Raw genomic sequence first — 56,940 nt, forward strand, 5'->3', positions numbered from 1 at the left:
CGGCAGGATCGGTGCAGTTGGTGAGCAGGTAGGTGTAGACGTCCTTCGTCCGGCCCGGCTGGTCGGTCTTGGCGAAGGCCTCGGCGACACGCCAGAGGATATCGACATTGGCGCAGGTCAGCAGGCTCGGGGCATCGGTCGCGACGCTCAGGACGGTCCGCCACTGCTCGCTGTCGGACGCATTGATCAGGCGTCGGCGCGATTCCGCGGTTTCGAGGGCCGTCAGCAAGTCCTGCGGCGGCTTCCATTGCGGATCCGAGCCCTGGCGCTCGGCAATGGCGGCCCGCATCTCGGCAAGGCGGCCCTCCGTATAGAGGTTCCACAGCTGATCCAGCAGGGGATCCTTGGGAACGACAGGTCCTGCGGAAAGCTGCGAGAGATCGCCGGGGGGCGTCCAATTGGGGTAGAGCGCGCGGAGACGGGCGATCTCCGCATCGACCCGGCGCGTATCGCCCTGCGATGCGAAATAGCGGAGCGCGGATTCATCGACCTGCGGCGTGGAACCTGCAGGAGGAGAACCTGGAGAGCTGCTTGCCGGGGCAGGTGCTGCCGGATTGGGCGCCTGAGCATTGCCGTCGCCGAACTGCTGAGCGAAGGCCGCGAAGCCGAGGCCGACGACCGCAATCGCTATGGCACCACGAGCTAAAGGCATTGCGGATACTTTTCACCAATCAGCGACATCGACAACAGGTACAGGGTCGACGGGTAGTAGAGCTGTGGTTTGAACTCCTTGAGCGCTTGCGGAACGGGCGTTCCGTCGAGCGCACAGGACAGGACCGCGGACAGGGCGACATAGCCTTGGTCCGTCAATCTTTCCCTGACGGCACCCGTCAGGACATTGACGACGGCCACACCTTCATTGTTCGCCGACCAGCGCTGATTGAGAGTTCTGAGCCACTCCACATTCGTCATTCCCGCCCTCAACAGGTAAAGCGGTATCCTTAACGAGTTGTAACCAAACTCCGGCGGAAAGCCCTCTGCGGGCTGGGTTTGCAGCCTGTTGCGCACCGAAATCCAGTCGGCCGGGAGATTCGTCCTGCCGGACGTCGCCTGACGGAGCAGCGAAAGGCCGCTTCGGGCAACGCCGGCCCAGTCGTATTCCGGCGCGAGAGCGGCCAGGGTCGGAAAGGCTTCGAAGATCCAGTAGGACAGGTTGATCACAGGTCCGTCGGTCCTGTCATCCTCGCCGAAGCCGCTGGACGCCGGGAGGAGAAGGGTCGATCCGCCGGTGCGAAGGAAGGCGTTCTTCCCGATGGCCTTGGCGAGCTTCTGCGCGGCTGCCGTGTAGCGCGGCTCGTTCCAAAGCACCCCCGCCTTGGCAAGAGCGTAGGCGATCAGAATATCGCCGTCCGTGGCATTGTTCGGGTCCGACACCCGGGGCCGTGCCGAAGGATCCCATTTCCAGACGGAGAGGCCGTCGTCACGGATCAGGAACTCGGTCAGGGTGAAGGTCCAGATCTTCTCGAACGTTCGCCTGTCCCCGGCGGCGTAGGCGAGGAGCAGGCCGTAGCCCTGTCCCTCGCTGTGACTGATGTTGCCGTTCGCGTTGTCGACGACGCGTCCGTTGTCCTCGACGAAACGGGAGCGATAAGCCTCCCAGTCGGAGGAGGAGACCGTTCCCGTCATCCTCAACTGCTCGATGGTTGCACCGTGCAGCGGCTGCATGGCCGCGGCCAGAACGAGAAACGCGGAGGCGAACCGAAGACGGCGAAACGAAGCATGAAGGAGACTCATCATGAGCGGCGTCCGAGCCGGCTCAGGAGCACATAGGTCGCCGCTCCCAGGAGGGTGCAGCATGCCACCATGAGAAGAGCGTATTGAAGGATGTTGATGGACATCCAGTTCGCCGCGACGAGCCTCAGGTTCCAGAACGAGAGAGGCAGCGTCTGAACGAAGATGAAATCGTCGATCGGCTGGACCGCGAGCTTCTCCTCGCTCGGCTCGAGGGCCGCGGCGCGGCCAGCCACCTGGGACCAGAGCATCGGAGCCGCGAGCCGCGCCGTTTCCTGCGCGAGGGATTCCTCCGTTCGAGCCGTCACCAGGGTCCAGGTGCCTGCTCCCTCCGTCCGGTTCTGCGCCAGCAGCAGGGTGGAGCGCTGAGGCGGCTCGTAGGCGAGGCTGCCCTTGTCTTCCAGGCTCAGCGAGGCGAGGGACAGGTTGAAGGTCCGCTCCATCCAGTCTTTGAACGAGGCGATGGTCTGCTGAATGATGCCGCGCCGCTGGATGCTTTCCGACCAACGCCTGCGGACTTCGTCCGTGGAGTTCATGTCGGACTGATCGAGCACCATCCGGCTCATGGTGGGGTCATATTGGGTGCTTGCAACCTGCAGACCCTGGCTCTCGCTGCGGCCCTCCGCGGCGCCGGACGGCGCCAGCCGACCCGGCGAGGGAGTCGACTGCCAGATCATCCTCAGATTTTCCGACACGTTGACCCGGTCGAGAAGGCCCGCGGGAAGCTGATCGATGGCGCCGACGAAGACCACGGACCGGTCGCTGAGCGACGCGGCATTGGCGAACTGCGCACGTACGGGAGCGCCCGAATCCCGCGCCATGCGGGCGAGGAGCGTGCCCGAGGCCGAATAGGTGAGGGGATCGGGACGCGCCAGCACGAAGGTGGCCGGGAAATCCCCATAGGGAAAACCGCCGGAGCTGAGCGCTGCGAGATCGGGCTCGCGTCCGATCCTGCCGAAATTGGGGATGTTGAGCGACGTGCTGTCGAAGAGAACGAACCGGTTCATCTCCGACAGGGTTTCGCCGGGAGCGCAGCGCTCATCCGCATCCGTCAGGAGCACGGCTTCCAGCGAGAGGTGGTTGATGCCCGCCTCGAAATTCCGCATCGGGACCCTGATCTCCTGCCGCCGGAAGACGCTTCCGCGCGAGGTGATCGTCATGGTCGAGGCGATCTTGCCGTTCACGTAGATGTCGAAGTGACTGCCGGGCTTGACCATCGATGTATGGGCGGCATCGAGGGACAGGGTGGCTTCCCCGTAATCCGTCGCGTAGAAGTCCGACGGGAGATTGATCGCGAAGCGCGCCCGGAACCGCCGCCCCGAAAACTCCTGGGTGGGGATGCCCATATCCGCGAAGCGGATGGAGCGCCGGCCCAACGTGGTCGGCACCTCCGGCCAGTGCCAGCTCGCGGTATCGATCGTGGTGCGGTCCAGGACGCGTCCGTTGAAGGCCGCTCCTCCGACGATGTTGATCGCGGTGTCGAGGTCGTTCCAGGTCGGGCCCGTGACGACGAGGGACGGCATGGAGGATGTGCCGTCCTGCATCATGATCGCGAGGGGCTGCACTGCCGCTGCTTCCGGCAGCGCGGCAACGAGGCTCCGCAGCTCGCCCGCCGTTCCCATGACGACCTTGATCGTTCCGACAGGGGATGGGCCCGGATCGGCTTCGAATACCTGGATGACCGGATGGGCGTAGCGCCCGCGCAGGGCGACCATCTGAACCAGGCGAAGGAGCCGGTCGCGGATCTCGGGCCGGTAGATCTTGGGGGCGACCACACGGATCGTCGTCACGCCCTTCTGGTCGATTCCGACCGCAGGCAGATCTTCCAGGCTGCGGAGCGTCTTGGACGAACCTTCGAAGATGAGCTTGGTGGCTTCGGCGCTGATGTCGGTCCAGAGCTCGTAGGTGGCCCGGACGGTGCAGTCCGTCCGATGACGCTGGAGCGCTTCCAGCCGAATGATATTCTGGCCGCCGCGAAGGAGACCGGGGCGGATGGGCAGAACGATCTGCTGGAATCCCTGCGAGGAGGAGATCGGAACGTTGACGACCGCTTCCCCATTGATGATCGCCCTGAGGCGCGAGGCCTCGGGCATCACCACGACGGCATTCTGATAGGCGATGGCGATGCTCGCGCGGCTCGCGGCCTCATCCGGCGTGAGATGAAAGGCCCAGCTCCTGCTGTCGTTCTCCCCGTCGAGACGGATCATCTCGAAAGGCAGGAGGGGGCGCTCGAGGCGGGCCGTGTTGCGCGGAGCGGATGCCTGCGTGGTTGCCGGCGCCGTCTGGACTGCTCCCTGAGGACGGACGGCCGGCGGCGCCGGTCTCCCGGCCTGGGGCGGAGGAGATTGGCGCGTATCCTGAGGCGCGATGTCGAACGGAGCCGCGGGCGCGCTCGGAGCCGGCGCAGCCGGTCGCGGAACGGGCGGACGGGCCGGCGCGACGCCCCCCGGCTGCATGCTGAACGGCGCTGCGGCGGGGACTTCCTCCCGTGGCGGCGTGGCCGGTGCGGCGGGAGACGACACGGGCGGTGCCCCCGGCCGGGTGGGCGACATCGTGAAGGGGGCTGCCTGTGCGAAGGCCGGTCCGGCTCCCAAGAGGCCGAACATCGCCAGGAGGGGGATGAGGTGCGCACGCATGGCGGAGCCTACTTGACCGCCGGAACGGGCGGGATCGAAGCGCCGAAGCGCTGCAACCCGGAGAGATAGGCGAGCCCTCTGCCGGTCTGATAGATCGACACCGTGAGGAACCAGAGCGTACCGCGGAGGATGCCGATATCCTGATGCCGGCGCTTCTGGAAATGGCTCCACTGATCCGCATTGGCGAAGGCCAGGTCCGCGATGAGCCGGTGATGCTCCGGCGTTTCGGTGAGGAAACGGCAGCCGATGAGAATTCCCTTCTCGTCGATGGTCATCTTGCGGACTTCCATCGGAAGCTGGTTGATCGGCAGGTCGGAGAGCGGCGTGAATTCAAGCGTGCCGAAGGCGCCGCGCTTGAGGCCCGGAAGGGCGGATTGCGAGAGGCGCAGGCTCGCTCCTCCGACCGACACGTCCCTGACGATGCCCTCGACGATCTTGTCGCCCATCACGAACTGGCAGGGGCGATCGACGACGACGCGGTGGCTCTGGCGCCGGGTGGCGCGTTCCGACACGACCCCGAGGGCGCAGCCGGCGATGATCAGATTCAGGAAGTTCCAGGCTCCGGTCACGAGCGTGACATCAGCCTTGTAGGGCTCGGCCCAGATCCGCACGACGGTCGCGACCACGCCGAGCAGCAGGATTCCGAAGACGATGAAGTAGGGCGCCCCCAGTTCGGACACGCGGTTCTGGTTCATGACCTCCGTCTTCGCCGTCACCTTGAAGGTGGGCTTGCGGGGATTGGCGATCACGGACAGGAGGGCCGGCAGCAGGTAGAAGGTCTGGATGTACTCGTACAGATCTGAAATCCATGGCCAGCGGTAGCGGCCATAGAGATAGTTCTGCATCATGAAGTTCACCATCATGTAGGTGGACGTGTAGGCCAGGAACTCGCCCCCCGAGGCCATGAAGATCTCGAGCGAAAAGAACAGGTAGCAGAGGGGAGAGACCAGGAAGCAGAACCGGGTGAAGGGAAAGAGCCAGAAGAACGAGCTCGACATGTAGCAGAGGCGCTGCGAGATCCTCAGGCCGCGCTTCAGGGGCGGGAACCGGTAGCGCAGGATCTGCACCATCCCCTGGGCCCATCGGGACCGCTGGCCGATGAAGCTCGCGAAGCTCTCCGGCTGCAGGCCGGCGATCAGCGGCTTGTCCACATAGATGCTTCGCCAGCCCCGCGAATGGAGTTCGAGCGCGGTTTCGCAGTCCTCCGTGATGCTGAGGCCGCTGAAGCCGTCGGTCTCCTGCAGGGCTTCACGCTTGAGAATGGCGGCGGATCCGCAGAAGAAGGAGGCGTTCCACTTGTCCAGGCCCCGTTGGATCACGCCGTAGAACATCTCGTTCTCGGACGGCATCGTCTGAAAGGTGCCCAGATTCCGCTCGAGAGGGTCAGGATTGATGAAGAAGTGGGGGGTCTGGACCAGAAAGAGGTCCTTCTCGGTGCTGAAATACCCGACCGTCTCCTCTAGGAAGCTTCGGGCGGGAGCATGGTCGGCATCGAAGACGGCGACCAGGTCGCCGGTGGAATTCTCGAGCCCGTTATTGAGGTTGCCTGCCTTCGCATGCTCGTTTCTGGCACGGGTGAGATAATTGACCCCCAGCGACGCGCAGAGGGCCTGGAGCTCGGCGCGCCTCTCCCGTGCCTCCCTGGCAAGGGCCGGATTCGGCGATTCGCATTTCTCGTCGGTGCCGCCATCGTCCAGGAGCCACACGGTCAGCTTGTCCGGGGGATAGGCCATGCCCTTCGCGGCCGACAGGGTCGTGGCCAGGAGATGGGCGCTCTCGTTGTAGCTCGGAACGAAGACGTCGACGGTCGGCAGGTTGTCCCGGTCGAGAGGCGGTGCCGTCCGTGAGCCCAGGGGGCTGGAGACCACGAACAGGCTGAGGAACAGCATCATCACGCTGTACATTTCGGCCATGTAGAGCAGGAAGGCCGGAATGTAGTTCGTGAACTCGGTGATCGGCGGCAGGGTGCTGGTGGTGCGCCAGAAGACATAGCGCAGGACGATCGCCGTACCGAGGGCCAGCGCGATGAGGCGCCAGACGCCCTGAGCCCGGAAGAACTTCAACACGATCATGCTGGCAACGACCACGAGGCCGGCAATGAGATGTGTCTGGAGGCTGATGGGAAGGGCGACGAGCAAGAAAATAAGCGCGGCCGCCACGGCCCAAAAGGCCAAGATAAGACCCTTTTGCATCAGTCCAGGTTCTCGGTTGATGTTTCTCTAAGGCATGCGGTAGGCATAGAGCAGGACATAATGAGGATCTATTACTATCTCCTCGACTGTTCTGCTTCCAATTTACGCAGCTATAGTGAACGAAGTCTGCCTGGATGTGATACGTAATAAAATTGTGGACGATTTGGGGCGCTACTGCGCCGGCGGCGGCGGGGGCACCACAGGATAGCCGGAGAGAGGGGCCGAGGGCACGTCCGGTTGGGCGGGCTCCGGCAGCACCGTATCCTTGTCGACGATGGCGCGTGCCGGCTCCACGCTCTCCTGGACAATGACGCGGCGTGCAGGGGCGAGGCTGCGGGGACGAGATCCCAGGAGACCTTCGGTTGCGCCTATGGCGAGCGGGTTGATGGGAGCATTCATCTGCCCGAGATAGGCCGGCGGCGGAGGCGGGGCGCCGTAGGGGTTCCAGGCGCTCGACATGAAATAGGCCGGGATGGTGAAGGCGTACATGGTCCGCAGGAGCTGGGCCTCCGTCGCGTCTGCGTCGCAGAGGCGCAGGCGAAGCGAGATCGCCCCGTGCGTCATGAAAATGGCCGGCTCGCTCGGCTCGATCTGCTGCCAAGCATAGAGGCACAGGTCCCCCGTCGCCGAGCGTCCCGTGGCGAAGCCGAAGGGCCCGTACTTGTTCTGCGCGTAGAGAAGCGACGTCCGCATGTCGATTCCCGGAAAGCGCTCCTCCATCTCGGCCTGGATGATTTCCGGCGTCAGGGGGCGGATCCTGAGGGTGTCGTCGATCTCGGACAGCGTCTCGGGATCGTTGACCATGCTCACGTAAAAGGCATTCTGCCCCAGTGTCATGGAGGCGGTCGAAAGGGCGATCTCCTGCGAAACGCCGTTCTGGTATCTGCGCTGCAGAACCGCGACGACCGCGGGGCCGCCTGGAGGCGGAACGATGATGGCCTGGGTAGCCGGCACCTCGCTCATCAGAGTCATGAAGCCGAGATCGGACCGTGTCGAACACCCGGCCGCTGCCAGAGCGAAGACAGTGAGAAAGGCTTTCGAGACCCTGCCGAGCCACGCCTTCGCCGCCGCACGGGAACGACCGGCACCTGCGACGTCGCGGCGGGCGCCGAAGCCTTTCCGATCCTGGGGCAGTGACTGGGGCATGAAAGCAACTGATCTGGCAGCCAAGGGAGCAGCCTGCGACGGCGTCGCGGGAGGGAGAGGCTCCTTCCGCACGGGCCAGCGCGGGGCTGTATGCTTAACCAGAGATGGCCAAACATAGTTAATGAAGCGTAACGATCGCCGACCTTGCCGGATTATTGTCCCGCAGGCGATCCGGCCATCCCTCGAGAAGCGTGCTTGACGGTGCTGTCAGGCCCTTGCAACGTAAGGCTATTTCATCGTGGCGACGATCTCCGTCAGGGCGTCGACGACGATTCGGGTGATGGCGCGGCCTTTCTCGGCGGAGGCAAGGCTTGGGTCGCCGACGACGCCGCTGCCGCCGGAAATCTCGGCCATGGTCCGGAACAGGGAGCCCCTGCCGCTGCGCAGAAGGTCGTTGTTGGCCCAGCCATGGGTCATGACGTGGCTGGGGCCGGGAATGAGCTCTCTCCTGACGCTGCCCTCGTCGATGTGCAGCATCAGGGACGTCTCGAACTCGCAGGCATGGCCGACGCTGCCGAAGCCGCCCCCCTGCACCTCGGCAAGAGCCTCGGCGGCGATCCGCCACCAGGTCAGGAGGCCGATGCGGCAGTCCCGGTGGCGGGAGCCGAAGGATTCCACCACGACCTGGCCGATGGCCTGGTTGCCGCCATGACTGTTGAACAGCAGAATGTTGCGAAAGCCGTGGGCCGCGACCGAGTTGAGGATGTCGGTCACATAGGCGAGCAGGGTCGCGTGCCGGACCGTGAGGGTGCCCGGAAAGTCCATGTGGTGCTCGGAGGCGCAGACCACGACCGGTGGAAGGATGAGCGCCCGATCAGGATCCCGGGCGTCGAACTCGCCGAGGAAATGAGCGCCGATGCGGGCATCCGTGTCGAGAGGCAGATGCGGGCCGTGCTGCTCGATGGCCGCGATGTTGAGGATGACGGGGATCGAACGGTCGAGGGCGCCGATTTCGCGGCTCGTAAGCTTTTCCCATCTCATGGCTTCACCGCTCCGGCGTGGAGGGGGCAGGGCTGCCCATGGGGTTGGGCAGGTATCCGAGAAAGCCTGCGATGCGCCAGCGCCCGTCGATCCGGCGGCAGAAATACTGCGTCTGCCAACGCAGAGTGACGGTGTCGCCGTCATCGAGGCGGATCGTGCCGTCGAACTTCTTTCGTGCGAGGGCGAAGTCGCCCATGATCTCGATGTCGCGCAATGTGGTGAGGGCAAAGATGGATCGGCGCAGCTCGGCGTCCGCGATCCGTCCCTTCAGCTCCTGCGCTCCGGAAAGCCACGCCTCGCGATAGCGGGCGATATCCGCGTAGGTGACGCGCCAGCTGTCCGGATTGTCGGAGAAGCGCGCATCGATGCCGAAGAAGATGTCCGGCGCGAAATCCTTGAAGTGAGCGTCCCAGTCGCCTGCCACGTAGGCGTCGATGTCCCGGTGGACCAGCATCTCCCAGATGGCGTGGCGCGCCTCATCGGCCGGCGGAAACGGATTGGTATCTGGCATGGGGACGTCCTGGCTGGGTGGTTTGCTCACGTCACGAGACCGTATGGGCAAAAACGTCGCTTAACAACGCGCAGCCTGCCGGAGTACAGGTTCCATCCGGCGGGAATTCACATCGGGCTGCATTCAGCCGACACTTCCAAAAAAGAGAGGGATGATGAGCCGAACGATCGTCGTCACGGGTGGAGCCGGAGATATCGGGCAGGCGCTTTGCCGACGGTTCCTGGCCGACGGAAACCGGGTCGCGATGCTGGACCGGGACGAGGCCGCTCTCGACAAGGCCGTTGCGGCTCTCGGGTCGCCCGAGGCGCTGCTCGGCGTCAGGGCGGACGTGACCGATCTGGAATCGGTGCGGCAGGCGATGGCAGAGGTGGAGGCCCGTCACGGGGCGGTCGATGTGCTCGTCAACAATGCGGGCGGAGTCGTGAGCCCGACGCTCCGCACGACGGAAGAAGCCGATTGGTTGGCCGATATCGAGCTCAATCTCAACGGAGCCTGGCGCTGCGTCCGAGCCGTGCAGGACAGCATGGTCGAACGCCGCAGCGGCGCTATCCTCAACATCTCCTCCGTCAATGGCGCGGGGATCTACGGCTACCCGGCCTACAGTTCGGCCAAGGCCGGCCTGATGCAGCTCACGCGGTTTCTCGCCGTCGAGCTCGGGCCCTACGGGATACGGGCGAACGCCATCGCGCCCGGCAGCGTCAAGACTCAGGCCTGGAAGGAGCGGGTCGAGAAGAACCCGGAGATCTTCGAGCGCCTGAAACGATGGTATCCCTTGGGCGATATCTGCGTTCCCGAAGACGTCGCGGGCGTCGCGGCTTTCCTGATCGGACCCGATGCGCGGATGATCACAGGCGCGATCCTGCCGGTCGACGGAGGCCTGTCGGTCGGCTCCACCACCATGGCGCGGGAGTTCTGCGGGGCCGAATTCTAAGGGACGGGCGGCACCCAGGTTGCCGGCGCGAAACAGGGTTCGCCGCGCCTCTCGAAGGCATGGCGGACCAGCTCCTCTGTCCAGACCGCCATGGGTAGCGTCCCGGCCTCGGATTGCGTCACGAACCGAAGGGCGACGGCCTCTTCGCCATCCGCCTTCGCTCTGCCTCCGGTCACACGGGCCTCGAAGACGATCGTCGTGTAGGAGACGACATCCCCGTTGTCGTAGGTGATGCGATATTTCGGGCCGCCGAAAACACCCGCAAGACGCACCGGCTCGATGTGAAGGCCGGTCTCCTCCCAGCATTCCCGGACGGCGGCATCCGCCGGCGATTCGTCGGGATCGATCGCGCCGCCGATGGTCATCCAAAGGCCCGTGCCGCGCTCCTGAGCGAGGAGCAGGCGACCCTCATCGTCGAAGACGAGAACCGTGACGGCGGGCATCATCACGAGATCGGTTCCGATCCTTTCCCTCAAAGACCGAATGTAGTCGGAGATGGGCATAGGTCCTCGGTGTTCCGCGGTTTCAGTCCCCGATGGGCTGCGCTTCGGTATGGCCGTGCAGGGAGAGCAGCGTCGTTCTGATCCGATGCAGCTTCCGGGCGGAGACCGGCTGCTTCAATGCGCCCACGAGGGCCGACAGGCAGTCGATGATGAGAAGCTGGCCGTAGCGGGTCCGGTTCGGAAAGTTGAAGTGAACCTCGTCGCCGGGGATCTCCAGCGGCAGCAGGATGCCCGCCCTGATGGCGAGGGGGCTGTGCGGCACGGTGACGGCGATCACCACGGCTCCGCGGCCGGATGCGATTTCGGCCGCATCGACCAGCGAATGCGGCTTGCCCGTGACCGAGAAGAGCAGAAACACGTCGCCCTTGTCGGCGATGGCGGCGAGCATGGTCTGCTTGTAGGCATCGGCCGAGGCGGTGACCGACAGCCCGAACCGGAACAGGCGGTTTTCCATTTCCTGGGCCATGAGGGCGGAACTGCCGCCGACCCCGAGACAGACAACCTTTCCGGCCCGCGCGATGGCGGATGCGGCGGCGGCCAGCGCCTCGTCGTCGAGACCCGCGAAAGCGGTCGCGAGCGCGTCGACGCCGGACTGGTAGACGCGCTGCGCCGTGGTTTCCACGTCGCCTGACTGCGCTTTCCGCTCCGCCTCGATATACATGCGCCCAACGGCGAAGTCCTGGGCGAGACGGAGCTTGAAGTCGCTGAAGCCGCCGCATCCCACGCGCCGTGCGAAGCGCATGACGGTCGGTTCGCTGACCTGGGCCTGGGCAGCGAAGGCCTTGATGCTGATCCGGGTCGTGGCCTCGATGTCCTGAAGAACGAGATCCGCCACCCGACGCTCCGCCTTCCTGAGGTTGGGGACGATCTGCTCGATGCTCTCGATGAGATTGGCGGGACGGTTCATTCCGACCTCCTTGCCATGCGGTGGCGCTAGAAGCGGACCCCGATGTAGGTTCTGTCGTCGGCCCATGTGGACCCTATCGATCCCTTGGGCGAGGCATACAACACGACCTTCGCGGGGTCCTCCCGCTCGGCCTCTGCGAAAGCCCTCTCCCAGGCTGCGACGCCGAACCCGTCCCCGGGCTTGAAATAGCCGTCCGAGAAGATCTCGATCGTCTCGACCTCCGCGCGGGGCAGGCTTTCGATTTGGATCATGGGCTCGGGGACCATGAAGCCGTCGAGGCAGGGATAGCCCAGCAGCATGGAGGCATTGTTCTGATACCCGCCCTGGGCGTTGACGATGCCGCCCTGGACCAGGTTCTCGATGTCGGGCCGAGGGACGTGGGGCAGCGCCTTCACATTGGCCTCGATGGCGCGCCGTTCGATGAGCGCCATGTCTCCGGCGTTCAATGTGTCCGCCACCGCATCGAGGGGTTGACGGGTGCCGTGCCATGTCACCCTGCGGGACATCTGCTCGCGCTTTTCCGGATCGGACGTCCTCTCGCCGATCACCGGCCATGCCTGCTGGCGCAGGATGGAGGTGATCAGGTCGAGATCCTTCTCCATGCGAAAGGTGTGCACGCCGTTGATGCGCACGCCGCTGTCCCCGACCAGGACGACCTCCAGTGTCTCGTCCTGAACGAGAACCAGGGCAAGGGCTGCCGAGATGCGCACGTTCCAGTCGGACTGCGCCTTCTCCAGGATGTTGTGGGCCTTGTATGCGCTCTCGATCCGGGCCGTGAGCGCCCGGACGATCTCATGCCCGTTCTTCGGGCCGGCGGGCGCGCTCAGCATGTGCTCGAGCGCGCCCTTCACGACCACCGCCGCATATTGGCCGGCGAGCATTCCATCGTAGCGGGTTCCCAGCCGGTCCGTGACGCCGTCGATGACGGCATAGGCGCGGCCCGGCAGGATCACGAGGCGGTCCTCGTTCATGTGAGGCGCGGACGGATCCTTCGCCTCGGAGAATGCCTCGATCAGCATGATGGCTTCGTTTCCGGCAGTCGGATCAGCGGTTCTGGAGGGCAGCCTTCCACTTGGCGATCCACTCGTCCCGCTTCTGAGCCACTTCCTTGATGTCGTAGTCGACGAGCTTGACCTCGCTGATCGGCTTCAGGCCCGATCCGGTGACGTCCTTGCGGACGGAGCGGCGGCCGATTTCGTTGACGAGCTGCTCCTGGACGGGCTTGGACAGCAGCCAATCGATGAAGACCTTGCCGTTCTCGGCATGGGGCGCACCCTTCACGAGCGCGACGCCGTCCGCCACCGTGGAGGACCCGTCCTCCGGATAGACGATGTCGATATTGCCGCCGCCCTTCACGTAGTCGAGGGCATTGTCCTCGAGCGTCAGGCCCACGAGCGCCTCACCGTCGTTGACGTAGCGCGGAACCGCACCCGACGAGTCGGAGAGGGTCATGTTGCCGAGGATCTTGTTGTAGACGTCCCAGCCCTTTTCGCCGTGACCGATGAGAACCGTGGCGAGCTGCTGGAAGGACGAGCCCGAGCTGTCGGCGCGGGCCGAGGAGATCTTGCCCTTCCACTTGGGGTCGCCCAGCTCCGCCCAAGTCTTGGGATACTCGGATGGCTTCAGCTCCTTGTTGTTGACCGCCATCACCAGAAGAATGCCGGTATAGGGGATCCATTCCGGGCTGACCTTGTAGTTCGGCAGCAGCGCGGCATCGTCCTTCGGCTTGTAGGTCGCCAGAAGGTCCTTGTTGTCCTCGAGCTGTTCGCCGCCGATGCTCCAGATCACGTCGGCCTTGGGCGAGGAAGACTCCGCCTTCACCCGCTTGATGATGTCGCCGGAACCGGCCTTCACCACATCGACCTTGATGCCGGTTTCCTTCTCGAACTTCGGAACCAGCGCATCGACGATCGACGCCTTGTGGGCCGTGTAGACGACGACCGACTTGTCCTGCGCCATTGCGGCGACGCTCAACGACGCGAGCAGCACGCCCGCGGTCAAACCGACTTTCAACATTCCATCCTCCCCGGATTAGGTAGCAAAGCTACGGCATGTTGATGAACCCTATAGGTTTTGTAAAGTCGGCGCCTTATAAGGCGTAGTTATGCGACAAAAGGAGTGGGGCGTGGCGGGTTTGAAGATCCAGGGGCTGGCGAAGAGCTACAGGGAGGTGCGGGTCCTCGAGAATATCAACCTCGATATCGCATCGGGAGAGTTCTTCACGCTTCTCGGTCCCAGCGGTTGCGGAAAGACCACCCTGCTTCGGACGATCGCCGGCTTCCAGAGCCAGGACCGGGGCGAGATCATCGTCAACGGCGAGCGCATCGACCACAAGCCGGCCCACAAGCGGGACATCGGCATGGTGTTTCAGGACTACGCGATCTTTCCCCACCTCACCGTCGCCGAAAACGTCGCCTTCGGCCTGAAAGCCCGCTCGCTGCCGAAATCCGAGATCAGGACCCGCGTCGACGAGAGCCTCGCCATGGTGCGGCTCGAAGGCTATCAGAACCGCCTGCCGGCCGAGATGTCCGGCGGTCAGCAGCAGCGCATCGGCCTGGCCCGCGCCATGGCCATCCGCCCGACCCTCCTTCTCATGGACGAGCCGCTCTCCAACCTGGACGCGAAGCTGCGCATCGAGCTGCGCGAGGACATCCGCGACATTCAAAGGCGGCTCGGCATCACCACGATCTACGTCACGCACGATCAGGAGGAGGCGCTTGCCGTGTCCGACCGGATCTGCGTGATGAACAAGGGGAATGTGGAGCAGATCGGCACCCCGTTCGAAATCTATCGCAAGCCCTTGCGCCGTTTCGCGGCGGCCTTCGTGGGCACCATGAACTTCGTGCCGGGACGGATCGAGGGAGGGCGGCTGAGCATCGGCAGCCAGTCCATCCCGTCCCCTGCCGGAGGAATCGACGGTCCCATCGAGGTCGCCATTCGGCCGGAGAACGTCCTGCTTGCGGGAGATCCTCACCGGGGCGAGGCGATCACCCTCAAGGGCGAGGTGCGCAAGGTGACCTTTCTGGGGCGCGAGGCCCACTACACCCTCAGCACCGAAGCCGGGGAGATCGTCGCGCAGGTCGCGGATCCCGAGCGCGACTTCATCGAGATGGAAGGCCGGCCCATCGAGGTGAAGCTGCCCCTCGGCAGGGTTGCCCTCTTCAAGTCCAACGGGGACGTGGTCGAGGCGGGGCAGGGATGATGAGCAGGCGGTTCCGGTTCGATATCTGGACCTTCGTGCTCATCGGCGCGTGGGCCATTCTTCTCATCCTGCTGATCTGGCCGCTCTCGTCCATCCTGAGAGCTAGCCTTATCGACAACGAGACGGGGACCCTTTCCCTCGTCCACTACGTCGAAATCTTCACCACGAGGGTCTATCAGCGCGCCATCGGCAACACCATGATCGCCGGCTTCGGCGGCATGACGGGCGCGCTCATCCTCGGCGTGACGCTCGCCTTCGTCACGACGCGGTTCCACATCTATGGCCGCGCCGTCATCCAGACGCTCGCGGTCATCGCGCTCGTTTCGCCCCCCTTCATCGGCGCCTATGCCTGGATCGTCCTGTTCGGTGCCAGCGGCGTCGTGCGCAAGGTGCTGGCCGCCATCGGCATTTCCATTCCACCGCTCTATGGCGTCGCCGGCGTCATCATGGTGTTCAGCTTCAAGTTCTTCCCGCACGTGTTCCTGATTACCTCGGGAGCCCTGGCCGCCATCAACCGCTCGGTCGAGGAGGCTGCGGAGAGCCTGGGCGTCTCGCCCATGAAGCGCCTGTTCACCATCACCTTCCCTCTCATCCTGCCGGCCATCTCGGCGAGTGCGCTCCTGACCTTCGTCCTGTCCATTGCCGATTTCGGCACGCCCCGCATCATCGGACGCGACTTCAACGTCCTGGCGACGGAAGCCTTCAACCTCTACGGCGGCGAGGTCGGCGAAAATCCCGGAATGGCTTCGGCGCTGAGCATCGTGCTGATCGCCTTGTCGATGATCATCGTGTTCGGACAGCGCTGGGTGCTGCGCAAGAACGTCTATTACAGCAACATGATCAAGAAACCGGAGCGGCAGCAGGTCTCAGGGCTCAAGTCCTTGGGGCTGCACGTTCTGGCCTACGGGATCGTCCTCTTCGGCGCATTGCCCGCGATCATCGTCGTGCTGTTCTCGTTCCGGCGCACGAGCGGACCGGTGTTCCAGCCGGGACTGAGCCTGCAGAGCTATGAAAAGGTCATCTCGACGGTGTCGGAACCGATCTGGAACACCCTGATCTTCTCGTCGATCGCAGTCGTCGCCATCGTCATCACGGGAACCCTCATCGGCTACCTGATCTCCCGGCGGCCGAGCTTTGCGACGGGCAGTCTTGATGCCATTCTCATGGTTCCCTACGTGGTGCCGGGCATCGTGATGGGCATCGCCTTCATCACCCGGTTCAACGACCCGCCCATTGCGCTGACCGGCACCGGGCTCATCATCATCCTGGCCATCTATATCCGCCGTCTGCCCTATTCGGCCCGCTCCGTCTCGGCGGCCCTGAAGCAGGTCGGGCCGAACCTGGAGGACGCCGCCGTGAGCCTGGGCTATTCTCCGGGCAAGGCTTTCATGAAGGTGACCGTGCCGCTGATCGTGCCCGGCATCCTGGCGGGGGCTCTCATGAGCTTCGTGACGGCCATGAACGAACTCTCCTCCTCGTTGGTGCTCTATGTGGGGAGCACGATCACGATGCCGGTCCGCATCTATCTCTCCGTCATGGACGGGGAATACGGCACGGCCTCCGCACTCTCCACCATCCTCTTGGTCATGACGGTAGCCGCAGTCTATGCCGCCTTCCATCTCTCGGGGCGCAAGGAGAGCGCCCTGCTGTAACGGCAGGTTGGTATCCTGGACCGGAAGGCGCGCGACGGGCACCCGCTGCGCGCCTTTTTCCATTCTTGTCTTGACCTCGGCCCCGTGCGGCATAAAAGCATGGTCTGCAACTTCCTTTCAGTTGCAGACGCCCGTTTCGGCGCCCCATTTCCCGCGTATCCGCGTTTCTGTGCTCCCTTCGAGCGCAGGATCTTTCTCAATCCCGGCCTCCCGCCGGGGCCACGGAAGTCTCTTTCCATGAAGTCGGTTTTCCTGCGCAACGCGCTTGTCCTGGGCATGCTCTCGGCCATCGGGCCGTTCGCCATCGACATGTATCTGCCTGCCTTTCCGGCCATCGCACGCGAGCTGCAGGTCGATGTGAGCGCGGTCCAGATGAGCCTGATGAGCTTTTTCGTGGCCGTGGCCCTGTGCCAGGTCGTCTATGGGCCGATTTCCGACAGGGTCGGCCGCAAGCCGCCGCTCTTCTTCGGCCTCGGCCTGTTCATCCTCGGCGCCATCGGATGCACTTTCGCCCAGAGCGCCGAGGCGCTCATCGCGTTCAGGTTCCTGCAGGGCGTCGGGGCCTGCGCCAGCATGGTCATGCCCCGGGCCATCATTCGCGACCTGCATACCGGAGCCGAGGCTGCCCGTCTGATGGCCACGACCATGCTCGTGTTCAGCGTCTCGCCGATCCTGGCTCCCCTGGCGGGGAGCGCCCTGTCGGAGTTCTTCAACTGGCGGATCATCTTCTGGGCCATCGCGGCCATCGGCCTGGGAGGTCTTCTCGTCGTGGCCTTCCTGCTGCCGGAGACCCACACGTCCGATCCGGGCAAGCGCGGCCTCGGTCATGTCTTCGGCACCTATAAGAGCCTCCTGAAGGACCGCCACTTCCTCGGGCTTGCCTTCATCGGCGGCCTGAGCCAGGCCAGCTTCTTCTCCTATCTGGCCGGCTCCTCCGTCATCTTCATCGAGCATTTCGGCCTGACCCCGTCCGGCTACAGCCTGGTCTTCGCCTCCAATGCGATCGCCTTCATCGGCAGCGCGCAGTTCAACAGCTTCTTCATGCGCCGTTTCGGGGCCGAGCGCGTCGTGCGCATTGCCATCACGGGCTTCGCCTGTCTGACCCTCATCCTGTTCCTGCTCACCGTCGGGGGCGTGGACAATGCGTTCGTCCTCTGGGGGCTTCTCTTCGTGTCCTTCGGCTGCCTCGGCTTCGTGATCCCGTCGACGGCGGTTCTGGCGCTGGAAAATCACGGTCCTATCGCCGGCACGGCCTCCGCCCTCATGGGGACGCTGCAGCTCAGCACCGGTGCGGTGATGATCGTGCTGGTGAGCGCCTTCTACGACGGCACCAGCCTGTCCATGGTCGGCGCCATCGCGGCCTGCGGCCTCATGGCCTTCGCCTTGAGCCGCAGAACCCTGAAGCCGGCTCAGGTCTTTCCTTAAGCGGTCCTGCTCATGATCCAGTCGCGAAAGGAGCGCACGAGCGCCGCTTCTGCCTTGGGCTCCGGGTAGACCAGATAATAGGCCCCGCTGCTCAGCAGGCGCTGGGGAAACAGGATTTCCAGGCGGCCGGTCGCAAGCTCGTCGGCGATGAGGAAATGCGGGATCAGGGCAGCTCCGAGCCCCGCCGCAGCCGCCTGAGCCACCATGGCGAATTGTTCGAAGCGTGGCCCGCGCAACGGATTGCCGACCTCGACCTCGACGCTGGCGAACCACTCGGCCCAGGCGGTCGGACGGGTGCGCTGCTGGAGCAGCGTGACGCGGGTCAGATCCCGAGGCGAGCGGATGCCCTCCCGCTCGCGGTAAGACGGGCTGCAGACGGGGACCGCTTCCTCGTTCATGAGATGCTCGCAGACCGCGCCCGGCCAGTGCGGCTGACCGAAGTGAATGGCCGCATCGAAAGGCTCGGCTGCGAAGTCGAACGGCACGAGCCGCACGCCGAAATTCACCGTCACGTCCGGGTGCTGGGCGAAGAATTCCGGCATGCGCGGGATGAGCCACCGCGTTCCGAAGGTCGGCAGAACGGCCAGGTTGAGCACGCCGCGCGTGCCTGAGAGAGCGATGGCCTGATGGGTGGCGTTCGACAGCTCCGCCAGCATGCCCCGCACATTGGCGGCATACATGCGGCCCACATCGGTCAGAACAACCCGCTGCCGGGAGCGCCGGAACAGGGAGACGCCGAGAGATTCCTCCAAATGTTGGATCTGGCGCGAGACGGCGCTTTGCGTCAGATTCAGCTCTTCGGCGGCTCTGGACACGCTGCCATGGCGGGCGGTCGCTTCGAAGGCGAGGAGGTTGCCCATATTGGGAAGGAAGCCGCGTCGAAGCACCAGTTCATTCCATTCGAGAATAACCTGCTTCGAAGATGTCGCTTTACATACCGGCTGTCCAGCGCGATTTTGCCGCCCAAATTCAACAGGTTCGACCGGCGCGGCCGGCGACCGGAAGCGACGCACGAGAAGGATACTCATCATGGCTGGCGCTCAAGACCTGGCAAAACTCCAGTGGGACGATCCGCTTCTCCTCGACGATCTCCTGACCGATGACGAGCGCATGATCCGGGACACTGCCCGGGCCTATGCTCAGGACAAGCTCCTGCCGCGGGTGATCGAGGCGTATCGCGAGGAGCGCACGGACCGCGAGATCTTCAACGAAATGGGCGAGCTCGGCCTTCTCGGCGTCACCCTGCCGGAGGATTACGGCTGCGCCGGCGCCTCCTACGTGGCTTATGGCCTCGTCGCGCGTGAGGTCGAGCGGGTCGATTCCGGCTACCGCTCCATGATGAGCGTGCAATCCTCGCTGGTGATGTACCCGATCTATGCCTACGGCTCCGAGGAGCAGCGCCGGAAGTATCTGCCCAAGCTCGCCTCGGGCGAGTTCGTGGGCTGCTTCGGCCTGACCGAGCCGGATGCGGGCTCCGATCCGGGCGGCATGAAGACCCGCGCGGAGAAGATCGACGGCGGCTACCGGCTGACCGGCACCAAGATGTGGATCTCGAATTCGCCGATCGCGGACGTGTTCGTGGTCTGGGCCAAGTCGGCGGCCCATGACAACCAGATCCGGGGCTTCGTGCTCGATAAGGGCATGAAGGGCCTTTCCGCCCCCAAGATCGGCGGCAAGCTCTCGCTCCGCGCCTCGATCACCGGCGAGATCGTCATGGACGGCGTCGAGGTGGGCGAGGATGCGCTTCTGCCGAACGTGTCCGGCCTGCGGGGGCCGTTCGGCTGCCTCAACCGGGCGCGCTACGGCATTTCCTGGGGCGCTATGGGCGCGGCGGAGGATTGCTGGCACCGGGCCCGGCAATACACCCTCGATCGGAAGCAGTTCAACAGGCCGCTGGCGGCCACCCAGCTGGTTCAGAAGAAGCTGGCCGACATGATGACCGAGATCACGCTGGGTCTCCATGCGTCCCTGCGCGTCGGCCGCCTCTTCGACGAGGGGCGCCTGGCGCCGGAGATGATTTCCCTCGTGAAGCGCAACAATTGCGGCAAGGCCCTGGAGATCGCCCGCGTTGCCCGCGACATGCATGGCGGCAACGGCATCCAGGAGGAGTATCACGTGATGCGCCATGCGCAGAACCTGGAGACGGTCAACACCTACGAGGGGACGCATGACGTGCACGCCCTCATCCTGGGCCGCGCCCAGACGGGTCTGCAGGCGTTCTTTTAAGCAGGGCGGGCCGATCGCATGACGAAGCCGCTGGAAGGGCTCAAAGTCCTGGAACTCGCCCGGATCCTGGCCGGCCCTTGGGTCGGCCAGCTCCTGGCCGATCTCGGCGCCGACGTGGTGAAGGTGGAGCGGCCTGGCGCGGGAGATGATACCCGCGGCTGGGGTCCGCCCTTCATCGAAGGCGCCGACGGGGACGACCTTTCCGCGGCCTATTTTCACTCCTGCAACCGGGGCAAGCGCTCCATCGCGGTCGATTTCGAGACCTCCGAGGGGCAGGACCTCGTTCGCAGGCTTGCGGCCCATGCGGACGTGGTCATCGAGAACTTCAAGGTCGGGGGCTTGAAGAAGTACGGCCTCGACTACGAGAGCCTCAAGGCCGTGAACCCGCGCCTGGTCTACTGCTCCATCACGGGCTTCGGCCAGAACGGCCCCTATGCGGCGCGGGCCGGCTACGACTTCATGATCCAGGGTATGGGCGGGATCATGGATCTGACCGGCGATCCGGACGGGGAACCGCAGAAGATCGGTGTGGCCTTCGCCGACATCTTTACCGGGGTCTATTCCGTGGTCGGAGTCCTGGCGGCCCTTCGCCGCCGCGACCAGACCGGGGAGGGCGCTCATCTCGACATGGCGCTGCTCGACGTCCAGACGAGCGTCCTGGCGAATCAGGCCATGAACTATCTCGCTTCGGGCAAATCGCCCCGGCGCATGGGCAATGCCCACCCCAACATCGTGCCTTATCAGGTCTTTCCGGTCGCCGACGGGCATGTGATCGTCGCCGTGGGCAATGACGGGCAGTTCGCCCGTTTCGTCTCCGTGCTCGGACGGCCGGATCTGGCGCAGGACGAGCGCTTCAGGACCAATGCGGGGCGGGTGCACCATCGCCCCGAACTGGTTCCCGTTCTGACCGAGCTGACGCTCAAGATGACCCGGGACGCCCTGCTGGCCGCTCTCGAGGGTCAAGGCGTTCCGGCCGGGCCCATCAACACGGTGGCCGATGTCTTCGACGATCCGCAGGTGGTCGCCCGCGGCATGCGGATCGATCTGCCCGCGCCGGCGGCGAAGGCCGGATCGATCCCGTCCGTACGGTCCCCGATCGTGCTCGATGGCCAGCCTATGGCTGCAAGCCGTCCCTCGCCCCGCCTGGGAGAGCACACGGACGAGGTCCTGAGCGATCCCTCCTGGGTCGCCTGAAAACCCGCAGGTCCTACTCGGCTATGCCCTTGCTCAGGAGGCGTTCGAGCGCCTGCACGACCCGCTCGCGGTCGGCCTCCGAGAGTGGGCTGAGATCGTGCATCTCCAAACTGTTCAGACCTTCGACGGCAAGCCAGCCCAGCAGGGCGGCATCCAGGTCGTCCGAGGTCGATTTCAGATTGTCGAGCGTTTCCCTGATCACCTGACGGACGGGTTCGAGCAGGCGTGGGTTCTCGGCCGAGGCGGCGAGCATGCCGTTCGCCACGTCCTTCATGGTGCCGCAGCGCATTTTCAGCATGGCTGCCGTGCAGAGTCTCGCTTCCAGGTTGCGGCCGGGCTCGGCTTGCCTTCGAAGTGCCTCCTTCTCCGCGGAGACTTCGTCGATCATCCGCTGGATCATGCCCTGGAGAAGGGCTTCCTTGTTAGGAAAATTGTAGAGAAGTCCGCCTTTACTGAGGCCGGCCCGTTCGGCCACGGCATCGAGCGTCAGGCGCCCTGAGCCGATTTCCGTGACGAGCTCGGCAGCTGCGTCGAGAATTTTTTCTCTTGAACTCTTGCGTCCTCGAGCGCAAACGAACATTCTCACCTCTTGTACTGAACCGTCTAGACGGTATATAAAAGGTTCCGCGGCCTTGGCGTCAAGGGCAAGTTGAGCTAAGGGCCTGCCTCCATGAACATATAGGTCCGGTCGGCCCGGACTTCGGAATATCGGAAAAGTCCCATGAAACGGCGCATCGTAGTCTCCCTCGTCTTCATCCTCGCGATTGGACTCTGCGCCGGCTTGATCTGGTTCAACTTCTTCCGTGACAAGATGATCCAGAACTTCTTCGCCAACATGCAGCAGCCCGCGCAGGTTGTGTCGGCGGCCAAGGTCGAGGCGAAGACATGGACGCCGGGCATCAACGCCATCGGTACGGCCAAGGCCGCGAACGGCGTCGAACTCGCCGTCCAGGCAGGCGGCCTCGTCAAGGAGATCAACTTCAAGCCGAACCAGCGGGTGAAGCAGGGCGAGGTTCTGGTCCAGATCGACGATGCGGTGGACCGCGCCGATCTCGCGAATGCGCAGGCGACGGTCAGGCTGAGCGAAGCCAATTTCGAGCGTTCCAAGACCTTGGCCTCCCGCGGCTATGCGGCAGAGGCGACCTTCGATCAGACCCAGGCCCAGCTCGCGACCGCTCGTGCGCAGGAGGCGCGCGCCAAGGCGATCATCGAGCAGAAGGCTCTCAAGGCGCCGTTTTCCGGCGTGATCGGCATTCCCCGCATCGATGTCGGGCAGTACGTGCAGCCCGGCACGACGGTTGCCAGCTTCCAGGACCTTCAGTCCATGAAGGTCGACTTCACCGTTCCGGAACAGCTCGCGAGCAGCATCCAGCTTGGCCAGGAAGTTCGACTGGGCATGACCGAGGGCGACCTTCCCTTCGTGGGCAAGGTCGTCGGCAAGGACCCGCGCGTCGATCCCAAGACGCGGCTCGTCGCCGTTCAGGCCCTCGTCGAGGAGAACAAGGACGGCGCGATCCTGCCGGGCCAGTTCCTGCACGTGGAAGCGGTCCTGCCGCCGGAGCCGGATGTCATCACCGTGCCACAGACGGCTGTCATCACGAGCCTGTACGGGGACTACGTCTATACGATCGAGCAGGAAGAGAAGGCGGGTCAGCCGGTCCAGGTGGTCAAGCAGGTCTTCGTGAAGACCGGCCGCCGCCGTGGAGGCTCTCTCGAGATCCTGTCAGGGATCGCGCCCGGTCAACAGGTCGTCGCCTCGGGGCAGAACAAGCTTCAGGCGGGAGCGACCGTCAAGATCGACAACTCCATCGATGTGACCAAGTTCGACGCGACCAAGCTCGCGAACGGACAATAGGCATAAAGCCATGAGCTTCACAGAACTGTTCATCCGCCGCCCCGTCCTTTCGATGGTGGTGAGCCTCCTGATCCTGTTGCTCGGTGCGCAGGGCCTGATGAACCTGCAGGTGCGCCAGTACCCGGAGGTCGAGGAAACCACGATCACGATCACGACCACCTACACGGGTGCGAGCGCCGATCTGATGCAGGGCTTCATCAGCACGCCCATCGCGAAGTCGGTCTCGAGCGCCGAGGGCGTGGACTACGTCACGTCGCAGAGCCGCCTCGGCCTGAGCACCGTATCCGTGCGCATGCGCCTCAATACGGATCCGAACGCGGCGCTGACCGAGGTGACCTCCAAGGTGCAGCAGGTGCGCGCTCAGCTGCCGGCCGACGCCGAGGATCCGGTCATCGTGAAGGGCACCGGTCAGACCTTCGCCCTGATGTACATCACCTTCGCCAGTTCGGAGATGAATCCCGAGCAGGTCTCGGAGTTCCTGACGCGCGTCGTGCAGCCCCGCTTCGCGACCCTGGAAGGCGTCGGCTCCGCCGACATTCTCGGCGGCCGCGACTTCTCCATGCGGGTGTGGATTGACCCGGTCCGCCTTGCCGCCCGCGGGGTGACGGCCGGCGACGTGGTGGCCGCAATCCGCGCCAGCAACTTCCTGGCTGCGCCCGGAAAGACCAAGAACGAATACGTCGCCTATGCGCTCGAAATGCAGACGACGTTCCAGACGCCCGAGTCGTTCGCCACGCTCCCGATCCGCTCCAACGGCGACCAGGTCGTGCGTTTGAGCGACGTCGCCGACGTCGAGCTCGGGCCCAAGAGCACGGACACCAAGGTCAGCTTCAACGGCAAGGAAGGCACCTTCATCGGCATCACGCCGACGCCGGCCGCCAACCCGCTGACCGTGGCCGAAGAGGTGACGAAGGCCATCGACACGATCCGCCCGACCCTGCCGAAAGGCATGACGGTTCAGATCGTCTACGATGCGTCGAACTTCATCTCGGCCTCGATCGAGGAGGTGTTCAAGACCATCGGCGAGGCGGCGCTCATCGTTATCGTCGTCATCCTGCTCTTCCTCGGGTCCTTCCGCTCGGTGCTCATCCCGATCGTGACGATCCCGCTGTCGCTGGTCGGCGTCTGTTTCGTCCTTTACGCACTGGGCTACTCGATCAACCTGCTCACCCTGCTCGCCATGGTGCTGGCCATCGGCCTCGTCGTCGACGACGCCATTGTGGTGCTGGAGAACATCCACCGCCATATCGAGGAGGGATTGAAGCCCATCGATGCGGCCATTGTCGGCATGAAGGAGATCTTCCTTCCGATCGTGTCGATGACGATCACGCTCGCGGCGGTCTATGCCCCGATCGGCTTCACCGAAGGCCTCACCGGCACCTTGTTCCGGGAATTCGCCTTCACCCTAGCGGGGTCGGTGATCATTTCGGGCATCATCGCCGTGACGCTGTCGCCCATGATGTCCTCGAAGCTCCTGAAGCCTCACGGCCATGGCGGACAGCGCGGCTTCGCCGGTTTCGTGGATCGGACCTTCACGAAGGTGGAGAACTGGTATGCACGGCGCCTGAAGGGGTCGCTCGATTACCGGCCCGTGACGCTGCTCATCGTGGCGGCGCTCCTCGGGACCACGGCCTTCATGTTCGTCAAGACCCCCTTCGAACTCGCTCCGGAGGAGGACCAGGGTGCCTATCTGGGCATCGTCAACGTGCCGCAATACGCCACGCCGGAATACACCCAGGCCTTTGCGGCGCAGTTCACGAACGCGGCCGAGAAGATTCCGGAGATCGACGACAATTTCCTCATCATCGGCATCGACGGTGGCGGCGGCGGCTTCGTGGGCTTCAAGCTCAAGGAGTGGAGCGAGCGCACGAAGAAGGGTGCCGAGACCAAGCAGGAGATTCAGAACCTCCTGAACGAGAACGCAGGTGTTCAGGCCTTCGTCTTCGCGCCACCGTCCCTGCCCGGCGCGGGCGGCGGCCTCCCAATCCAGTATGTCCTACGGACGATCGGCGATCCGTCCCAGGCCTACGAGGTCGCGGAGCAGGTGAAGCAGCGGGCGATGCAGTCCGGAAAGTTCATCGTGGTCCAGAACTCGGTGACCTATCAGACGCCCCGCGCGCGGATCATCATCGACCGCGACCGGGCGGCGGCACTCGGCGTGCCGGTCAGCGAGATCGGCAATACCCTCGGGGCCCTCGTCGGCGGTGCGCCGATCTCGAAGTTCGACCGGGACAACAGGAGCTACGACGTCATCAGCCAGGTGCGTCAGATCGATCGCCTGAATCCGGAGCGCCTGGGAGAGTACTATGTGCGCGCGGCCGACGGCTCCATGGTGCCGATCTCGGCTCTGGTGCGGATCGAGACCGATGCGGCGCCTGCGGCCATCGAGCAGTTCAACCAGCTGAACGCGGCCACGCTCTCGGCGCTTCCTCTGCCGGGCGTGACGACGTCGGAGGGGCTTCAGGTTCTGCGTTCGATTGCCCAGGAGGTGATGCCGCAGGGCTTCTATGAGGATTATGCCGGTCAGTCCCGCCTCGAAGTCCAGGAGGGAAGCTCGATCCTGCTGGCGTTCGGGTTGGCCATCATCGTGATCTATCTCGTGCTCGCGGCGCAGTTCGAGAGCTTCCGGGATCCCTTCATCATCATGATGTCGGTGCCGCTCTCGATGTTCGGCGCGATGATCTTCCTCAATCTCGGCCTGGCGACCCTGAACATCTACACGGAAGTCGGCCTGATCACCCTGGTGGGGCTGATCACCAAGCACGGCATCCTGATGGTCGAGTTCGCCAACGACTTGAAGGAGAAGCACGGTGTCAGCAGGCGCGAGGCGATCGAGGAGGCGGCACGCGTCCGTCTGCGCCCGATCCTCATGACCACCGCGGCCATGGTGCTCGGCGTGGCTCCGCTCCTTTATGCCAGCGGCGCGGGTGCGGCGGCCCGGTTCTCCATGGGCCTGGTGATCGCGTCGGGCATGTCAATCGGAACGATCTTCACCCTCTTCGTGGTGCCGATGTTCTACACCTTCATCTCGCGGGAGACGAAGAGGGTCGAGCATGCGGGCGAGCCGCAGGTCCGACACCCTGCTCTCGCAGCCGAATAAGAAAAAGGCCGGGCAATGCCCGGCCTTTCGATTCTGGTATTTAAAAGGGCAGGGCCTTGCCGGCACCTGCCCTGATCTTTTAGCGGGAAATCTCGCCCTCGACTTCGATGAAGGGCGACAGATTCTTGAAGCCTGCCTGCTCCGCAGCCTTTCGGACCGCTTCGGCGACTTCGGTCGAGTGGACCTCGACCGTCTCCCCGGTCTTCGTGCAGACGAACATGACCTTCATCGCATTCACTTCCGGCTGACCGTGCGAGACGATGTAGGAGTTCTGCGTCGCAAGCCGATGCACGAGGCCGGCGTCGCGCAGGAAATCCAGGGCCCGGTAGATCGTCACCGGCGCAAGGCGCTTCTTGTCGCTGCTCAGGCGGTCGACGAGGTCATAGGCCCCGACCGGTCCCCCGCTCTGGACGAGTTCGCGATAAACGCGCTCACGGATGGGCGTCAGCCGCAGATTGTTCTCGCGGCACAAATCGTCGGCGCGGCGGAGGAGATTTTCCTCTTCCTCTTTCTTGAGGGCTCGGGCACTCATGAACCTGGCTCCTGTTACTACGAATCCTATATGTTCATATAGGTAAAGCCTGGCTTGCACAATGTGGTATCGTTGCAATTTCTACTTGCAATTATGCAGATGAATGCAGCCACGCGTGCTTGTCGGAAAGCGCGCCCGGATCGCCGGAATCGGCACTAACATCCGGTGCCGGAAAGAAGTTTCGGGAAAAGTGCCGCTATTCTACTTTGCGCAGGTTTCGCAAAGTCCCCTGACCTCAACGGTGACTTTCTTTGGGGAAAACGCGTGGGCGTCACTCCAGTGAGACAGGCGCTCGCTGATCTGCGAGTCGGTGAATTCCTTCACCGATCCGCATTCCTCGCAGATGGCAAAGGCTGCCATGTCGTGATGGTGAGGATGGCTGCAGGTGACATAGGCGTTGAGGCTCTCGAGTCGGTGCGCCAGTCCCTTCTCGATGAGCTTGTCGAGGGAACGGTAGACCGTCGGCGGCGTAACGGCGCCCTTCGACCGCATCCGATCCAGAACCTCGTAGGCCGAGAGCGGATTCTGAGCGGCGACCAGGATCCGATAGACGCGCTTCTGCGTCTCGTTCAACTCGTCTACGGCATGGTTGTGATGTGTCGGCGCCATCGATTTCCACCTGCGATGCTCATCATATAGGCTCCAACCGGCCATTTTTGAATGAGCATCCTCAGGTCTTCCTGACGGAGACCCGCCACCGTGGCAAGAGCGATTGCGGGACTCGTCCGGAACGGTCGATCAGAGGTCGACCCAGGCCGCCTTCCTCTGAGAGGAGCGGACGGCGGCATCGATGAAGCGGACGCCCCTGACCCCGTGCTCGACCGTGGGGGCCTGGAGCGAGAGCGGATCGGGATCCCGTCCCTCGAGACGCGCCGCGATCTGCTCGGCCACATCGGTGTAGATCTGCGCGAAGCCCTCGAGATACCCTTCGGGATGCCCTCCCGGGATGCGGGAGGCCGCGCGCGATATGTCGTTCGCCCCGGCACCGTTGCGGCGGATGAGCCGTGGTGGCTCTCCGAGAGGCGAAAACACCAGCAGGTTGGGATTCTCCTGGTGCCATTCGAGACCCGCCTTCTCTCCATAGATCCGGATGCGCAGACCGTTCTCCTGACCCGACGCAACCTGGCTGCACCAGAGCATGCCCCGGGCGCCGGAGGCGAAGCGCAGCATCATGTGCGCATTGTCGTCGAGCCTGCGGCCTTCCACGAAGGTGTGCAACTCGGCAGAAAGAGACGTCACCTCGTCGCCGGTCATGAACTCGACCAGGTTGAACGCGTGGGTGCCGATATCGCCGACCGCCCCGGCAGGGCCGGACCGGGCCGGATCCGTCCGCCACTCCGCCTGCTTGTTGCCCGTCTCTTCCGTGCGGGTGGCAAGCCAGTCCTGGGCATATTCCACCTGCACGACCCGGATCTTGCCGAGTTGGCCTTCCTTCGCAATGGACCGGGCCTGACGCACCAGCGGGTATCCTGTGTAGTTATGGGTCACCGCGAAGATCAGACCGGATTCCTGGGCGAGCTTCGCGAGCTGATCGGCCTCCCGCCTCGTGGTCGTGAGGGGCTTGTCGCAGATCACATGAATGCCGGCCTTGAGAAAGGCACGGGCGGCAGCGGCGTGGGCATGGTTCGGCGTCACGATGGCGACAGCATCAATCCCGTCCTTCAGACGCCGTTCCCGGCGCGCCATCTCGTTGAAGTCGCCATAGACGCGATCCGGTTTCAGAAGGAGGTCCTCTCCCGACACACGGGCGCGCTCCGGGTCCGAGGAAAGGGCGCCCGCGACGAGCTCCCATCTATCATCCAGCCGGGCCGCGATCCGGTGCACCGCACCGATGAAAGCCCCGCGCCCGCCGCCGACCATGCCGAGACGGAGGCGGCGGCTCAGCTTTTGATCCTGAGATGCGGTAATCGTCATCGTCTCACTCCGCGGCCGCACGCATTGTTTCGATGCCGAGCATCCGCCGGTTGGCGGCCTCGTCCGTTCCGCCGGCGGCGAAGTCGTCGAACGCCTTCTCCGTCACGCGGATGATGTGATTCCTGATGAACTCGGCGCCCTCGCGCGCGCCGTCCTCCGGATGCTTCAAGGCGCATTCCCACTCGAGAACGGCCCAGGAATCGTAATCGTATTGGGCCAGCTTGGAGAAGATGGCATTGAAATCCACCTGTCCGTCTCCCAGGGACCGGAACCGTCCGGCTCGATTGATCCAGCTCTCGTACCCGCCATAGACGCCGACACGGCCCGTGGGGTTGAACTCCGCGTCCTTGGCATGGAAGGCCTTGATGCGGTCGTGGTAGAGATCGATGAAGGCGACGTAGTCGAGCTGCTGCAGCAGAAAGTGGCTGGGATCGTAGTTGATGCAGGCGCGGGCATGGCCGCCAACCGCGTCGACGAAGCGCTCGAAGGTCGCGCCGTCGTGGATGTCTTCCCCAGGATGAATCTCGTAGGCGACGTCGCAGCCTGCATCCTCATAGGCATCGAGGATGGGGCGCCAGCGCCGTCCCAGCTCTTCGAAGGCGGTCTCGATGAGACCCGTCGGCCGCTGCGGCCAGGGATAGACGAAGGGCCAGGCGAGGGCGCCCGAGAAGGACACGCTGACGGTGAGGCCAAGACGCCTGGAGGCCTGCGCCGCCATGAGCATCTGTTCGACGGCCCAGGCCTGCCGTGCCTTCGGATTGCCTCTCACCTCGGGAGCCGCAAACCCATCGAATGCCTCGTCGAATGCAGGGTGAACCGCAACGAGCTGGCCCTGCAGATGGGTCGACAGCTCGGTTATGTCGAGGCCATGACTCTGGACGATGCCCTGGATCTCGTCGCAATAGGTGTCGGACTCGGCCGCCTTTTTCAGGTCGAAGAGGCGAGCGTCCCATGTGGGAATCTGCACCCCTTTGTAGCCGAGTGCCGCCGCCCAGCGACAGATCGAGTCCAGCGAGTTGAACGGAGCCTCGTCGCCTGCGAACTGGGCAAGGAAAAGGCCTGGACCCTTCATGGTTTTCATGGGCTAACTCCCTGGGGCTTTGATATTGAAGGACAAGGGAAAGTCGCCACTGCGGTCATCGGCGCCTTACCGTTGTCCTCGCCCCTTCCCGTGGGAAAGGGCGAGAGACGAGCCGGTTAGAACGGTGAATCGGGGAAGTAGAAGTTCTTCGCGTTGTCCTTCGTGATCAGCTCGGCATTGATCACATAGGTGCCGCGCATCGGAGCATTGGCGAAGAACTGTCCCGCGGTCACGTACATCGCGGTCGCGATCATTCCCGGAGGATAGGACACGTTGGCCGGCACCATCTTGTCCCCGTCCATGACACGCTTGACCATGTCCTTCATGCCGGCGCCGCCGAGGACGAACTTGACGTCGTCCCGCTTCGCCTGCCGAATGGCTTCCAGAACGCCCAGCGCCATGTCGTCGTCCGATGCCCAGACGGCATCGATCTTCGGATGCTTGGCGAGGTAGTCCTGCATCACCCGGAAGGCGTCGTCCCGGTTCCAGTTCGCGTATTGCTTGTCGATGACCTTCACGCCGGAGCCCTGGACGGCTTTCTCGAAATTGGTGACGCGCTCTTCGTCGATCACGGTCGGGATGCCGCGGAGGACCACGACGTTGCCTTCCTTCAGGTTGTCGACGAAGTACTTGCCGGCGACACGGCCGAATTCCGGGTTGTTGCCCGCCACGTAGATGTCCTGGATCGAGGCATCCTTGAGGCCGCGGTCCACGACGGTGATGAAGGTGCCGCGCTTCTTGACCTCGCCGACCGGGTTCGTGAGCTCGTCCGAGTTGAAGGGCAGGACGACGAGCGCATCGATATTCTGCGCCGACAGGTCGTCGAGCGCATTGGCCTGGGACGCGCCGTCGGGCGAGGTCTTCACCACGACTTTCAGGCCCGGATAGGTTTTCTCCAGTTGCTTGGCGGTTTCCTGCGCGTGATAGACGACACCGCCGGTCCAGCCATGAGTCGCGGCCGGAATGGAGACGCCGATGGTCACGTTCTTCTGCTGAGCGAAGGCGCCCGTCGCAAACCCGGCGAAGAGGCCTGCTGCAGCTGCCAGTTTCAGTGCCTTTCCTCTCATGTTTTCCTCCCTGAGGGTTGGCTGAGTCCTTCTTGCTTCCGGTGGACCCCGACCGGCTTCATCGCCCGCGCTGAAGAGAGCGCTGCACGAGCATGGCGATAATGATGATGGCACCCTGGACCGCGCCCACGAGAAACTCGGAGACGAAGTTCGACAGGACCATGATGTTGGCGACGAGCTCCAGGATGATGGCGCCGACGACGGTGCCCCAGACACGCCCTATGCCGCCGCGCAGCGCCGTGCCGCCGATGACGACCGCCGTAATGGCCTGGAGCTCCCAGAGCAGCCCTGTGGTGGGGGTGGCCGATCCCAGGCGCGGCACGTAGACCAGGATCGCGATGCCGACGCAGATGCCCTGAATGACATAGGTTAGCGTGCGGACCCGCCAGATCGGAACGCCCGAGTAGCGTGCCACGTCCTCGTTCGAGCCGAGGGCGATCACGTGGCGTCCGAAGGACGTCTTGTAGAGGATCAAGGCACCGATCGCAGCGACCACGAGAAAGGCGATGATCGGCACGGGAATGCCGGCGATGTCGCCGAAGTAGACGGGGCGATAGAGCTCGCGCAACTCCGAACTGCGCATGGTGATGGTGCCGCCGGCCGCGAGCCAGATGACCAGCGAGCGGAAAATGCCCATGGTGCCAAGCGTCACGATGAAGGGCTCGATCCGGCCGAATGTGACGATGAGGCCGTTCGCGAGGCCGCAGGCGGCGCCCAGGGCAATGGCAGCGGCCATGCCGATCGCCAGCGTTCCCATATCGCCGCCGCCGAGATTGTTCAGGGTCAGGATCATGACGCCGGCAACGAGCGCCGCCATGGAGCCGACGGAAAGGTCGAGGCCGCCCCCGGCGATCACGAAGGTCGCGCCGACGGCGATGATGGCGATGAATGCCGAGCGCGTCACCACGTTCAGGATGTTCGACGCGGTCAGGAAATCCGGATTGATCAGTGCGCCCGCGATCACGAGGACGATCAGCGCAATGAATGGCGAGAGCGCCCGCATGTCGACAGTGAATCTGCGCTTTTCAGGGGTGGTGCGAAGCACGGTTTCGGTCATGCATGGCCTGCGGCGATATCCGCCGCCCTTTCCTCGTGGACGCCTGTTGCGAGATAGACGATTGCATCTTCCGAGAGCTCGGCCTGAGCCACCTCACCCGCGATCCGCCCGTTGCGCATGACGAGAACGCGATGGCACAGGCCGATCAGCTCCTGCATCTCCGAGGAGATGACGATGACGGATCGACCCTGTTCGGCCAGGGATGCGATGAAGCGATAGATCTGCTCCTTCGTCCCGATATCGACCCCTCGGGTCGGCTCATCGATGATGACGATGCGGGGCTCCACCAGCATCATCTTCGCAAGAAGAAGCTTTTGCTGGTTCCCGCCGGAGAGCTGCCCGGCCAGCAGGTCCCGCCGTCGGGCGCGGATGTCGAAATCCCTCACGGCCGCATCCAGCGCTCTTTCCTCGGCGGGCACGTCGATGAACGAGCCACGCCCGAACTTGTCCAACGCAGCCAGGGTCAGGTTGACCCGCAGGTCCTGCTGAAGGAGGAGGCCTTTGCCTTTCCGGTCCTCCGACAGGTAGACGACACCGGCGGCCATGGCTTCGCGCGCATCGCGGAAATGAACGTTGCGGCCATCGATGGCGATCGAGCCATGGCTGGGACGAAGGCCGACGAGGCCCTCGAACAATTCGGTGCGCCCGGCGCCGATGAGGCCGCCAAATCCGAGGATTTCGCCACGGCGGAGCGTGAACGAGGCGTCCTCCACATAGCCCGGCACGACCAAGTTCCGCACGGAGAGAATGTCCTGGTCGGAAGCGGTCAAGGGCTTGTCGGGATAGAGTTTGGACATGTCCCGCCCCACCATGAGGCGCGCCATTTCCAGCGGCTCGAGCCCCTCGATGTCCCGGACGGTGACGAGGCGGCCGTCGCGGAGCACGGTCACTCGATCCGCAACCGCCTTCACCTCGTTGAGACGATGAGAAATGTAGAGGATCGCCACGCCCTGGGCTCGCAGCCGGCGGATGATCTGAAAGAGGCTCTCGGCCTCGATCGGGGTGAGGACGGCAGTCGGCTCGTCAAACGCGACCACCTTGTGCGGCACGAGAAGGGCACGGGCGATCTGGACAAGCTGCCGGTCGGCGATGGAGAGGCGGCGCACCTCCCGGTCGGGGTCGATGGAGGAGCCGAGCTCCGCCAGAGCCGCGCGGGTTTGCTCCCGCATCGCCCTGTCGTCCACGAAACCGAAGCGCCGCAGCTCGCGTCCGAGGAAGAGGTTCTGTGCGACTGTCAGATCCTCCGCGAGCAGAATTTCCTGGTGGACGAGCACGATCCCTCGGTTCTCGGCGTCGACGGGCCCCGAGAAGGTGGTCGGCTGATCGTTCAGGAAGAGGCTGCCCTTCGTTGGCGGGAGGTGCCCCGAAAGGATGCGCATCAGGGTCGACTTGCCCGCACCGTTCTCGCCGATGACCGCATGGACTTCGCCCGGCCTCAGGTCGAGCGAAATGCCGCTCAGAACCTCGATGGGACCAAAGGATTTCGAAATGTTGTCTGCGCGAAGAACAGAGGCCATGGACTGCTCCGGACCGTTTCGAACGGATGGGCCGCTTTCGGTTTCCGAAAACGCTCAATCGGGCGCGAATGCGCCGCTACGGATCAGCCTGAAGACGCAAGAGCCGGCATTCGTTTCCTCCAGATGTGTCTGCGTCCTCTTGCGGGACGCTTCGATGGCTTGAGAGCGGTGCAGGGTTTGACAACGCTCCCATGTAAACGATTACATTCACTTTACCGCAATGGTTGCCTCTGTCAAACAGGAGCGCCTGTGGGAAAGGGCGATGGACGAAATCGGACAAAAACGCAGGCTTAGGCCCGGCGACGGCCAAGCGCGCGCTGCGCGGATCCAGGACGTCGCGCGGCTGGCCGACGTCTCGACGGCGACCGTGAGCCGAGCCTTGGCGACTCCGGATCGGGTCTCTCCCGAGGCGCGCGCGCGCGTGTTCGATGCCATCGCGAAGACCGGCTACGTGCCCAATCCCGCCGCGCGTTCACTGCGCTCGCAGAAGACCTACATGGTGCTCGTGGTTCTGCCCGACCTGGCGAACACGTTCTTCTCCAGGATCCTGCGCGGCATCGAGGAGACGCTTTTCGATGCCGGCTACGGCATGATCATCAGCGATCTCGACGGCTCCCCCGAAAAGGAGGCGCATTTCGCGGCTTTCACGGCGGCGGGGCGGGTCGATGGCGCCATTCTCCTCAATGGGCACCTCTTCGGGCAGAGCAGAGACGGGAAGGGGACGCCTGCCAACCTCAACATCCCTCTGGTCGCGCTCTGCGAGGCCATTCCAGGCGCGGACATTCCTCAGATCGAGATCGACAACCGGGCCGCGGCCCGTCGGATGACGCAGCACCTCGCCTCGCTCGGACACCGGCGCATCGCCTATGTCAGCGGCCCGCCCGAGAACGTGCTGGAGCACGAGCGCTTCAAAGGCTACCGCGAAGGCTTGCGGGCCTGGGATCTCCCGTTCGATCCTGCCCTCGTCCTTCCGGGGGATTACACCCTTGATTCGGGAGCGCAGGCCGGTCAGTTCCTGCTCGCCAAGCCCGAGCGGCCGACGGCCGTATTCTGCACCAGCGACGAAATGGCGATCGGGCTCGTGCGGACCCTGCGTTCCGCAGGTCTGCGTGTGCCTGACGACATATCCGTGGCCGGCTTCGACGACATAGAGTTCGCGGCCGCAGCCCAACCGGCCCTGACGACGGTCCACCAGCCCCGGCGGGAATTGGGGCAGGCTGCAGCCAGTACGTTGATCGACCTCCTGCAGGGGCGCATGGCGCCCAAGCGCATCCGCCTCAAGACCGACCTGATCATTCGCGACAGCGTCGCTGCCCTTCGCTGATCTGAAACTGTCCCCGCCCACTCACCGGCGAGGGCCGAGGCATCAGGTGGTGTGTCTGACCGCAAGTTCCGGGGCAGCGGCGGCATCATGAGCGGTTCTCGCCCGCCGCCTCTGGAGCCACCAGATCAGCCCCACCACCGCAAAGGCCGGAACATAGACCCAGACGGTGGAGGGGCGTCCGGGAGCCGGCTGGATGACGGCCACGACCTGATAGCCGGGCTCCAGCCCGACGCGCTTGGCGTAGGATCCGAAGGCGACGTTGCTGATCGTGAGCTGTCCGCCAAGACCGACAACGGTCAGGCCAGCGGCCCGTAGACGCTCCTGCGGCGTCGGCTTCTGCTCGCCGAGGTTCAGGCTGACGGTCTTGCGCACATCGTCGCCCTCGATGGTCATTCCCTCGACCACGAAGGCGAGGCGGTGATTGGCGGGCGCCTGCGCCACTTCCGTCATCAGCTCGCTCGCAGGCGCCTCCACCGTCGCCGGATGAACCTGGTTGAGCCACCAGTCCGGGCGGAACAGGGCAAAGCACACGATGAGGAGAACGGCGCTTTCCCACAGCCGGCTGCGGGTCACGAAGTAGTTCATGGTGGCGGCCGAAAAGATGAGGATCGCCGCGATATTCACCCCGATGATGAGGGCGGCATCGGCCCAGTTCTGCACCCCGATGAGCAGCATGGCGGGGTTGAAGATGAAGATGAACGGCAGGAGAGCCGTCCGCAGTGCATAGAACGCCCCCTGGAACCCGGTTGCGATCGGATCCTCGCGCGAAATCGCCGCCGCCGCGAAGGAGGCCAGGCCAACGGGTGGGGTGATGTCGGCCATGATGCCGAAGTAGAAGACGAAGAGGTGGACCGCGATCAATGGAATCGCCAGTCCTGCCTGGGCACCGAGCTCCACGACCACCGGAGCCATGAGAGTGGCGACCAGGATGTAGTTGGCCGTCGTCGGAATGCCCATGCCGAGGATGAGGCTGATGACGGCGATCAGGATGAGCATGATGATGACGTTGCCGCCGGAGATGAACTCGACGACCTCGGTCATCATGAGGCCGAGGCCGGTCAAGGTCACGGTTCCGACGATGATGCCGGCCGTCGCCGTGGCGATGGCGATGCCGATCATGTTGCGGGCGCCGACCGCGAAGCCCTCCATCAGATCGGCCAAGGCCGCTTTCATCGCGACGCCGACGGATTGGCGCCGGAACAGGGCGAGCAGCGGGCGCCGGGTGGCGACGATGCCGATGATCGTCAGCGTCGCCCAGAAGGCGGACAGCCCGGGGGACATCTCCTCGACCATCAGACACCACAGCAGGACGACCAGCGGGATCAGGAAATCCAGACCCGTCCGGGTCACCTCCCAGGCGCGAGGAAGCGTAATGATCGGCGTGTTCGGATCGTCGAGCTCGAGATCGGGAAAGCGTGCCGCATAGGCGACCGTTCCAATGTAAACCAGGAGTGCTGCAGCGCCGAGAATCCACGGAGAGCCGTCTCCGAAGGCCGCCTGGACGCCGATGACGCCGTAATAGAGCAGGCAGAGCACCACTACCGAGCCGCTGAGTCCGAGGCCGGTGCGCAGCAGTCTCATCTTCGCCGGCATGGGCTCGCGCGGGATCGGCTTTGCTCCGATCTTCAGCGCCTCGAGATGCACGATGTAGAGAAGTGCGATGTAGGATGCGATGGCCGGCAGGAGGGCGTGCGTCACGATCTGCGCATAGGGAATGCCGACATATTCCACCATGAGGAATGCGGCGGCACCCATCACGGGCGGCATGATCTGTCCGTTGATGGACGACGCCGCCTCGATGGCGCCTGCCTTGACGCCGGAAAGGCCGGTCCGCTTCATGAGCGGGATCGTGAAGATGCCGCCCGAAACGACGTTGGAAACGGAGGAGCCCGACACGACCCCGTTGAGCGCCGAGGAAACGACGGCGACCTTGGCCGGTCCGCCCCGAAGATGGCCGAGAAGGGCAATGGAGATCTGCATCATCCAGTTGCCGGCCCCCGCCTTGTCGAGCAGCGTGCCGAACAGCACGAAGAGGAAGACGAAGCTCGTGGAAACGCCCAGAGCGATACCGAACACGCCTTCGGTCGTCAGCCACTGATGCTGAAGGAACTTCGAGATCGAAGAACCCTTGTGCAGCAACACATCCGGCATGTAGGGGCCGGCGAAAGTGAAAAGAATGAAGACCGAGGCGACGATCACCATCGGCATGCCGAGAGCCCGGCGTGTCGCCTCCAGAAGAAGGAGGATGCCCGCTCCCGCCGTCACGAGGTCGATCAGGATCGGCTGACCGGGGCGGGTTGCGAGATCACGGTAGAACAGGAAGAGATAGGCCCCGGCGAAGGCACCCGCGACGGCGAGCACCCAATCGAATGCGGGGACGTAGGAGCGGGGGGACGAGCGAAAGGCCGGATAGGCCGTGAAGGCCAGAAAGAGCGCAAGCCCGAGATGGATGGATCTCGCTTCCGTGTCGTTCAAGATGCCGAAGCCGAGCACGAAGGGCAGCGGCGAGGCGTACCAGATCTGGAAGAGGGACCACGCGATGGCGACACCCGTGATGAGGGCGGCGGCGTAACCTGTCGGCTTGCGCCCTCCCGTGTCGGCCTCGGCGACGAGCTGTTCCAGCTCCGCGGAAGGGGCGATCGCGGTTTTCTCGGTTGTCGACATGATCTCTATCCTTGGTCCGGACAAGGTAAAGGGGCGGCCCTGAGCCGCCCCCATTTTAGTAGGCTTCCAGCTTATGACCAGCTTACTTCAGCCAGCCCTTTTCCTTGTAGTACTTGGCCGCGCCGGGGTGGAGCGGAGCGGAAAGGCCGTCCTTGATCATCTTCTCGGGCTCGAGATTGGCGAAGGCCGGGTGGAGCGACTTGAACTCGTTGAAGTTCTCGAACACCGCCTTCGTGATCTGATAGACGGTCTCTTCCGGAACCTTGGCCGAGGTCACGACCGTCGCAAGCACGCCGTAGGTGTTCGTGTCCTGCGGGTTGTTGTTGTAGAGGCCGCCCTTGATCGTCGCCTTGGCGTAGTAGGGATTCTCGGCCACGAGCTTGTCGACGGCAGGTCCCGTGATCGAGACGAGCTTGGCGCCGCAGGTCGTGGTCGGGTCCTGGATGTTCGCCGAAGGATGGCCGACGCCGTAGAAGAAGGCGTCAATCTTGTTGTCGCAAAGGGCGGGGCCGTGCTCGTCGGCCTTCAGCTCGGAGGCGAGCGAGAAGTCCGACAGCTTCCAGCCGAGCGCGCCGAGCAGCTGCTCCATGGAAGCGCGGGTGCCGGAGCCGGGATTGCCGACGTTCACGCGCTTGCCCTTGAGATCCTGGAAGTCGGAAACGTTGGCTTCCTTGCGGGCCAGAACCGTGAAGGGCTCCGGGTGGACCGAGAAGACCGCGCGCAGATCGCCGAAGGCACCGCTGTCCTTGAAGGCGCCCTCACCCTTGAGGGAGTTGTACTGCACGTCCGACTGGGCAAGGCCGAGGTCGAGCTCACCGGCCTTGATGGTGTTGACGTTGTAGGCGGAGCCGCCGGTCGATTCGACCGAGCAGCGCAGGCCATGGTCCTTGCGGTCCTTGTTGACCAAACGGCAGATGGCGCCGCCGACCGCGTAGTACACTCCGGTCACGCCGCCGGTGCCGATGGTCACGAACTTCTGCTGGGCCTGAGCCGGAATGGCCGTGAAAGTCAGGGCGGCGGTCGCGACGCCGACCAGCGATTTCGTCAAAACGTTCATTTCGTTTCCCTCTTGCGAGGCCTCCTGAGGACCGGTCAGCGCCGGCCTTCAAGCGGCCTTCAGTTTGACGCCTGCGAGAGCCGCGTCCACGGCATCTCCCAAGCGCTCCACGATTGCGTCGACGATCTGTTCATCGACAATGAAAGGCGGGGCCAGCAGCACATGGTCGCCTCGGGCTCCGTCGATCGTTCCGCCCATGGGATAGACCATGAGACCCCGCGCCATCGCTTCACGCTTGATGCGCGCGTGAAGCTTCTCTTTAGGGTCAAAGGGCGCTTTGGTCGAGCGGTCCTCCACCAATTCGACCGCCATGAAGAGGCCGCGGCCGCGAATATCCCCAACATGGGGGTGGTTGCCGAACCGCTCCCCGAGGCGGCGGGTCATCCGGGCGCCCATTTCCCTTACGTTGCCGAGGAGACCGTCGCGGCGAATAACTTCCTGTACGGCAAGGGCGGCGGCACACGCCATGGGATGGCCGAGATAGGTGTGGCCATGCTGGAAGAAGCCGGAGCCGTTCGCGAACGAATCGAAGATATGCCGCCCGAGCAGCACCGCCCCGATGGGCTGGTAGCCGCCTCCGAGCCCTTTCGCGATGGTCATGAGGTCCGGCACGACCCCATCCTGCTCGCAGGCATGGAGAGTGCCGGTCCGGCCCATGCCGCACATGACCTCGTCCAGGATGAGGAGAACGCCGTAGCGGTCGCAGATGGCGCGGATGCGCCTGAGATAATCGGCAACAGGCGGCACGGCCCCCGCCGTGGCGCCGACGACGGTTTCCGCAACGAAAGCCATGACCGTCTCTGGGCCGAGTTCGAGGATCCTGTCTTCGAGCGCCTGCGCGGCGCGAGCCGCATAGTCCTGATCGCTCTCGTTCGGCTGCTGAAACCGGTAGGCGAAGCACGGGTCGATATGGTGGGTTTCGACGAGCAGGGGGCGGAACTGGGTTCGGCGCCATTCATTGCCGCCGGTGGCGAGGGCGCCAAGAGTGTTGCCGTGATAGCTCTGGCGCCGGGCGATGACGTTCCGCCGCTCCGGCTGGCCGAGCTCGACGAAGTACTGCCGTGCCATCTTGAGCGCGGCTTCCACGGCCTCCGAGCCGCCGGAGACGAAGTAGACGTGGGACATTCCCTTGGGAGCGTCCTCGATCAGACGGTCTGCGAGGGCCTCTGCCGGTTCCGTGGTGAAGAAGCTGGTATGGGCATAAGCCAGCTTGTCGGCCTGGGCGTGAAGAGCAGCCGTCACATCGGGATGTCCGTGCCCGAGGCAGGAAACGGCCGCCCCGCCCGAAGCGTCGATGTAGGAGCGCCCCTCGGCGTCGAACAGCTCGACCCCTTTGCCCCCGACGGCTATCGGCAGGGGCGTGTGAATTTGGCGGTGAAGGATGCGGCTCATCAGGTTCTCCTGTCGTCCTGCGGCGACCAGTGGATGTTGAAGGCGGTCAGTTGGTCTTCCGTTCGCCTGAGCGCCTGGAGCGATGCCTCCCCTCCTTGTCCGGCGACGAGAGCCGCCAGGATCTCGCCCACGACGAAGGCCGGCGTGATGGCATGGAAGAAGGAAGGTCCCTCCGTGGAGACCAGAACGGCGATCCGGGCGACCTGCGCCAGCGGCGACACGGCACTGTCGGTGATCGCCACGATGGGAATGCCTTGCGTCCGGGCGTAGCGGGCCATGTCGATCGTGGCGCGGGTATAGGGGGCGACGCTGACGGCGAAGAGCGCGTCCTTGTCCGTCGCCATCCGGATGGGGTCCGCGCCCACTCCGGCCACGGCGTCCAAAAGAACCGCCTTCTCGCCCAGCAGCGAGAGCACGTAGGTCATGTGCCAAGCCACGGGATGGGACGAACGCAACCCGAGACAATAGATCCGGTGAGCGGATGCAAGGAGCGTCGCCGCCCGGGACAGCCTTTCCAGCGCCTCCGGCTCTCCGAGCCTCGAAATCTGGGCTGTCAGGGACGCTACCATCTCGGCCGCGAGCGCCTGCTCGCCCTTGGCCTTCTGGCTGGCGACCTGAGCTCCTGCCTTTCCGGCGAAGCTCAAGCCTCCCTCGCGGATGGCCTGCGCATAGAGATCCCGGATGTCGTCGTACCCGGCGAGCCCGAGCCGCTTGGCCAGACGCGTCATGGTGGCAGGCTGCACGCCCGCTCGTCTGGCCTGCTCACGCATGGACAGGAGGGCCACGTCATCCGGACTTTCTAGAACATACCTCGCGGCGGTCTGAAGCTGCGCCGGCATATCGGGAAAGGCGGCGATGATCTTGGCTGTCAGGGGAGCAGGGTCCATGGGGCGGAGATTAGATTCGGCTTGCGGACTGCGCAACATTTGTTTTGATATGCCCAGACAAGGAAACATTTGGATTGGAGGAGCCCTCGATGCAGGCAGAAGCGACCGAAGCGGAGCCGACACCGGTGAGCATTGCCGTTGCGCCGAATGGCGGGCGGCGGACGAAAGCGGACCATCCGGCCCTCCCGATGACGCCGGACGAGCTGGCTCGAACCGCCTCGGAATGCCTCGCGGCAGGCGCCTGCATGATCCACATCCACGTGCGCAACGACGAGGGGCGCCATCTTCTCGATGCGGACGCCTATAGGCAGGCCTCTGCAGCAATCCGCCAAGCGGTCGGAGAGCGTCTGGTCGTTCAGATCACCAGCGAGACAATGGGCTTCTATCGCCCCGAGGAGCAGATGGCCGTCGTGCGGGAAACCAACCCGGAGGCGGTCTCGCTGGCCCTGAGAGAGCTCGTTCCCGATGAAGCCTCGGAGCCCGCTTTCGCAGAGTTCATGCGATGGATCCAGCGGGAGCGGATTGCCCCCCAGTTCATCCTATATGCGCCCGAGGAGGCAATCAGGCTGGCCGCCTTGCTGAAGCGGGGCGTTGTGCCGTTCGACTCCGTCCCGGTTCTTTATGCCCTGGGCCGTTACACAGTGGCGCAGACATCGAGCCCGAGCGATCTGCTCCCCTATATCGGGCCGGGAATGCCTGCTTTCCCGCACTGGATGGTGTGCGCATTCGGTCGTCGCGAGGCCGCCTGCGTGACTGCGGCGGGGCTCCTGGGCGGGCATGTGCGCGTCGGTTTCGAGAACAATCTCGACCTTCCGGATGGCGCGAGAGCCGAAACGAATGCCGATCTCGTCGACCGGGCGGCGCAGGCGCTTAGGACCTGCGGCATGAGGCTCGCAGATGCCGACATGCTGCGCCAAGCCTGGAAATCCTGCCTCAGCTGATAATCCGGTCCGCCAATCCCGATTGCCGGAGAAATGTCACGCTCTCCGGCATCCGGCCGGCCTGAAGGGCATTAGCCCATGGTAGCGGTCGCGGATCGGACGTTGGCCCTTGTCGATCCCTATCCGCCGATACAGAATGCGTTCAACGAAGCTCAAGAATGAGCCCTGCCGGCCCTTGGCCGGCAGATTGCGTAGATCAACTACGCGCCAGAGGAAACGTAGCCGCATCGCGCGCGCACGGGGCGCGCGGGCCCCAGGAGGTGACGTCGGTGACGACGGCAGCAAGCTTGCGCGACGATACATTCCCAAAGCTGCTCGCGCGCAATGCGCGCGTACGCCCGGACAGAACGGCGTTCCGTCATAAGGATCTCGGAATTTGGCAGTCCTGGACCTGGGCCGAGGTGCACGAAGCCGTTCGAGCTTACGCGTCGGGGCTTGAGGCTCTGGGGCTCAAGCGTGGCAGCAAGATCGCCATCATCGGCTATAACCGCCCCTATCTCTACTGGACGATGATCGCCGCACAGTGGATCGGAGCGGTCCCGATTCCTGTCTACGCCGATTCCGTGGCGGAGGAGATGGCTTATGTGCTTGCCCATGCCGAGGTGAGCCACGCGGCGGTGCAGGACCAGGAGCAGGTCGACAAGCTCCTCTCGGTTTCCGAACAGATGCCGCAGCTCGACCGGATTCTCTATGACGAGGATCGCGGCCTGAGGGATTACGACCACAGCCGGCTGCACGCGATCGCTTCGGTCATCGAGGAAGGTCGCGCCCGGCTCGGCGACGCGTCTGAGAGAGACAGGCTGGAGCAGGAACTGGCAAGGGGGAAGGGCTCCGACCTCGCAATCATTCTTTATACGTCCGGAACGACAGGGCGGCCCAAGGGCGTCATGCTGACCTTCGAAAGCGTGATTGCAGCCGCCGAAATCGGCTGCGATTTCGACAAGCTGGACGAAACCGACGAGATCATCGCCTATCTCCCCATTGCGTGGGTCGGCGACCACATCTTTTCCTATGCGCAGGCGATCCTGTCAGGGCTTTGCGTCAATTGTCCCGAAAGCCCCGAAACTATTGCGGAGGACCGGCGGGAGATCGGCGCGACATATGTCTTCGCGCCGCCGCGGGTCTTCGAGAGCATGTTGACCTTGACCATGGTCCGCATGGAGGACGCAGGAGCGCTGAAGCGGCGCATGTTCAGGTTCTTCATCGACCATGCGGGCAAGGTCGGCGAGAGGATCCTGAACCGCCAGTCGGGTGTCGGCGCATGGGATCGGTTGCTCTGGCACGTGGGCAACGCTCTCGTCTATGCCCCGCTGCGCAACCGCTTCGGCATGACCCGCGTCAAGGTGGGCTACACGGCCGGCGAGGCGATCGGACCGGAGATCTTCAAATTCTATCGGTCGATCGGCGTGAACCTGAAGCAGCTTTACGGCCAGACCGAAGCCTCCGTTTACATCACCATGCAGCCCAACGGCGAAATACGGGCCGACACGGTGGGGAGGCCCGCACCGCGGGTCGAGATCCGCATCGATGAAAACGGCGAGGTTCTCTATCGCTCGCCCGGGGTGTTTACCGGGTACTACAAGGACGACGGAAAGACGGCCGAAACCAAGACGCCTGACGGATTCGTCCGGTCGGGTGATGCCGGTTTCTTCGACGAGACCGGACATCTCAAGATCATCGACCGGGCGAAGGATGTGGGCAAGATGCGCGACGGCTCGCTCTTTCCTCCGAAATACGTCGAGAACAAGCTCAAGTTCTATCCGAACATCAAGGAGGCGGTCTGCTTCGGCGACGGGCGCGATTTCGTCGGCTGCTTCATCAATATCGATCTGGTGGCGGTCAGCAATTGGGCCGAGCGCAACGGCGTGACCTATGCGTCCTACCAGGAATTGGCCGGCCACCCGCTGGTCTACGACATGATCGAGAAGCATGTCGACGAGGTCAACCGCTCGCTCGCCTCCGAACCTCGCATGGGAGGCGCCCAGATCAAGCGCTTCCTGATCCTGCACAAGGAACTCGACGCGGACGACGGTGAACTGACACGTACGCAGAAGGTGAGGCGCAGCTTCATTGCCGAGCGTTACGATCCGCTGATCCAGGCGCTCTACAACGGTTCGACCGAGGCGGACATCTCCACGGAGGTCACGTTCGAGGATGGCCGCAAGGGCGTCATCGCGGCGCGCGTCAAGGTGAAAGACATGAAGCTCTATCCGATCGAGCACGCAGCGCCCCTGCCGGAGGCCGCGGAATGAGGGCTCCCGACAATCCCGTCGCCGTCAAGGACGGTGTCCTCCTCGCTGTCGAGAACGTTTCTCTCGGGTTCGGTGGAGTGAAGGCTCTGACGGACGTGTCCTTCGACATCCGGAAGGGGGAGATCCGCGCCATCATCGGGCCGAACGGCGCCGGTAAGACGTCGATGCTCAACTGCATCAACGGCTTCTACTATCCGACCGAGGGCAGCATTACCTTCAAGGGACTCAAGAGGCCGAAGATGCGGCCTTATGAGGCGGCGCGGGGCGGCATCGCGCGGACCTTCCAGAACGTGGCTCTCTTCAAGAGCATGTCGACCCTAGACAACATCATGGCCGGACGTTCGCTCAAGATGAGGTCGAGTTTCTTCTGGCAGCTCTTTCGCCATGGCCCGGCCATGACGGAGGAGGTTGCACACCGGCGCGTGGTGGAGGAGATCATCGATTTCCTCGAAATCCAGCATATCCGAAAAACTCCCGTAGGACGTCTTCCCTATGGCCTCCAGAAGCGGGTCGAGCTCGGGAGGGCTCTCGCCATGGAGCCCGACCTTCTCCTGCTGGACGAGCCAATGGCGGGCATGAACCTGGAAGAGAAGGAGGATATGTCCCGCTTCATCTTCGAGGTGAACCAGCAGTTCGGCACGACCATCGCCTTGATCGAGCATGACATGGGAGTCGTGATGGACCTGTCAGACCGTGTCGTGGTGCTGGAATACGGTCAAAAGATCGCGGACGGCACTCCGGACGAGGTGAAGAGCAATCAGCGCGTGATCGATGCCTATCTCGGCGTCGCGCACTGAGAGGTAACGATGGACATTCTCTACAAGATTTTCATCGAGCCTTTCGTCTTCATGGGGGAGGCGCCGGATCTTCTTCTGCAGACTCTTTGGGAGGGGCTGGTTTCGGGCGTCCTCTACGCTCTGATCGCTTTGGGCTTCGTCCTCATCTTCAAGGCATCCGGCGTCTTCAACTTCGCGCAAGGCATCATGGTCGTGTTCTCGGCCTTGATCCTCGTGGGACTTTACGAGAAAGGGGTGCCGGCCTTTCTGGCGCTGCTCCTTGCCGTCGGGGCGATGCTGCTCCTCGCCATGGCCGTCGAGCGGGTGGTGTTGAGGCCTCTGGTCAACCAGCCCGATATCATCCTCTTCATGGCCACCTTCGGTCTGACCTATTTCCTGATCGGCTTCGGCGAGCTGATTTTCGGCGGAAGCCCGAAGGAGATGATCACCGACGCTCTCTATCTGCCGCAGGGAACGACTGAGGTGGATCTTCTCGGCGGAATGGTCCGTTTCCAGCACCTCGACATCGCCGCGGCAGTCATCGCATCCATCATGATCGGCGTGCTGGCCGTCTTCTTCTCGAAGACCCGCATCGGGCGCGCCCTCCGTGCCGTGGCCGACAGTCACAAGGCGGCGCTCTCGGTCGGCATCTCGCTCAACCAGATCTGGGTCATCGTGTGGTTCGCCGCCGGCATCGTCGCACTGGTCGCCGGAATCATGTGGGGCGCCCGTTCAGGCGTTTCCTTCGCGCTGCAGATCATCGCCCTGAAGGCGCTGCCGGTTCTTATCCTCGGCGGCTTCACGTCCATTCCGGGCGCCATCATCGGCGGGCTCATCATCGGTGTCGGCGAGAAGCTCGGCGAGTTCTACTGGGGGCCGCTCGTCGGCGGCGGTATCGAGACTTGGCTGGCCTACGTCATTGCGCTTCTTTTCCTGCTGTACCGGCCGCAGGGCCTGTTCGGCGAAAAGATCATCGAGCGAATTTAAGGGAGATTCCGGTTGTTCTATCGCGAAGCCGGCCAGTACAAGTCGAACTATAAAGCCGATATGGCGATCTTCCCCCTGCGGGAGGACAAGATCGGGATCGGCGTCATCATTCTGGCCGCCTATTCCCTGGCTTTTCTCGGCGACAGCTTCCTGCTGCAGGCGGTGATGATCCCGTTCCTGGTGTTCTCGCTGGCGGCGATCGGGCTCAACATCCTCACGGGATATGCGGGCCTGCTGTCTCTCGGCACGGGCGCCTTCATGGGCGTCGGGGCCTACGCCTGCTACAAACTGATGACGGCCTTTCCGGATGTGAACGTCATCGTCTGGATCTTCGTGTCCGGCTTCTTCTCCGCAGCCATCGGGGCGCTCTTCGGCCTGCCATCGCTGCGCATCAAGGGGTTCTATCTGGCCGTGGCGACCCTGGCGGCTCAGTTCTTCCTTCAGTGGTGCTTCATCCGCATCCCGTGGCTGGTGAACTACAATGTCTCGGGTGCTCTCGATGCTCCGCTACGCACGCTTTTCGGGGTTCCGATCATCGGCGCCACGGCGACGCCGCAGACGCGCTACCTCGTCGTCCTCACCATCGTTGTCGTGTTGACCTGGCTGGCGTCGAACCTCGTCCATGGCCGCATCGGTCGCGCCTGGATCGCTATTCGCGACATGGACCTCGCCGCGGAGCTGATGGGCATCCGACCTCTGCAGACGAAGCTCCTGGCCTTCGCGGTTTCCTCCTACTATTGCGGTGTGGCCGGGGCTCTTCTGGTCTTCCTGTGGTATGGCGGCGCGGAATACGACGTCTTCAACATCAATCAGTCCTTCTTCATCCTCTTCATGGTGATCATCGGCGGTCTCGGGAGCCTGATCGGCTCGTTCTTCGGCGCAGCGCTGATCTTCATCATGCCGATCGTCCTCGGCATCGTATTGCCGGCGATGTTCTCCCCCTTCGGCATTTCGGTGGGGTCCGACACCATCGAGCACCTGCGCTTCATGATCGTGGGCGCGCTCATCATCTTCTTCCTGATCGTCGAACCGCACGGACTCGCGCGGCTTTGGCAGATCGGCAAACAGAAGCTCCTGGTCTGGCCGTTCCCTTATTGACGGCAGATCCTTGCAAGGAGACGGGAACTCGAAAATCCGGCTCAGCCGGACAACAACGGGAGGAAACGAGAAATGTCGTTTCGTAAATTGAGCCTAGGATTAGCCGTTGCGACCTTGGTCGGCGGCGCCGCCCTGCCTGCTTTCGCGCAGGATTCCGTCTATGTCCCCCTCTTCACCTACCGCACCGGACCCTTTGCGGGCTCCGGCATCTACATCGCCGACGGCATGCATGATTACCTCCAGATGCTCAACGAGCGCGACGGAGGCATCGGCGGCGTGAAGCTCGCCCTCGAAGAGTGCGAGACCGGCTACGACACCAAGAAGGGCGTCGAATGCTACGAGTCGGTGAAGGGCAAGAACCCGGTCGTCGTGAATCCGTGGTCGACGGGCATCACCCTTCCCCTCATTCCACGAGCCTCGGTGGACAAGATCCCGATCCTGTCCATGGCCTACGGCCTCTCGGCCTCCGCCCGCGGCGACATCTTCCCGTGGATCTTCAATCCGCCGGCCACCTACTGGGACGGCATGTCGATGATCGTCAAATACATCGGCGAGAAGGAAGGGGGCCTCGAGAAACTGAAAGGCAAGACGATCGGATTCCTGCATCTCGATGCCGCCTTCGGCAAAGAGCCGATTCCGCTTCTCAACGAGCTTGCAAAGACGTACGGCTTCGAGGTGAAGCTATATCCGGTCGCCGCCCAGGACATGCAGAACCAGTCGTCGCAGTGGCTGAGCGTGCGTCGCGATCGCCCCGACTACATGATCATGTGGGGATGGGGCTCCATGAACGGCGCCGCGGTCAAGGAAGCGGTCCGTTCGGGCTATCCCATGGACAAATTCTATTCCGTGTGGTGGCCGAGTGAGGACGATGCCCGTGCCGGCGGCGCAGGCGCCAAGGGCTTCAAGATGCTCAACTGGCATTCGGTCGGAGCCGACTTGCCGGCCCTGAAGGACATCCAGAAGCACGTGGTCGATAAGGGGCTTTCCAAAGCACCGAAGGACAGTGTGGGCACGCTTCTCTACAACCGCGGCGTCTACAACTCGCTTCTGATCGCGGAGGCCATCGCCACTGCGCAGAAGCTCACGGGCAAGAAGGTCGTGACCGGCGAGGATGTGCGCCGCGGAATGGAAAACATCAAGCTCGACCCGGCCCGCCTGAAGGAACTGGGGCTCGAAGGCTTCACCGGCGGGATGGAGCTGACATGCTCTGATCACAACAGTCACAGCCCCGCTTTCATGCAGGAGTGGGACGGCACCAAATGGGTGAAGATCTCCGAGCCCATCCAGCCCATGACCGAGCAGGTTCGCGCCCAGCTCGACGCGGCGGCGAAGGACTATGCCGAGAAGAACCCCGGCTGGCCCAAGCGCACCGAGGCCTGCGACAAGGCGAGCTGAGCCTTCGTGACCGAGGCGCCCGAACAACGCCTCGCTTGAACAGCATGTGGGCGGAAGGCTTTCCGCCCACATGACCCGAAACCAAGAGGATGCGCCGATGAGCACCGCTGCCCAGATGCCCGTGTCGGATCAGCCGGAATCGGCGGAAACCGTTCTGTCGGTCAACAATATCGAGGTTATCTACGATCACGTGATCCTGGTCCTCAAGGGCGTCTCGCTCACCGTTCCCAAAGGCGGCATCGTCGCATTGCTCGGGGCCAACGGAGCCGGAAAGACGACGACCCTGAAGGCGATTTCGAATCTGCTCCGCGCCGAACGCGGGGAGGTCACCAAGGGAACCATCGAATTCAAGGGCGAGCGCGTCGACCGCCTCTCCCCCAACGAACTGGTGCGTCGCGGCTGCATTCAGGTGCTTGAGGGGCGCCATTGCTTCGGACACCTGACAATCGAAGAAAACCTTCTTACCGGGGCCTTCACGCGGCGCGACGGAAATGCCGCCATCAGACGGGATCTCGAGGCCATCTACGAGTATTTTCCCCGCCTCAAGCAGCGGCGGGGTTCCATGGCCGGATATACATCCGGCGGCGAACAGCAGATGTGCGCCATCGGCAGGGCCATGATGTCCCGGCCGAGCATGATCCTGCTGGACGAGCCGTCCATGGGGCTTGCCCCTCAGATCGTCGAGGAAATCTTCGAAATCGTTCACAAGCTGAACGGGTCAGAAGGCGTATCCTTCCTTCTTGCCGAGCAGAACACGAACATGGCGCTCAAGTACGCCACCTATGGCTATATCCTGGAAACCGGGCGCGTGGTCATGGACGGTCCTGCGAAGATGCTGCGTGAAAACGAGGATGTGAAGGAATTCTATCTCGGCGTCTCCGAGGGAGACCGGAAGTCGTTCCGCAACGTGAAGAGCTATAAGCGTCGCAAGCGCTGGCTGGCTTGATCGCACATCGTATTCTGGCTGACGGGGGACAGCGGCTTTGAACGAAGTTTATGACGCGCTCGAGGTTCGCGAGCCGGCCGAGCGAGAAGCGGATCTTTTCGCCAAGCTGACGGAAGTCCTGAGCCGTGCCGTAGCGGCACCGGCCTATGCTGAGCGACTGCGAGGGCATGATCTAGCGGCTGTCACGAGTCGTGACGCGCTTGCAACCTTGCCGGTGCTGCGCAAGTCGGAGCTCCCGGCCCTGCAAAGAGCCCAGTTGCCGTTTGGCGGCCTTGTCCCGGATGGAGCGGGCTCCTTCGGGCGCCTGTTCACGTCCCCTGGACCGATCTTCGAGCCGGAAACGGCGCAACCCGACCCATGGCGGGCCGCGCGCGGGCTTTATGCGGCGGGATTCCGCAAGGGAGACATCGTTCTCAACACGTTCAGCTATCACCTGACGCCGGGCGGCTTCATCATGGATTCCGGCGCGCGTGCCCTTGGCTGCGCCGTGATACCGGCCGGTCCGGGAAACACGGAGCAGCAACTCGAGCTTATCGAAGCCTACCGCCCCGCCGCCTATTGCGGCACGCCGGACTTTCTCAAGATCCTTCTCGACGGAGCCTCCGCTGCCGGAAGGGATATATCCTGCATCAAGCGTGCGCTCGTTTCCGGTGCCGCCTTCCCCAGGTCGTTGCAGGATGAATTCACCAGCCGGGGCATCGAAGCCTATCAGGCCTATGCCACGGCGGATCTCGGCTTTATCGCCTACGAGACCTCCGCGCGCGACGGTCTCGTCGTCAATGAGGACCTTATCGTCGAAATCGTGCGCCCCGGCACCGGCGATCCCGTTCCACCGGGCGAGGTCGGAGAAATCGTCGTCACCAGCCTCGATCCCAACCATCCGTGGATCCGGTTGGCGCTCGGCGATATGACGGCCGCCATGACAGGGCCTAGCCCGTGCGGTCGCACCAACATGCGGATCAAGGGGTGGATGGGACGAGCCGACCAGGCGACCAAGGTGAAGGGCATGTTCGTGCGCCCCGAGCAGGTCGCGGAGATCGGAAGACGGCACCCTGAATTGCGGCGCCTGCGCCTCGTCGTCAGCCGCGAGGGTGAAACGGACGTCATGACGCTATCGGCGGAGACGGATGCGGCAAGCGAGGATCTGGCCCAAGGCATAGCCGCCTCCGTTCATTCCATCATGAAGCTGAAAGGGCAGGTCTCCCTCGTTGCCCCCGGCTCTCTGCCGAACGATGGCAAGGTCATCGCCGACGAGCGGCGATACGACTGACCCGCGAGCCCTAGTACCGTTCGCCCGTCAGGCGGGACAGCGTTCTCGGGCTCGGCTCGACGAGCACATCCACCCGGCGGCCATCTGGAAGCTCGATGGTGCGGAGGCTCATCACCTCGAGCCCTGAATCGATGGCATCCCGAATTCTTGCGGATCGGATGCTGTCTCGGCTGGGACGGGTTGCCGATTGCACGCGCGATTTGGCACTGGCGCGGCTGGCCGTAGTGGCCTTGCTGCGCTTGGCGGCCAGCGCCTTTGACTTGGACGAGGACCGCTTGCGAGATGCGGTTGCAGCCTTGCGCCGCGGCTCCGCTTGCGCCGCAGCCGTTTCCTCGGCCTTGCGGGAGGGCTGACGTACCTTCGCACTCTCCTTGGGTGCCTCCGGAAGCGCTTCGGGCGCTGCTTCCTTCGGCTCGGATGCTACGCTCGTCGGCGGAGCCGGAGGACTGGCCGCTTGTGGACGCTTGGGAACAGGATCTGGGTTGGGCATTGCCGGTGAGGCCGGAGCTAGAGGGGCGGGCCCGGTATCCGACGGAGGATCGACCCAGCGGCGTTCCTCCTGCGAAAGGGCTGCCGGTGAGCCTGTCACCAGAGCCAGGAATGGAATGCTCCCCAGAATATGTTTCCAAGTGCCTCTCATGACGCTCTCCCCTCGCTAGGACCTTGGAAAGGAACGCTTGTGCAGTCCTTCCTGGTTCCAAGCCTCCGTTGCCGCACGGCTTGGCTCCAAAGCCGAGGCCTGGAGAAAGAGGAGGTGCGCAGGCGCTGCGGAACAGCTCTCGCGCACAGCGGTTCTTAAGGAAGGAATCGGCGAAATCTCAGTCACTTATGCGCGGAGGCCTGCAAGGAGCATCGTCGCACCCGTTCAGCGGTATGGCTTCTCCAGGGAGCTTCATGTGCACCGGAGCGTTAGTTGCCTGAGACCAGAAATGCCAATGTTCGCGGGCCTCTTGGCCCGACAATCGCTTACACAATGTTGTGATGGAGAGTCACTTGGCCAATCACTCGGATCTTCCTCCAACCCATACCATCAAACCTATGGAGCCGCCGCCTGCTTCGGAGCGACCCACCTCTGCCATGCTCAAGGGAGACATCGACAGCGGCCGAACCGGCGACAAGAATCCCGTCTTCGATCCAGGTCTGTCACCGCTCGGCACGGATGACGAAGCCGCCGGCACACCCCCTAGCGCGCGCCGTATTGCCATAGCGCGGCACTATGAGAATCTCGAGCGCTGGATGAGAGGGGGCTGGAAGGCCGGAGCGACTCACAACAAGCACGATGGCTTTCCGGTCGTTTTCGTCAGTTTCATCGGTGTCGTCGGCTTGATCCTGATGTTCGGAATCTGGGCTGCCAGAGTCGGCTGATGGCTCAACAGGTCCTGGCGCAACGGCAAGAGGAGTAGCTCTGGCCAAGAAAGCAAGGACTCGGACGCGGTAATCCGTCATGCAGGCCGACGGGCCCGTGACCGGACCGAACTTGGACGGATAGAAAGCGTTGACTTCTAACGCACTAGAGAAGGCTTCACGCGGACCATTGCGTAAGCCGGGCTCTCGGTCTGGCCGCTCCTATGAGACTAGAAATGGAGTCCGAAACCGCAGGACGTGTAAACTGGCCTTACGGCAACAGCCAAACAGCCGCGCTGATCCGTGACTTCGATTGGTCGCGGACCTCCCTGGGGAATATCGAGACTTGGTCTCAGGCCTTGAAGACCGTCGTCGATCTCATCCTTGTCTCCTGCTTTCCGATGGTGGTGCTCTGGGGCAGGGATCTGATCCAGATCTACAACGACGGCTATATCGGAATCGCAGGAGATCGGCACCCGGAGGCCATGGGACAGGCCGCACGCAGCTATTGGCCTGACACGTGGCACATCAATGCATCCATCTGCGACCGCGTTCTCCAAGGCGAGACGATCTCGCTTGCAGGGCAGTCGATTCTCGAGGCCCATGACAGGTCTCGGGCAGAGAATTCCTTCACCCTTTGCTACAATCCGCTTAGAGGTGTGGCGGGCGGTATTGAAGGGCTGCTCCTCACGGTCATAGGAACTCCTTCGGATTATGTGGTGGAGAGCGGCCTGTGGGAGGGGGAGGGGCGCTATCGCCAGATCTCCGAAGCGTTGCCTCAGATCGTCTGGTCGAGCGACGCCAGCGGCAATGTCGATTTCTTCAACTCGCGCTGGTTCGCTTATACGGGCTTGCGAGGAGACGAAGGCTACTCCGCGGGATGGAAGCGCACCATCCATCCGGATGAACGCTCCCACACGCTTGAGACGTGGTCGCAAGCGCTTCGCACGGGCACCCCTTTTGAAGTCGAGTATCGTCTTCGCCGGGCCGACGGCAGCTACCGCTGGCACATGGACCGTGCCGTTCCCGTCTATGACGCCCAAGGAAATGTCGTACGCTGGTTCGGCACCCTCACCGACATCGACGACCGCCGGCGGGCCGAGGAGGCTCTGCGCGAGAGCGAGGAGCGCTTCCGTCAGTTCGCGGAGAATTCATCGGCCGTGTTGTGGGTGCTCGACGTCGAGACGATGCGGCTCGAGTACCTGAGCCCGTCCTTCCAGCAGGTCTGGGGCGAGCCGCTTGACGTGGTGCCGCGAGATTTCGCCAAATGGATTCAGTCCGTACATCCGGACGACCGAGATGATGTCGTCGCCGCTCTTGCTCGGGTGCGGCAGGAGGGCGAAGTCATCGTGAAGGAGTACCGCGTAGTCCGTCCCGATGGAACGGTACGCTGGGTTCAGAATACAGGTTTCCCGATCCTCGATGAGCGGGGGAAGGTGCGGCGGGTGGCAGGCATTGCCCAGGACGTCACCAAGCACGACGGTTCGATGGTTTATGTCGTGGACAGCAATGAGGCCTCACGACAGAACCTGTCCCTGCTGCTGCAGGGGGCCGGTTACCAGGTGAAGACGTTCAGCTCCGGGCAGGCTTTTCTCGATGTTGCGCCCGTCCTCGTACCCGGCTGCGTGGTTCTCGATCTCCATGCTCCCGAAGCCGGAGAGCTGACGATATTGCGAGAGTTGAAGACGCGACGGATCGGATTGCCCGTGGTCGTTGTCGGAGAGGCGCATGGAAATGTCGCTTTCGGCGTGCAGGCCATGAAAGCCGGAGCTCTGGATTTCTTGGATGTTCCTTATGAGCAGAAGCAGCTTCTCGATGCGGTGGCCTCCGCGCAGGCTTCCATCCGGGACATCGCCGAGCGCGACCAGGCTGCCGAACTTGCGAAGGCGCGCATTGCCGCCCTGTCCGCTCGCGAACGCGAGGTTCTCGAGCGTCTGCTCACCGGAGGCACCAATAAAACCATCGCGAGGGATCTCGATATAAGCCCCCGCACGGTCGAGGCTCACCGCGCCCGCATCATGGAGCGACTCGGAGCTCAGAGCCTGCCTGAACTGGTTCAAATCGCGATGGCTGCAGGTCTCAAGCAGGGATCGCGTTCGATGAGCGATGCGGATCGCTGAGACTTTCAGGAAGCCAATCCTTTCGGCTGAACAGGCAGACTCAAACGCAACATCCGGCAGGGTCTGGCGTTAGCTCATGAGAGGCCGAGGCCCTGCACGGTCGGAATGTTCTTCCTTTGAATCCAGTCAGCAGATGGTGCCCTATGCAGCCGGCGATTGACAGAAACACCCTTGAAGGTTTGATCGCTCTCGGACGGCAGAGAGGCAGACTGACAAACCAGGACCTTCAAGCCGCCCTGCCCACAGAGTCGATGAGTGTCGAGGATGTCGCCTTGATCGTGGTGGAGCTCGAGGAGGCAGGTGTCCCGGTCGACCTGGAAGACAGTTTGCTTGCACCTCGTCAGCACGTTCAAGTGCCATCCGGGCCTGGCGCTGTGATTCTACCTTTTCCTAAGCGTCCCGGCAGCCGTCCCAAACCTGCTCAGGACTTGGCTCCTGTCGGCAATGAGCAGGCCGCTGAAGAGGACGGGCCGTCCCTGCGAAGCGGGGTGAGCGGCGCCCACTGGGCTGTGATCGGGAGTATCGTCGCGCTTGCGTTGGTTGCCGCTCTCGTGTGGGTGCTGAGAGCGTAAGCCATCGCGGAAAGCGATGCCGGTCTACGGCTGGATCCTTCCGACGAGGTCGAACCCTTTCTCTTTGGGCCTCAGCACGAGAATCTCTCCCTCGATTGGAAAGATGTCTGTCAGGGCAGTGATGTTGACCTGATGTGTGACCAGTACCAGCACGCCGTTTCTGTCCCAACTCTCTATGAGTTGAAGAACCGCCCGGGTCTGGGCGTCGCGGCGATCCCGCTCCGCGAAGAACGAGTCGAGGGGCGGGAAGGGTTCCGCCAGATCACCGAAGGCAAGCTTTGCCGTATCGAGAGACCGACACCACCGGCTCGAGAGAACCCGTTCCACACGGATGTTCCTGGCCCTGAACCGTGAGCCGATCTCCGCGGCCTGCCTGCGGCCTTCCGCCGATAGATTCCGTTGTGATGAGCAGTCCTCCAGACGGAAGTGGGACGGGTCGCCGGTGCCTGGCGCTCGGGCGTGCCTGAACAGGGCCACGGTGCCGCCTGTCCGAAGAGCCTGCCAGGCCTCTTCGGACGCGAGGACCGAGGGACACCACATGATGACCGCGAGAGCGGCCAGAGTTCGGAGCGCTTTCATGTTCCCCAGGAGGCTGAGTCTGGAAGAGCATGGAAAATAGGGCGCTGCTCGAGCAAATCCTCCCGGCGGCCCGATTTGTGGTCTCTGATTGGTAGCGTTGACGGACAGCCGAAATGAAGAAACATTGTTTCGGGAGGCGGAAAGTCATGTCGCGCAAAGTTTTCGACCAGACGCTCGAGTTCATCCGCAATCTCGACCGGACCCGAGATGCGGCCGATATTTGCAGTCAGATGATCCAAGCGGCTCGTCGCTTCGGAGCTGAGTATCTCTTGGCCGGAACGATCCCCGTCCCAGGCGAAAACCGACGGCAACAGATCTCGAACATTCTTCTCGACCAATGGCCGCCGGAGTGGACCCAACGCTATTTTGCGCACGGATACATCTTCCGGGACCCGGCAATCCATGCCGTGGCTACGAGCACGTCCCCCTTTCTCTGGACGGAGCTTGAGCCAGCCTACCGGAGAAGCCCGGAGGCCCGCAGAATCATGGAGGAAGCGGGCGAGTTCAGCTTGAGGGATGGTTTCACCGTTCCTCTCGTCACCTTGGAAGGCGAGGTGGCCGGCTTCTCGCTGGCCGGAGAACATCTTGAACTCTCCCCGAGCGAGCGGGGAATGCTGACGCTGATGGCGACTTATGCTCTCGGGCGCGCCATCCTTCTGCGGGAGACCCCATCGAGACCCGTAGCCTCCCTTTCTCCGCGCGAGTGCGAGGCCCTTCAGTGGGCGGCGGAAGGCAAGTCGGAGTGGGAGATCGGCGAACGAATGGGAATATCCGAGCACGGGGTAGACAAGCGCATGCGGTCAGCCCGACTGAAGCTGGGAACCACCAGCCGCACTCACGCCGTCGCCGAAGCCATCCGGCAGGGGCTCATCAGCTAGAGGGTACGCCATCGTGTACTTATGTCCAACTTATGGGTTGGATAAAGACAAGCCCTCAACCTATGGGAGGGCATAATGATCCACATCGTGACATCAGAGAACCGCCACCTGTACCGGCAGGAGATGGAGCAGGCCTACCGCCTTCGCCACCGAGTTTTCGTGGACGAGATGAAATGGACCGAGCTGGCCAAAGATGACGGTAGGGAAATAGACCAGTTCGACGATGAACATGCCGTCCACATGCTCTACATCGACCATGGAGTCGTGCAGGGCTATCAGCGCATGCTGCCTTCGACGAGGCCGCACCTGCTGTCGCATGTTCTTCCCCAACTATGCGAAGATGAAAGACCGTCCGGATCCCATATATGGGAATGGACCCGTTACTGCGTGGAACCCGCGTATCGGGAGCGTGGCCGAACCTTAAGTCCCGTGGCCAATGCTCTTCTTTCGGGAATCGTCGAATGGGGATTGGACAGAGGGATCTCCACCATCATCATCGAGATGAACCCTCTTTGGCTTCTCCGCCTCGTTCAACTTCATTTCCGAACCATCCCTTTGGGGCTGCCGCAAAGGATCGGAGATCAGGACGTCCTGGCCGTGACAGCCACTTTCGATCGTCGAACACTCGCCCGGCTCCAGGAAATGCGCGGGAATCAGCAACGGGTTCTGGCCGAGCCGGAACCGCGTATCCGCCGTTTTGCGAGGTGAGCCATGACTGAGGAGACAGCGGGGCTGGACCTCGATGAAGAGCTTCTGATCCTGCTCTTCTGGGCCTATGGACGGGATATCTCGAAACGGCTCGGGGCCGAGAAGATCAAGTCGATCGAGGGGCTGGAGAGGGCCATAGAAGCAATATCATCGCTTCCGAGCGCGATCGGGTGGGATGGCAGAGACTTCCGGAAGGAAATCGAAGCTCCTAATCCTGATTCTGAGAATCCGTAGCCGCTGCCCGGGCCATATCGATCAGAGCCCGGCGCATCGCGGGGTTCTCGATCTTGAGGAAGGCTCGAGCCAACTCGATGCCTTCCTTGCTCGTCAGGAGATCTTGGATCCCGAGTGGCGCATCGGGGGCGTCGGCGGAGACGGGACGCTGTTCGA

At 63.4% G+C, this 56,940-nt stretch carries 49 protein-coding genes and 1 pseudogene (2 of these 50 cut by a window edge); 23 read left to right on the forward strand and 27 right to left on the reverse strand.

The genetic code is table 11. The features are described 5' to 3' along the window. The 7 genes from LGR44_RS07810 to LGR44_RS07840 form a co-directional block, all read right to left on the reverse strand. Positions 1-652, reverse strand: the 5' end (the start) of a protein-coding gene (locus LGR44_RS07810) for a hypothetical protein (protein WP_226739034.1). Its footprint begins 1,475 nt before the window's first position; 652 of the gene's 2,127 nt are visible here — the first part of the coding sequence; the start codon lies at positions 650-652; its stop codon lies beyond the left edge, outside the window. Next, positions 643-1,737 (reverse strand): glycosyl hydrolase family 8, encoded by a 1,095-nt coding sequence (locus tag LGR44_RS07815; protein WP_226739036.1) that lies wholly within the window; start codon positions 1,735-1,737, stop codon positions 643-645. Before LGR44_RS07815 ends, LGR44_RS07810 begins: the two co-directional genes overlap by 10 nt. Then, positions 1,734-4,367, reverse strand: a complete 2,634-nt coding sequence (locus LGR44_RS07820; RefSeq protein WP_226739038.1) for a cellulose biosynthesis cyclic di-GMP-binding regulatory protein BcsB — start codon at positions 4,365-4,367, stop codon at positions 1,734-1,736. The genes LGR44_RS07815 and LGR44_RS07820 overlap by 4 nt, the downstream gene beginning before the upstream one ends. 8 nt (positions 4,368-4,375) lie before the next feature. After that, a complete protein-coding gene (gene bcsA, locus LGR44_RS07825; RefSeq protein WP_226739040.1) occupies positions 4,376-6,559 on the reverse strand; it encodes a UDP-forming cellulose synthase catalytic subunit in 2,184 nt (727 codons plus the stop codon). 171 nt (positions 6,560-6,730) lie between these two features. After that, positions 6,731-7,705: a cellulose biosynthesis protein BcsN gene (gene bcsN / locus LGR44_RS07830; RefSeq protein ID WP_226739043.1), complete on the reverse strand. Its 975-nt coding sequence runs from the start codon at positions 7,703-7,705 to the stop codon at positions 6,731-6,733. Positions 7,706-7,933: 228 nt separating this feature from the next. After that, positions 7,934-8,686, reverse strand: a complete 753-nt coding sequence (locus tag LGR44_RS07835) for a creatininase family protein (RefSeq protein ID WP_226739045.1) — start codon at positions 8,684-8,686, stop codon at positions 7,934-7,936. Positions 8,687-8,690: 4 nt separating this feature from the next. Beyond that, positions 8,691-9,197 (reverse strand): Cif family virulence factor, encoded by a 507-nt coding sequence (locus LGR44_RS07840; protein WP_226739047.1) that lies wholly within the window; start codon positions 9,195-9,197, stop codon positions 8,691-8,693. Positions 9,198-9,351: 154 nt separating this feature from the next. Between LGR44_RS07840 and LGR44_RS07845 the strand changes: the two genes are divergently transcribed. Next, entirely contained in the window at positions 9,352-10,128 is a 777-nt protein-coding gene (locus LGR44_RS07845) for an SDR family oxidoreductase (protein WP_226739049.1), read from the forward strand. Here LGR44_RS07845 and LGR44_RS07850 read toward each other — a convergent pair. From LGR44_RS07850 to LGR44_RS07865, 4 genes are read right to left on the reverse strand one after another with little or no spacing between them, the layout of a single operon-like run. Beyond that, complete coding sequence (locus LGR44_RS07850; protein WP_226739051.1) at positions 10,125-10,631, reverse strand: NUDIX domain-containing protein; 507 nt, start codon at positions 10,629-10,631, stop codon at positions 10,125-10,127. The genes LGR44_RS07845 and LGR44_RS07850 overlap by 4 nt on opposite strands. A 22-nt stretch (positions 10,632-10,653) precedes the next feature. Then, a complete protein-coding gene (locus LGR44_RS07855) occupies positions 10,654-11,538 on the reverse strand; it encodes a MurR/RpiR family transcriptional regulator (protein WP_226739053.1) in 885 nt (294 codons plus the stop codon). Positions 11,539-11,564: 26 nt separating this feature from the next. Further along, on the reverse strand, positions 11,565-12,557 hold the full coding sequence (locus LGR44_RS07860) for a hypothetical protein (protein WP_226739055.1): 993 nt from the start codon (positions 12,555-12,557) through the stop codon (positions 11,565-11,567). Positions 12,558-12,582: 25 nt separating this feature from the next. After that, positions 12,583-13,554, reverse strand: a complete 972-nt coding sequence (locus LGR44_RS07865; protein ID WP_226739057.1) for an extracellular solute-binding protein — start codon at positions 13,552-13,554, stop codon at positions 12,583-12,585. Between the two features lie 109 nt (positions 13,555-13,663). Here LGR44_RS07865 and LGR44_RS07870 point away from each other — a divergent pair, with 109 nt between their 5' ends. The 3 genes from LGR44_RS07870 (at position 13,664) to LGR44_RS07880 (ending at position 17,817) form a co-directional block, all read left to right on the forward strand. Then, the gene (locus LGR44_RS07870; protein ID WP_226739059.1) at positions 13,664-14,740 is read left to right on the forward strand and encodes an ABC transporter ATP-binding protein; all 1,077 of its coding nucleotides are present in this window, start codon (positions 13,664-13,666) and stop codon (positions 14,738-14,740) included. Further along, positions 14,740-16,392: an ABC transporter permease gene (locus LGR44_RS07875; protein ID WP_226739061.1), complete on the forward strand. Its 1,653-nt coding sequence runs from the start codon at positions 14,740-14,742 to the stop codon at positions 16,390-16,392. Before LGR44_RS07870 ends, LGR44_RS07875 begins: the two co-directional genes overlap by 1 nt. Positions 16,393-16,629: 237 nt before the next feature. Next, on the forward strand, positions 16,630-17,817 hold the full coding sequence (locus tag LGR44_RS07880) for a multidrug effflux MFS transporter (protein ID WP_226739063.1): 1,188 nt from the start codon (positions 16,630-16,632) through the stop codon (positions 17,815-17,817). On the opposite strand, the gene LGR44_RS07885 is transcribed toward LGR44_RS07880, so the two are convergent. After that, positions 17,814-18,677 (reverse strand): LysR family transcriptional regulator, encoded by an 864-nt coding sequence (locus LGR44_RS07885; RefSeq protein WP_404809911.1) that lies wholly within the window; start codon positions 18,675-18,677, stop codon positions 17,814-17,816. The genes LGR44_RS07880 and LGR44_RS07885 overlap by 4 nt on opposite strands. A gap of 169 nt (positions 18,678-18,846) precedes the next feature. Here LGR44_RS07885 and LGR44_RS07890 point away from each other — a divergent pair, with 169 nt between their 5' ends. Continuing rightward, the gene (locus LGR44_RS07890) at positions 18,847-20,043 is read left to right on the forward strand and encodes an acyl-CoA dehydrogenase (RefSeq protein WP_226739065.1); all 1,197 of its coding nucleotides are present in this window, start codon (positions 18,847-18,849) and stop codon (positions 20,041-20,043) included. A gap of 18 nt (positions 20,044-20,061) precedes the next feature. Then, complete coding sequence (locus LGR44_RS07895) at positions 20,062-21,237, forward strand: CaiB/BaiF CoA transferase family protein (RefSeq protein WP_226739067.1); 1,176 nt, start codon at positions 20,062-20,064, stop codon at positions 21,235-21,237. A gap of 13 nt (positions 21,238-21,250) precedes the next feature. Here LGR44_RS07895 and LGR44_RS07900 read toward each other — a convergent pair whose 3' ends face one another. Continuing rightward, positions 21,251-21,817, reverse strand: coding sequence for a TetR/AcrR family transcriptional regulator (locus LGR44_RS07900; protein ID WP_226739070.1), 567 nt, complete (start codon positions 21,815-21,817; stop codon positions 21,251-21,253). Between the two features lie 141 nt (positions 21,818-21,958). Between LGR44_RS07900 and LGR44_RS07905 the strand changes: the two genes are divergently transcribed. Further along, a complete protein-coding gene (locus LGR44_RS07905; RefSeq protein WP_226739072.1) occupies positions 21,959-23,092 on the forward strand; it encodes an efflux RND transporter periplasmic adaptor subunit in 1,134 nt (377 codons plus the stop codon). A gap of 10 nt (positions 23,093-23,102) precedes the next feature. Beyond that, entirely contained in the window at positions 23,103-26,192 is a 3,090-nt protein-coding gene (locus LGR44_RS07910; RefSeq protein ID WP_226739074.1) for an efflux RND transporter permease subunit, read from the forward strand. A 79-nt stretch (positions 26,193-26,271) separates the two neighbouring features. On the opposite strand, the gene LGR44_RS07915 is transcribed toward LGR44_RS07910, so the two are convergent. The 8 genes and pseudogenes from LGR44_RS07915 to LGR44_RS22100 all read right to left on the reverse strand — a co-directional run. Next, on the reverse strand, positions 26,272-26,724 hold the full coding sequence (locus LGR44_RS07915; RefSeq protein ID WP_226739076.1) for a Fur family transcriptional regulator: 453 nt from the start codon (positions 26,722-26,724) through the stop codon (positions 26,272-26,274). Positions 26,725-26,925: 201 nt separating this feature from the next. Continuing rightward, positions 26,926-27,333 (reverse strand): Fur family transcriptional regulator, encoded by a 408-nt coding sequence (locus tag LGR44_RS07920; protein ID WP_226739078.1) that lies wholly within the window; start codon positions 27,331-27,333, stop codon positions 26,926-26,928. Positions 27,334-27,462: 129 nt separating this feature from the next. Beyond that, a complete protein-coding gene (locus LGR44_RS07925; RefSeq protein ID WP_226739080.1) occupies positions 27,463-28,638 on the reverse strand; it encodes a Gfo/Idh/MocA family protein in 1,176 nt (391 codons plus the stop codon). 4 nt (positions 28,639-28,642) lie between these two features. After that, on the reverse strand, positions 28,643-29,719 hold the full coding sequence (locus LGR44_RS07930) for a sugar phosphate isomerase/epimerase family protein (RefSeq protein WP_226739082.1): 1,077 nt from the start codon (positions 29,717-29,719) through the stop codon (positions 28,643-28,645). Between the two features lie 116 nt (positions 29,720-29,835). Further along, positions 29,836-30,786 carry a substrate-binding domain-containing protein gene (locus tag LGR44_RS07935; protein WP_226739083.1) on the reverse strand — a complete coding sequence of 317 codons (951 nt, stop codon included), beginning with the start codon at positions 30,784-30,786 and terminating at the stop codon, positions 29,836-29,838. A gap of 58 nt (positions 30,787-30,844) precedes the next feature. Next, a complete protein-coding gene (locus LGR44_RS07940) occupies positions 30,845-31,843 on the reverse strand; it encodes an ABC transporter permease (protein ID WP_226739085.1) in 999 nt (332 codons plus the stop codon). After that, positions 31,840-32,667 (reverse strand): ATP-binding cassette domain-containing protein, encoded by an 828-nt coding sequence (locus LGR44_RS22095; RefSeq protein WP_449871009.1) that lies wholly within the window; start codon positions 32,665-32,667, stop codon positions 31,840-31,842. The genes LGR44_RS07940 and LGR44_RS22095 overlap by 4 nt, the downstream gene beginning before the upstream one ends. Before the next feature lie 198 nt (positions 32,668-32,865). Beyond that, a pseudogene (locus LGR44_RS22100) lies at positions 32,866-33,291 on the reverse strand (ATP-binding cassette domain-containing protein); the annotation flags it as partial. Positions 33,292-33,622: 331 nt separating this feature from the next. Between LGR44_RS22100 and LGR44_RS07950 the strand changes: the two are divergent. Continuing rightward, positions 33,623-34,684 carry a LacI family DNA-binding transcriptional regulator gene (locus LGR44_RS07950; RefSeq protein ID WP_226739089.1) on the forward strand — a complete coding sequence of 354 codons (1,062 nt, stop codon included), beginning with the start codon at positions 33,623-33,625 and terminating at the stop codon, positions 34,682-34,684. 42 nt (positions 34,685-34,726) lie between these two features. Here LGR44_RS07950 and LGR44_RS07955 read toward each other — a convergent pair whose 3' ends face one another. The 4 genes from LGR44_RS07955 to LGR44_RS07970 all read right to left on the reverse strand — a co-directional run bounded on the left by LGR44_RS07955 (position 34,727) and on the right by LGR44_RS07970 (position 40,684). Continuing rightward, on the reverse strand, positions 34,727-37,348 hold the full coding sequence (locus LGR44_RS07955; protein ID WP_226739091.1) for a TRAP transporter permease: 2,622 nt from the start codon (positions 37,346-37,348) through the stop codon (positions 34,727-34,729). An 82-nt stretch (positions 37,349-37,430) separates the two neighbouring features. Then, positions 37,431-38,405 (reverse strand): TAXI family TRAP transporter solute-binding subunit, encoded by a 975-nt coding sequence (locus LGR44_RS07960; protein ID WP_226739093.1) that lies wholly within the window; start codon positions 38,403-38,405, stop codon positions 37,431-37,433. 48 nt (positions 38,406-38,453) lie between these two features. After that, a complete protein-coding gene (locus tag LGR44_RS07965; RefSeq protein WP_226739095.1) occupies positions 38,454-39,797 on the reverse strand; it encodes an aspartate aminotransferase family protein in 1,344 nt (447 codons plus the stop codon). Beyond that, positions 39,797-40,684 (reverse strand): MurR/RpiR family transcriptional regulator, encoded by an 888-nt coding sequence (locus tag LGR44_RS07970; RefSeq protein WP_226739097.1) that lies wholly within the window; start codon positions 40,682-40,684, stop codon positions 39,797-39,799. The genes LGR44_RS07965 and LGR44_RS07970 overlap by 1 nt, the downstream gene beginning before the upstream one ends. 89 nt (positions 40,685-40,773) lie before the next feature. Here LGR44_RS07970 and LGR44_RS07975 point away from each other — a divergent pair, with 89 nt between their 5' ends. From LGR44_RS07975 to LGR44_RS08025, 11 genes are all read left to right on the forward strand, one after another. Next, the gene (locus LGR44_RS07975) at positions 40,774-41,625 is read left to right on the forward strand and encodes a BKACE family enzyme (RefSeq protein ID WP_226739099.1); all 852 of its coding nucleotides are present in this window, start codon (positions 40,774-40,776) and stop codon (positions 41,623-41,625) included. A 260-nt stretch (positions 41,626-41,885) separates the two neighbouring features. Next, on the forward strand, positions 41,886-43,877 hold the full coding sequence (locus tag LGR44_RS07980; RefSeq protein ID WP_404809906.1) for an AMP-dependent synthetase/ligase: 1,992 nt from the start codon (positions 41,886-41,888) through the stop codon (positions 43,875-43,877). After that, positions 43,874-44,674, forward strand: a complete 801-nt coding sequence (locus tag LGR44_RS07985; protein ID WP_226739103.1) for an ABC transporter ATP-binding protein — start codon at positions 43,874-43,876, stop codon at positions 44,672-44,674. The genes LGR44_RS07980 and LGR44_RS07985 overlap by 4 nt, the downstream gene beginning before the upstream one ends. A 9-nt stretch (positions 44,675-44,683) precedes the next feature. Further along, positions 44,684-45,640, forward strand: coding sequence for a branched-chain amino acid ABC transporter permease (locus LGR44_RS07990; RefSeq protein WP_226739105.1), 957 nt, complete (start codon positions 44,684-44,686; stop codon positions 45,638-45,640). 12 nt (positions 45,641-45,652) lie between these two features. Then, positions 45,653-46,738 carry a branched-chain amino acid ABC transporter permease gene (locus tag LGR44_RS07995; RefSeq protein WP_226739108.1) on the forward strand — a complete coding sequence of 362 codons (1,086 nt, stop codon included), beginning with the start codon at positions 45,653-45,655 and terminating at the stop codon, positions 46,736-46,738. Between the two features lie 72 nt (positions 46,739-46,810). Continuing rightward, positions 46,811-48,133 carry an ABC transporter substrate-binding protein gene (locus tag LGR44_RS08000; RefSeq protein ID WP_226739110.1) on the forward strand — a complete coding sequence of 441 codons (1,323 nt, stop codon included), beginning with the start codon at positions 46,811-46,813 and terminating at the stop codon, positions 48,131-48,133. Positions 48,134-48,230: 97 nt separating this feature from the next. Beyond that, entirely contained in the window at positions 48,231-49,079 is an 849-nt protein-coding gene (locus LGR44_RS08005; protein ID WP_226739112.1) for an ABC transporter ATP-binding protein, read from the forward strand. 37 nt (positions 49,080-49,116) lie between these two features. Further along, positions 49,117-50,349, forward strand: coding sequence for a phenylacetate--CoA ligase family protein (locus LGR44_RS08010; RefSeq protein ID WP_226739114.1), 1,233 nt, complete (start codon positions 49,117-49,119; stop codon positions 50,347-50,349). A 1,038-nt stretch (positions 50,350-51,387) separates the two neighbouring features. Next, on the forward strand, positions 51,388-51,714 hold the full coding sequence (locus tag LGR44_RS08015) for a hypothetical protein (RefSeq protein ID WP_226739265.1): 327 nt from the start codon (positions 51,388-51,390) through the stop codon (positions 51,712-51,714). Between the two features lie 215 nt (positions 51,715-51,929). After that, positions 51,930-53,813, forward strand: a complete 1,884-nt coding sequence (locus LGR44_RS08020; protein ID WP_226739116.1) for a PAS domain-containing protein — start codon at positions 51,930-51,932, stop codon at positions 53,811-53,813. A 143-nt stretch (positions 53,814-53,956) separates the two neighbouring features. Further along, positions 53,957-54,385, forward strand: a complete 429-nt coding sequence (locus LGR44_RS08025) for an RNA polymerase sigma factor region1.1 domain-containing protein (RefSeq protein WP_226739118.1) — start codon at positions 53,957-53,959, stop codon at positions 54,383-54,385. A gap of 24 nt (positions 54,386-54,409) precedes the next feature. Here the strand turns inward: LGR44_RS08025 and LGR44_RS22025 are convergent, their stop codons facing one another. Next, on the reverse strand, positions 54,410-54,712 hold the full coding sequence (locus tag LGR44_RS22025; protein WP_377035931.1) for a histidine phosphatase family protein: 303 nt from the start codon (positions 54,710-54,712) through the stop codon (positions 54,410-54,412). Positions 54,713-55,110: 398 nt separating this feature from the next. Between LGR44_RS22025 and LGR44_RS08035 the strand changes: the two genes are divergently transcribed. The 3 genes from LGR44_RS08035 (at position 55,111) to LGR44_RS08045 (ending at position 56,784) form a co-directional block, all read left to right on the forward strand. After that, positions 55,111-55,842 (forward strand): helix-turn-helix transcriptional regulator, encoded by a 732-nt coding sequence (locus tag LGR44_RS08035; RefSeq protein ID WP_226739119.1) that lies wholly within the window; start codon positions 55,111-55,113, stop codon positions 55,840-55,842. Positions 55,843-55,917: 75 nt separating this feature from the next. Next, positions 55,918-56,550 carry an acyl-homoserine-lactone synthase gene (locus LGR44_RS08040; protein ID WP_226739121.1) on the forward strand — a complete coding sequence of 211 codons (633 nt, stop codon included), beginning with the start codon at positions 55,918-55,920 and terminating at the stop codon, positions 56,548-56,550. Between the two features lie 3 nt (positions 56,551-56,553). After that, the gene (locus tag LGR44_RS08045; RefSeq protein WP_226739123.1) at positions 56,554-56,784 is read left to right on the forward strand and encodes a hypothetical protein; all 231 of its coding nucleotides are present in this window, start codon (positions 56,554-56,556) and stop codon (positions 56,782-56,784) included. Here LGR44_RS08045 and LGR44_RS08050 read toward each other — a convergent pair. Beyond that, positions 56,759-56,940, reverse strand: the end of a protein-coding gene (locus LGR44_RS08050; protein ID WP_226739125.1) for a helix-turn-helix domain-containing protein. Its footprint extends 220 nt past the window's final position; only the last 182 of its 402 coding nucleotides appear in the window; its start codon lies beyond the right edge, outside the window; it ends in the stop codon at positions 56,759-56,761. The genes LGR44_RS08045 and LGR44_RS08050 overlap by 26 nt on opposite strands.

This window comes from Microvirga lenta (assembly GCF_020532555.1).
Classification (GTDB): domain Bacteria; phylum Pseudomonadota; class Alphaproteobacteria; order Rhizobiales; family Beijerinckiaceae; genus Microvirga; species Microvirga lenta.

Excerpts from the sequence above, each read along its gene's own strand:
- LGR44_RS07840 (WP_226739047.1), bottom strand. The coding sequence starts at position 9,197 with ATGCCAGATACCAATCCGTTTCCGCCGGCCGATGAGGCGCGCCACGCC.
- bcsA (WP_226739040.1), bottom strand. The coding sequence starts at position 6,559 with ATGCAAAAGGGTCTTATCTTGGCCTTTTGGGCCGTGGCGGCCGCGCTT.
- LGR44_RS08005 (WP_226739112.1), top strand. The coding sequence starts at position 48,231 with ATGAGCACCGCTGCCCAGATGCCCGTGTCGGATCAGCCGGAATCGGCG.
- LGR44_RS07930 (WP_226739082.1), bottom strand. The coding sequence starts at position 29,719 with ATGAAAACCATGAAGGGTCCAGGCCTTTTCCTTGCCCAGTTCGCAGGC.
- LGR44_RS07910 (WP_226739074.1), top strand. The coding sequence starts at position 23,103 with ATGAGCTTCACAGAACTGTTCATCCGCCGCCCCGTCCTTTCGATGGTG.
- LGR44_RS07985 (WP_226739103.1), top strand. The coding sequence starts at position 43,874 with ATGAGGGCTCCCGACAATCCCGTCGCCGTCAAGGACGGTGTCCTCCTC.
- LGR44_RS07915 (WP_226739076.1), bottom strand. The coding sequence starts at position 26,724 with ATGAGTGCCCGAGCCCTCAAGAAAGAGGAAGAGGAAAATCTCCTCCGC.
- LGR44_RS07895 (WP_226739067.1), top strand. The coding sequence starts at position 20,062 with ATGACGAAGCCGCTGGAAGGGCTCAAAGTCCTGGAACTCGCCCGGATC.
- LGR44_RS07845 (WP_226739049.1), top strand. The coding sequence starts at position 9,352 with ATGAGCCGAACGATCGTCGTCACGGGTGGAGCCGGAGATATCGGGCAG.
- LGR44_RS08025 (WP_226739118.1), top strand. The coding sequence starts at position 53,957 with ATGCAGCCGGCGATTGACAGAAACACCCTTGAAGGTTTGATCGCTCTC.
- LGR44_RS07935 (WP_226739083.1), bottom strand. The coding sequence starts at position 30,786 with ATGAGAGGAAAGGCACTGAAACTGGCAGCTGCAGCAGGCCTCTTCGCC.
- LGR44_RS07865 (WP_226739057.1), bottom strand. The coding sequence starts at position 13,554 with ATGTTGAAAGTCGGTTTGACCGCGGGCGTGCTGCTCGCGTCGTTGAGC.
- LGR44_RS07925 (WP_226739080.1), bottom strand. The coding sequence starts at position 28,638 with ATGACGATTACCGCATCTCAGGATCAAAAGCTGAGCCGCCGCCTCCGT.
- LGR44_RS08000 (WP_226739110.1), top strand. The coding sequence starts at position 46,811 with ATGTCGTTTCGTAAATTGAGCCTAGGATTAGCCGTTGCGACCTTGGTC.
- LGR44_RS07955 (WP_226739091.1), bottom strand. The coding sequence starts at position 37,348 with ATGTCGACAACCGAGAAAACCGCGATCGCCCCTTCCGCGGAGCTGGAA.
- LGR44_RS22095 (WP_449871009.1), bottom strand. The coding sequence starts at position 32,667 with ATGGCGCGCCTCATGGTGGGGCGGGACATGTCCAAACTCTATCCCGAC.
- LGR44_RS07920 (WP_226739078.1), bottom strand. The coding sequence starts at position 27,333 with ATGGCGCCGACACATCACAACCATGCCGTAGACGAGTTGAACGAGACG.
- LGR44_RS07860 (WP_226739055.1), bottom strand. The coding sequence starts at position 12,557 with ATGCTGATCGAGGCATTCTCCGAGGCGAAGGATCCGTCCGCGCCTCAC.
- LGR44_RS08045 (WP_226739123.1), top strand. The coding sequence starts at position 56,554 with ATGACTGAGGAGACAGCGGGGCTGGACCTCGATGAAGAGCTTCTGATC.
- LGR44_RS07970 (WP_226739097.1), bottom strand. The coding sequence starts at position 40,684 with ATGGACCCTGCTCCCCTGACAGCCAAGATCATCGCCGCCTTTCCCGAT.
- LGR44_RS07950 (WP_226739089.1), top strand. The coding sequence starts at position 33,623 with ATGGACGAAATCGGACAAAAACGCAGGCTTAGGCCCGGCGACGGCCAA.
- LGR44_RS07990 (WP_226739105.1), top strand. The coding sequence starts at position 44,684 with ATGGACATTCTCTACAAGATTTTCATCGAGCCTTTCGTCTTCATGGGG.
- LGR44_RS07835 (WP_226739045.1), bottom strand. The coding sequence starts at position 8,686 with ATGAGATGGGAAAAGCTTACGAGCCGCGAAATCGGCGCCCTCGACCGT.
- LGR44_RS07875 (WP_226739061.1), top strand. The coding sequence starts at position 14,740 with ATGAGCAGGCGGTTCCGGTTCGATATCTGGACCTTCGTGCTCATCGGC.
- LGR44_RS07820 (WP_226739038.1), bottom strand. The coding sequence starts at position 4,367 with ATGCGTGCGCACCTCATCCCCCTCCTGGCGATGTTCGGCCTCTTGGGA.
- LGR44_RS08040 (WP_226739121.1), top strand. The coding sequence starts at position 55,918 with ATGATCCACATCGTGACATCAGAGAACCGCCACCTGTACCGGCAGGAG.
- LGR44_RS08015 (WP_226739265.1), top strand. The coding sequence starts at position 51,388 with ATGGAGCCGCCGCCTGCTTCGGAGCGACCCACCTCTGCCATGCTCAAG.
- LGR44_RS07815 (WP_226739036.1), bottom strand. The coding sequence starts at position 1,737 with ATGATGAGTCTCCTTCATGCTTCGTTTCGCCGTCTTCGGTTCGCCTCC.
- LGR44_RS07890 (WP_226739065.1), top strand. The coding sequence starts at position 18,847 with ATGGCTGGCGCTCAAGACCTGGCAAAACTCCAGTGGGACGATCCGCTT.
- LGR44_RS08020 (WP_226739116.1), top strand. The coding sequence starts at position 51,930 with ATGGAGTCCGAAACCGCAGGACGTGTAAACTGGCCTTACGGCAACAGC.
- LGR44_RS07850 (WP_226739051.1), bottom strand. The coding sequence starts at position 10,631 with ATGCCCATCTCCGACTACATTCGGTCTTTGAGGGAAAGGATCGGAACC.
- LGR44_RS07885 (WP_404809911.1), bottom strand. The coding sequence starts at position 18,677 with ATGGGCAACCTCCTCGCCTTCGAAGCGACCGCCCGCCATGGCAGCGTG.
- LGR44_RS07880 (WP_226739063.1), top strand. The coding sequence starts at position 16,630 with ATGAAGTCGGTTTTCCTGCGCAACGCGCTTGTCCTGGGCATGCTCTCG.
- LGR44_RS07855 (WP_226739053.1), bottom strand. The coding sequence starts at position 11,538 with ATGAACCGTCCCGCCAATCTCATCGAGAGCATCGAGCAGATCGTCCCC.
- LGR44_RS07960 (WP_226739093.1), bottom strand. The coding sequence starts at position 38,405 with ATGAACGTTTTGACGAAATCGCTGGTCGGCGTCGCGACCGCCGCCCTG.
- LGR44_RS07905 (WP_226739072.1), top strand. The coding sequence starts at position 21,959 with ATGAAACGGCGCATCGTAGTCTCCCTCGTCTTCATCCTCGCGATTGGA.
- bcsN (WP_226739043.1), bottom strand. The coding sequence starts at position 7,705 with ATGCCCCAGTCACTGCCCCAGGATCGGAAAGGCTTCGGCGCCCGCCGC.
- LGR44_RS07965 (WP_226739095.1), bottom strand. The coding sequence starts at position 39,797 with ATGAGCCGCATCCTTCACCGCCAAATTCACACGCCCCTGCCGATAGCC.
- LGR44_RS08035 (WP_226739119.1), top strand. The coding sequence starts at position 55,111 with ATGTCGCGCAAAGTTTTCGACCAGACGCTCGAGTTCATCCGCAATCTC.
- LGR44_RS07940 (WP_226739085.1), bottom strand. The coding sequence starts at position 31,843 with ATGACCGAAACCGTGCTTCGCACCACCCCTGAAAAGCGCAGATTCACT.
- LGR44_RS07975 (WP_226739099.1), top strand. The coding sequence starts at position 40,774 with ATGCAGGCAGAAGCGACCGAAGCGGAGCCGACACCGGTGAGCATTGCC.
- LGR44_RS07900 (WP_226739070.1), bottom strand. The coding sequence starts at position 21,817 with ATGTTCGTTTGCGCTCGAGGACGCAAGAGTTCAAGAGAAAAAATTCTC.